The organism is Rhodobacter sp. P2_H5 (genome assembly GCF_056403335.1).
This window is the reverse complement of sequence record NZ_JBFUFS010000013.1, coordinates 55,022-110,845: the sequence shown is the minus strand read 5'-3', so window position 1 is coordinate 110,845 and position 55,824 is coordinate 55,022. Positions and strand designations below refer to the sequence as shown.

General features: G+C 65.5%; 48 protein-coding genes, 1 tRNA gene and 2 pseudogenes. 30 read left to right on the top strand and 21 right to left on the bottom strand.

The features are described 5' to 3' along the window. Positions 1-232: 232 nt before the first annotated feature. The 4 genes from AC1DVR_RS17020 to AC1DVR_RS17005 form a co-directional block, all read right to left on the bottom strand. Positions 233-1,624 carry an RtcB family protein gene (locus AC1DVR_RS17020; protein WP_478001792.1) on the bottom strand — a complete coding sequence of 464 codons (1,392 nt, stop codon included), beginning with the start codon at positions 1,622-1,624 and terminating at the stop codon, positions 233-235. Between the two features lie 5 nt (positions 1,625-1,629). Next, positions 1,630-2,676 (bottom strand): hypothetical protein, encoded by a 1,047-nt coding sequence (locus tag AC1DVR_RS17015; RefSeq protein ID WP_478001791.1) that lies wholly within the window; start codon positions 2,674-2,676, stop codon positions 1,630-1,632. Positions 2,677-2,821: 145 nt separating this feature from the next. Next, positions 2,822-2,897 (bottom strand) — tRNA-Gln (locus tag AC1DVR_RS17010). Positions 2,898-3,672: 775 nt separating this feature from the next. Further along, positions 3,673-5,226, bottom strand: coding sequence for a vWA domain-containing protein (locus tag AC1DVR_RS17005; protein WP_478001790.1), 1,554 nt, complete (start codon positions 5,224-5,226; stop codon positions 3,673-3,675). Between the two features lie 174 nt (positions 5,227-5,400). Between AC1DVR_RS17005 and AC1DVR_RS17000 the strand changes: the two genes are divergently transcribed. The 3 genes from AC1DVR_RS17000 (at position 5,401) to AC1DVR_RS16990 (ending at position 7,946) form a co-directional block, all read left to right on the top strand. Next, positions 5,401-6,972, top strand: coding sequence for an RNA repair transcriptional activator RtcR family protein (locus tag AC1DVR_RS17000; protein WP_478001789.1), 1,572 nt, complete (start codon positions 5,401-5,403; stop codon positions 6,970-6,972). A gap of 276 nt (positions 6,973-7,248) precedes the next feature. Then, the gene (locus AC1DVR_RS16995) at positions 7,249-7,785 is read left to right on the top strand and encodes an SWIM zinc finger family protein (protein WP_478001794.1); all 537 of its coding nucleotides are present in this window, start codon (positions 7,249-7,251) and stop codon (positions 7,783-7,785) included. Then, a complete protein-coding gene (locus tag AC1DVR_RS16990; protein ID WP_478001795.1) occupies positions 7,746-7,946 on the top strand; it encodes a hypothetical protein in 201 nt (66 codons plus the stop codon). Before AC1DVR_RS16995 ends, AC1DVR_RS16990 begins: the two co-directional genes overlap by 40 nt. A 75-nt stretch (positions 7,947-8,021) precedes the next feature. On the opposite strand, the pseudogene AC1DVR_RS16985 reads toward AC1DVR_RS16990, so the two are convergent. Continuing rightward, positions 8,022-8,246 (bottom strand): annotated as a pseudogene (locus tag AC1DVR_RS16985) (integrase core domain-containing protein); the annotation flags it as partial. 339 nt (positions 8,247-8,585) lie between these two features. Here AC1DVR_RS16985 and AC1DVR_RS16980 point away from each other — a divergent pair. Beyond that, on the top strand, positions 8,586-9,533 hold the full coding sequence (locus AC1DVR_RS16980) for a LysR family transcriptional regulator (RefSeq protein ID WP_478001788.1): 948 nt from the start codon (positions 8,586-8,588) through the stop codon (positions 9,531-9,533). A 22-nt stretch (positions 9,534-9,555) separates the two neighbouring features. Here the strand turns inward: AC1DVR_RS16980 and AC1DVR_RS16975 are convergent, their stop codons facing one another. Genes AC1DVR_RS16975 through AC1DVR_RS16960 form a run of 4 tightly spaced genes read right to left on the bottom strand, consistent with a single transcriptional unit; the run spans position 9,556 to position 12,417 of the window. Beyond that, positions 9,556-10,296 (bottom strand): amino acid ABC transporter ATP-binding protein, encoded by a 741-nt coding sequence (locus AC1DVR_RS16975; protein WP_478001787.1) that lies wholly within the window; start codon positions 10,294-10,296, stop codon positions 9,556-9,558. A gap of 9 nt (positions 10,297-10,305) precedes the next feature. Continuing rightward, complete coding sequence (locus AC1DVR_RS16970) at positions 10,306-10,956, bottom strand: amino acid ABC transporter permease (protein ID WP_478001786.1); 651 nt, start codon at positions 10,954-10,956, stop codon at positions 10,306-10,308. After that, positions 10,953-11,621, bottom strand: a complete 669-nt coding sequence (locus AC1DVR_RS16965; protein ID WP_478001785.1) for an amino acid ABC transporter permease — start codon at positions 11,619-11,621, stop codon at positions 10,953-10,955. The genes AC1DVR_RS16970 and AC1DVR_RS16965 overlap by 4 nt, the downstream gene beginning before the upstream one ends. A 7-nt stretch (positions 11,622-11,628) precedes the next feature. Beyond that, the gene (locus AC1DVR_RS16960; RefSeq protein WP_478001784.1) at positions 11,629-12,417 is read right to left on the bottom strand and encodes a transporter substrate-binding domain-containing protein; all 789 of its coding nucleotides are present in this window, start codon (positions 12,415-12,417) and stop codon (positions 11,629-11,631) included. 325 nt (positions 12,418-12,742) lie between these two features. On the opposite strand from AC1DVR_RS16960, the gene speB reads away from it, so the two are divergent. The 6 genes from speB to AC1DVR_RS16930 all read left to right on the top strand — a co-directional run bounded on the left by speB (position 12,743) and on the right by AC1DVR_RS16930 (position 19,471). Next, on the top strand, positions 12,743-13,693 hold the full coding sequence (gene speB / locus AC1DVR_RS16955) for an agmatinase (RefSeq protein WP_478001783.1): 951 nt from the start codon (positions 12,743-12,745) through the stop codon (positions 13,691-13,693). A gap of 3 nt (positions 13,694-13,696) precedes the next feature. Then, positions 13,697-15,322 carry a 5-guanidino-2-oxopentanoate decarboxylase gene (locus tag AC1DVR_RS16950; RefSeq protein WP_478001782.1) on the top strand — a complete coding sequence of 542 codons (1,626 nt, stop codon included), beginning with the start codon at positions 13,697-13,699 and terminating at the stop codon, positions 15,320-15,322. A gap of 263 nt (positions 15,323-15,585) precedes the next feature. Further along, positions 15,586-16,626, top strand: coding sequence for an ABC transporter substrate-binding protein (locus AC1DVR_RS16945; RefSeq protein ID WP_478001781.1), 1,041 nt, complete (start codon positions 15,586-15,588; stop codon positions 16,624-16,626). Between the two features lie 30 nt (positions 16,627-16,656). Beyond that, positions 16,657-17,505: an ABC transporter permease gene (locus tag AC1DVR_RS16940; RefSeq protein ID WP_478001780.1), complete on the top strand. Its 849-nt coding sequence runs from the start codon at positions 16,657-16,659 to the stop codon at positions 17,503-17,505. Next, positions 17,502-18,323, top strand: a complete 822-nt coding sequence (locus tag AC1DVR_RS16935; protein ID WP_478001779.1) for an ABC transporter permease — start codon at positions 17,502-17,504, stop codon at positions 18,321-18,323. The genes AC1DVR_RS16940 and AC1DVR_RS16935 overlap by 4 nt, the downstream gene beginning before the upstream one ends. An 11-nt stretch (positions 18,324-18,334) precedes the next feature. Continuing rightward, a complete protein-coding gene (locus AC1DVR_RS16930; RefSeq protein ID WP_478001778.1) occupies positions 18,335-19,471 on the top strand; it encodes an ABC transporter ATP-binding protein in 1,137 nt (378 codons plus the stop codon). Positions 19,472-20,592: 1,121 nt separating this feature from the next. On the opposite strand, the gene AC1DVR_RS16925 is transcribed toward AC1DVR_RS16930, so the two are convergent. Next, positions 20,593-21,603: a hypothetical protein gene (locus AC1DVR_RS16925; RefSeq protein WP_478001777.1), complete on the bottom strand. Its 1,011-nt coding sequence runs from the start codon at positions 21,601-21,603 to the stop codon at positions 20,593-20,595. A 273-nt stretch (positions 21,604-21,876) separates the two neighbouring features. Between AC1DVR_RS16925 and AC1DVR_RS16920 the strand changes: the two genes are divergently transcribed. Genes AC1DVR_RS16920 through AC1DVR_RS16910 form a run of 3 tightly spaced genes read left to right on the top strand, consistent with a single transcriptional unit; the run spans position 21,877 to position 25,699 of the window. After that, a complete protein-coding gene (locus tag AC1DVR_RS16920) occupies positions 21,877-22,305 on the top strand; it encodes a hypothetical protein (RefSeq protein WP_478001776.1) in 429 nt (142 codons plus the stop codon). Then, entirely contained in the window at positions 22,306-24,204 is a 1,899-nt protein-coding gene (locus AC1DVR_RS16915) for a TerB family tellurite resistance protein (RefSeq protein ID WP_478001775.1), read from the top strand. Continuing rightward, positions 24,191-25,699 carry a GTPase family protein gene (locus AC1DVR_RS16910; RefSeq protein ID WP_478001774.1) on the top strand — a complete coding sequence of 503 codons (1,509 nt, stop codon included), beginning with the start codon at positions 24,191-24,193 and terminating at the stop codon, positions 25,697-25,699. The genes AC1DVR_RS16915 and AC1DVR_RS16910 overlap by 14 nt, the downstream gene beginning before the upstream one ends. Positions 25,700-25,722: 23 nt before the next feature. On the opposite strand, the gene AC1DVR_RS16905 is transcribed toward AC1DVR_RS16910, so the two are convergent. Next, a complete protein-coding gene (locus AC1DVR_RS16905; protein WP_478001793.1) occupies positions 25,723-26,079 on the bottom strand; it encodes a hypothetical protein in 357 nt (118 codons plus the stop codon). A gap of 43 nt (positions 26,080-26,122) precedes the next feature. After that, positions 26,123-27,130 (bottom strand): zinc-dependent alcohol dehydrogenase family protein, encoded by a 1,008-nt coding sequence (locus AC1DVR_RS16900; RefSeq protein WP_478001773.1) that lies wholly within the window; start codon positions 27,128-27,130, stop codon positions 26,123-26,125. 95 nt (positions 27,131-27,225) lie between these two features. Here AC1DVR_RS16900 and AC1DVR_RS16895 point away from each other — a divergent pair, with 95 nt between their 5' ends. Continuing rightward, positions 27,226-28,134 carry a LysR family transcriptional regulator gene (locus tag AC1DVR_RS16895; protein ID WP_478001772.1) on the top strand — a complete coding sequence of 303 codons (909 nt, stop codon included), beginning with the start codon at positions 27,226-27,228 and terminating at the stop codon, positions 28,132-28,134. Between the two features lie 336 nt (positions 28,135-28,470). Further along, positions 28,471-29,013, top strand: coding sequence for a hypothetical protein (locus AC1DVR_RS16890; protein ID WP_478001771.1), 543 nt, complete (start codon positions 28,471-28,473; stop codon positions 29,011-29,013). Positions 29,014-29,083: 70 nt separating this feature from the next. Here AC1DVR_RS16890 and AC1DVR_RS16885 read toward each other — a convergent pair whose 3' ends face one another. Next, on the bottom strand, positions 29,084-30,016 hold the full coding sequence (locus AC1DVR_RS16885; protein WP_478001770.1) for a LysR family transcriptional regulator: 933 nt from the start codon (positions 30,014-30,016) through the stop codon (positions 29,084-29,086). A 386-nt stretch (positions 30,017-30,402) separates the two neighbouring features. Between AC1DVR_RS16885 and AC1DVR_RS16880 the strand changes: the two genes are divergently transcribed. From AC1DVR_RS16880 to AC1DVR_RS16845, 8 genes are all read left to right on the top strand, one after another. Further along, complete coding sequence (locus tag AC1DVR_RS16880) at positions 30,403-31,158, top strand: SDR family NAD(P)-dependent oxidoreductase (protein ID WP_478001769.1); 756 nt, start codon at positions 30,403-30,405, stop codon at positions 31,156-31,158. A 207-nt stretch (positions 31,159-31,365) separates the two neighbouring features. Then, positions 31,366-33,855: a Lon protease family protein gene (locus AC1DVR_RS16875; protein ID WP_478001768.1), complete on the top strand. Its 2,490-nt coding sequence runs from the start codon at positions 31,366-31,368 to the stop codon at positions 33,853-33,855. 12 nt (positions 33,856-33,867) lie between these two features. Further along, positions 33,868-35,481 carry a chaperonin GroEL gene (gene groL / locus AC1DVR_RS16870; RefSeq protein WP_478001767.1) on the top strand — a complete coding sequence of 538 codons (1,614 nt, stop codon included), beginning with the start codon at positions 33,868-33,870 and terminating at the stop codon, positions 35,479-35,481. Between the two features lie 62 nt (positions 35,482-35,543). Next, entirely contained in the window at positions 35,544-36,260 is a 717-nt protein-coding gene (locus tag AC1DVR_RS16865; RefSeq protein ID WP_478001766.1) for an ABC transporter ATP-binding protein, read from the top strand. Then, entirely contained in the window at positions 36,254-38,620 is a 2,367-nt protein-coding gene (locus AC1DVR_RS16860; RefSeq protein WP_478001765.1) for an ABC transporter permease, read from the top strand. Before AC1DVR_RS16865 ends, AC1DVR_RS16860 begins: the two co-directional genes overlap by 7 nt. A 3-nt stretch (positions 38,621-38,623) precedes the next feature. Then, the gene (locus AC1DVR_RS16855; protein WP_478001764.1) at positions 38,624-39,796 is read left to right on the top strand and encodes an efflux RND transporter periplasmic adaptor subunit; all 1,173 of its coding nucleotides are present in this window, start codon (positions 38,624-38,626) and stop codon (positions 39,794-39,796) included. A gap of 184 nt (positions 39,797-39,980) precedes the next feature. Further along, on the top strand, positions 39,981-40,184 hold the full coding sequence (locus tag AC1DVR_RS16850; RefSeq protein ID WP_478001763.1) for a hypothetical protein: 204 nt from the start codon (positions 39,981-39,983) through the stop codon (positions 40,182-40,184). Next, positions 40,174-41,097 carry a DNA-binding protein gene (locus tag AC1DVR_RS16845; RefSeq protein WP_478001762.1) on the top strand — a complete coding sequence of 308 codons (924 nt, stop codon included), beginning with the start codon at positions 40,174-40,176 and terminating at the stop codon, positions 41,095-41,097. Before AC1DVR_RS16850 ends, AC1DVR_RS16845 begins: the two co-directional genes overlap by 11 nt. A gap of 18 nt (positions 41,098-41,115) precedes the next feature. On the opposite strand, the gene AC1DVR_RS16840 is transcribed toward AC1DVR_RS16845, so the two are convergent. Further along, entirely contained in the window at positions 41,116-41,457 is a 342-nt protein-coding gene (locus AC1DVR_RS16840; protein WP_478001761.1) for a hypothetical protein, read from the bottom strand. A 117-nt stretch (positions 41,458-41,574) separates the two neighbouring features. Continuing rightward, positions 41,575-43,209 carry a bifunctional aminoglycoside phosphotransferase/ATP-binding protein gene (locus tag AC1DVR_RS16835; RefSeq protein WP_478001760.1) on the bottom strand — a complete coding sequence of 545 codons (1,635 nt, stop codon included), beginning with the start codon at positions 43,207-43,209 and terminating at the stop codon, positions 41,575-41,577. A gap of 231 nt (positions 43,210-43,440) precedes the next feature. Between AC1DVR_RS16835 and AC1DVR_RS16830 the strand changes: the two genes are divergently transcribed. After that, positions 43,441-44,088, top strand: a complete 648-nt coding sequence (locus AC1DVR_RS16830; RefSeq protein WP_478001759.1) for a BON domain-containing protein — start codon at positions 43,441-43,443, stop codon at positions 44,086-44,088. 166 nt (positions 44,089-44,254) lie between these two features. Here the strand turns inward: AC1DVR_RS16830 and AC1DVR_RS16825 are convergent, their stop codons facing one another. Further along, the gene (locus tag AC1DVR_RS16825) at positions 44,255-45,424 is read right to left on the bottom strand and encodes a DUF8173 domain-containing protein (RefSeq protein ID WP_478001758.1); all 1,170 of its coding nucleotides are present in this window, start codon (positions 45,422-45,424) and stop codon (positions 44,255-44,257) included. Between the two features lie 100 nt (positions 45,425-45,524). On the opposite strand from AC1DVR_RS16825, the pseudogene AC1DVR_RS16820 reads away from it, so the two are divergent. The 4 genes and pseudogenes from AC1DVR_RS16820 to AC1DVR_RS16805 all read left to right on the top strand — a co-directional run. Further along, positions 45,525-46,235: pseudogene (locus AC1DVR_RS16820) on the top strand (HAD family hydrolase); the annotation flags it as partial. A gap of 34 nt (positions 46,236-46,269) precedes the next feature. Continuing rightward, positions 46,270-46,860 carry a cation transporting ATPase C-terminal domain-containing protein gene (locus AC1DVR_RS16815; RefSeq protein WP_478001757.1) on the top strand — a complete coding sequence of 197 codons (591 nt, stop codon included), beginning with the start codon at positions 46,270-46,272 and terminating at the stop codon, positions 46,858-46,860. 464 nt (positions 46,861-47,324) lie between these two features. Then, entirely contained in the window at positions 47,325-47,681 is a 357-nt protein-coding gene (locus AC1DVR_RS16810) for a phosphoribosyltransferase family protein (protein ID WP_478001756.1), read from the top strand. A 90-nt stretch (positions 47,682-47,771) separates the two neighbouring features. Beyond that, positions 47,772-47,999: a hypothetical protein gene (locus AC1DVR_RS16805; RefSeq protein ID WP_478001755.1), complete on the top strand. Its 228-nt coding sequence runs from the start codon at positions 47,772-47,774 to the stop codon at positions 47,997-47,999. Positions 48,000-48,074: 75 nt separating this feature from the next. Here the strand turns inward: AC1DVR_RS16805 and AC1DVR_RS16800 are convergent, their stop codons facing one another. Beyond that, positions 48,075-48,722 carry a BON domain-containing protein gene (locus tag AC1DVR_RS16800; RefSeq protein ID WP_478001754.1) on the bottom strand — a complete coding sequence of 216 codons (648 nt, stop codon included), beginning with the start codon at positions 48,720-48,722 and terminating at the stop codon, positions 48,075-48,077. A gap of 218 nt (positions 48,723-48,940) precedes the next feature. Further along, complete coding sequence (locus AC1DVR_RS16795; protein WP_478001753.1) at positions 48,941-49,468, bottom strand: Hsp20/alpha crystallin family protein; 528 nt, start codon at positions 49,466-49,468, stop codon at positions 48,941-48,943. A 194-nt stretch (positions 49,469-49,662) separates the two neighbouring features. Between AC1DVR_RS16795 and AC1DVR_RS16790 the strand changes: the two genes are divergently transcribed. Together AC1DVR_RS16790 and AC1DVR_RS16785 are read left to right on the top strand one after the other, a co-directional pair. Continuing rightward, positions 49,663-51,456 carry a PHA/PHB synthase family protein gene (locus tag AC1DVR_RS16790; protein ID WP_478001752.1) on the top strand — a complete coding sequence of 598 codons (1,794 nt, stop codon included), beginning with the start codon at positions 49,663-49,665 and terminating at the stop codon, positions 51,454-51,456. Positions 51,457-51,647: 191 nt separating this feature from the next. Next, entirely contained in the window at positions 51,648-53,174 is a 1,527-nt protein-coding gene (locus tag AC1DVR_RS16785; protein ID WP_478001751.1) for a CHAD domain-containing protein, read from the top strand. A gap of 17 nt (positions 53,175-53,191) precedes the next feature. Here AC1DVR_RS16785 and AC1DVR_RS16780 read toward each other — a convergent pair whose 3' ends face one another. From AC1DVR_RS16780 to AC1DVR_RS16770, 3 genes are all read right to left on the bottom strand, one after another. After that, positions 53,192-54,475 carry a class I SAM-dependent methyltransferase gene (locus tag AC1DVR_RS16780; RefSeq protein WP_478001750.1) on the bottom strand — a complete coding sequence of 428 codons (1,284 nt, stop codon included), beginning with the start codon at positions 54,473-54,475 and terminating at the stop codon, positions 53,192-53,194. Positions 54,476-54,488: 13 nt separating this feature from the next. Further along, the gene (locus AC1DVR_RS16775; RefSeq protein ID WP_478001749.1) at positions 54,489-54,917 is read right to left on the bottom strand and encodes a hypothetical protein; all 429 of its coding nucleotides are present in this window, start codon (positions 54,915-54,917) and stop codon (positions 54,489-54,491) included. Between the two features lie 128 nt (positions 54,918-55,045). Further along, complete coding sequence (locus tag AC1DVR_RS16770) at positions 55,046-55,729, bottom strand: Crp/Fnr family transcriptional regulator (protein ID WP_478001748.1); 684 nt, start codon at positions 55,727-55,729, stop codon at positions 55,046-55,048. Positions 55,730-55,824: the final 95 nt, after the last annotated feature.

The following is a 55,824-nucleotide window of genomic DNA, read 5'->3' as shown; positions in this document are numbered from 1 at the left end:
GTATTCCGAGACACGTGCAGCTCCCGCACGATCTTCTTCACCGACCAGCCCTGAACGTGAAAGGCCCGACGGACCCGCGCGATCGTATCCACCCCTTTCAACTCCCCCTCCGCCCGCTGCATCACAGCGGACGGTCTGACACAACATCAGGGGGGTCAAAATTGGACGCCGATCACCCTACCTAAGGGGTCAAAATTGCACGCCGAAACACACACAAAACGAAAACCCGGCGCTAACGCCGGGTTCGTTTGCCTGTCTGCCAGAACGGGGCCACGTCGCCCGCCATGATGCAGCCATAGGGGTCGATGTAATCCTCGATCTCGGCCAGACCGTAGTCCTTGATCTGGCGCACCACGGCCTCCGCCCGTTTGTAGCCCGAGGGCAGTTCGGACATGTCGATCGCGCCGGCATGAAAGCGGATGTCGAGGCCCTTGGTCTCGGCCAACAGCATAGCTTCGGGGGTCATGGCGCCATTGCGCCGCCGGTGTTCGGTGCGCGAAAAGTTGCGCCCCGCGCCGTGGGGCGAAAACCCCAGCCCATGTGCGGCATCGCTTCCCCGCACCACCAGAACCGGCTCGGCCATGTTCAGGGGGATCAGGGTCAGCCCGGTGGCATCGGTGGCATAACCGTTCCACGCCGGGGTTGCCCCCTTGCCGTGGTAGTACAGGCCGTCCCGTTCAAACACGAAGTTATGCTCGTTCCAGAACCGGTCCGCGGTTTCCGCCTTCAGCCGCTCCACCACCGCCTGATGCAACGCATTGTGGTTGGCCTTGGTCCAGCGCCGGATCAGCTGCAACGCCTCCCAATAGCTGCGGCCTTCTTCGGTGTCTGCGGGAATCCAGGCGTTTTGCTTCAGCGTGGCAGGGGAAAGCACCTTGCGATACTGCTCCGCCACCTCCATCCCGGCCTTGTACAGCAGCGCCCCCGGCCCACGCGATCCGTGATGGGTGACCATCGCCGTCCGCCCAGTCTTCCGCGACCGCCCCACGAACAGGAAATGGTTGCCGTCGCCTTGAGTCCCCATATGGCTTTGCGCCACATGCAGCGCCTTGGCCGAGTTCAGGAAACCATTGGCGCGGAACCCGTCCAAGAGGTCCAGCGAGACGGAAAACCGCCGCCCATTCTCACGCCCACCCGGGCCGAAATGGGTGATGTCATGGGCCGCATCCAGCACCGCCTTGGGGTCACTATGCCCCAGATCGGTGATCATGACCGAGCAGCAGATGTCGGCTGAGTGCATCCCCGGATGGATGGCATTGCGCGCTGCCACAACCCCGCCCACCGGAATGGTTCCCACGGGGCCCGCAGGGCAGGCGTCGGGCATGATCGCGCCGGCCTCGATGGTGGGAGTCCGCATCAGAACGCGCATGGTTTCGGACACGCCCGCGATATTCTGCACCTCGTCGGCATCTTCGGCCACGATATTGGCATGAAAGGCCAGCCCGTTCTGCAGGGGCAGGTGCGCCACAGGCGCAGGTTTCTCGGCCTCCAGCATGGCGCGCACCGCCTCCGCCGTCAGTCCTTGCGATTTGGCAGCCTCCGCCATGGCAAGCAAGTCCGCAAAGGTGGGGCCGGGGCGGTGGCCCCAGGCGATCAGGTCGGTTCCGGTAATCTTGTCGTCCATCTTGCTCACCTCACGGGCCACGCCCGGTCAAAATAGGTCATCCTAAGCCGCACCGAGGGCGATTTGTCGCCCCGAAGTGCCGCCACCATTTCCGCCAGTTCAGGCATGGGCCCCATCCGGCACATATGCTCCGCCACCGCCCGCCGCACGGCAGGACTGGCGTCGCCGGCCCCTTGGCGCAGCAGCGCCACTTGCTCTGCCTTGGCCAGTTCGCGCGCCTTCCACAGGGGCCGGGTTCTGAACAGACCCATGGGTCTATCCACCCAAACCCGTTCGCGCCCTTCGGTCCAGTAGACCTTGCCGCTCAGCACCGCCTCCAAGGCAACGGCACGCACCGCGCCCGACCTTGCCTCACGGGCCAGGCGGGGCCATTCGGAATCGAACAGCGCAAATTGCATCGCCCGCCGACACAGCCGTACCAGGGGGCCAGAGACCTCGTGGTCCAGCATATTCAGCACAGCCCGCCGCACGTTGGGCAAGTCCAGCACGCCGCCCGCCCGAAGGGCCGCCCCGTCCCAACGCCTCCAGGTCAGCGCAGGCCCGAGCAAGAGGCGCAGCACCGGAGCCAAGGCATCGGCGGGCAGCGCCGCCAGCACCGCGCGGAACCTCGGATCCGCCACAGCACGCACCTGCGGCACCCAGTCATTGCAGCGCGCCAGCAGCATCAGTGCCACTGACGGGCAGGCATCCCGCACCGTCAGCGCGCGCACCGCCGCCTCGCGCACCCAGCCATCCCGGTTCGACAGGAACAGGACCGCATAATCCGGCCCCTCCGCCAGGAAGCGCTCCACCTTGATGCCGCCAAGTTTCATCGCGCTGCGCGACCATGCCACAGAAACGATCAGGGCGATCTCGTCCTGCAATGCGGTGAAGTCATCCGCCGATTGCGCCAGCAGAAAAGTACGAAATGCCCGCAAGGCCGGATCATTGCGCTTGCCCCCGGTCGCGGCCAAGGAAGCAGCCGCCAGCATGCCGCGCCAATCCTGTTGCGCCGTCTCGGTCAGACCGGCCTTGGGTCGTTTCCACTTGTCCCACATCATCATCTCATTCACTCACATACAGGTCCCCGGCGACAACGGATTGGCGACACGTCGTGCTCTATCCAACTGAGCTACACGCCGAAGCGTGGCGGGACTTGAACCCGCGACCCCGAGAGTGACAGTCTGTAGTGCCGCACGGCATTCGCCGGGGGTAGGTTGGCTGGAAGGGAAGGGCTCGAACCCTCAACCCACGGGACCAAAACCCGTTGCTCTACCAATTGAGCTACCTTCCAATGGCGGCCCTCGGCGACGAGGGGAGAAGAGACCATGGGGCCCCGTCCGCACCGTTGGACGCCTGCAAGGAGGGGATTCGAACCCGCTCGGGTTGCCCGTTGGAGCATGTAGTCCCTTCGGCATTCGCCGAGGGTCGTTCCGGTCCGGCGACCAGAATCGGGAGGACAAATCATAAGCTATTCGCTTGCGCGAAGCCGAGAGTCGAACCCGGCCCCTCCGGGTTGCCCCGGCGCTCTAACCTGTAGTCCCCCCGGCATTCGCCGGGGTTGTCGTGGTTCCCGGCGACAAGGCAGGGGCGAGACGTTTGACTGAGCTACCCGCTTGCGCAGGGCAGGAATCGAACCTGCGACACACGGGGTTTTACCCGCTGCTCTACCCTGTAGTTCCGCCAGCATTCGCCGGGTTTGGTTTCGCATAAGTCCCCGGCGACGAGGGGGTGGTGAAACCAGCTCAGTCACCCGCTTGACACCGTTCGCGGCTTTGCGCCGCTCTGGTGTTGCCTTGGCGCTCCCTGTAGTTCCGCCAGCATTCGCCGGGGTCGTTTGGTGCAGAAGGGCAAGGGGTTGCGAGACACCGGGTTACCCCGCCGTTTTGAAGAGGTTGTAGTCCCGCAGGCATTCCTTCCGCTAGAGGTCCTGGCGACGAAACTTTGGGGAAACATTGCTCTACCAACTGAGCTACCCACCTTGCGGCAGGGCGGGGATCGAACCCGCGACCGATGTAGTTCCGCCGGCATTCGCCAAGCTGGCCCCGGCACTTGTGCCGGGACCCTTGTTACAGAGGGGTGGCCTCGATCTGGCCGACCCAGTGGTCCGCACCCATCTCGCCAGCCGCAAAGGCGGCGATCTGGGCGAAGACCGCGTCCGAGAAACCGCCGATGTTCAGCACATCGGGGCGTTCGGCCGCCTGGGTCGTGCCGTAAGGCTGGATGTCGATGCAGACCAGCTTGGCCGCGGAGTTCCGCGCCTTCAGCCTGGCCCATTCCGCCATCATCGCCGTCGCTTGCCCCCCATTCCGGGCATCCACCCAAGACTGGTTGTCCGACACGAAAATCACCAAGTCCGGCGCCGTCTTCGCCGCGTTCAGCCAGGCCAAAGGGGCCGAGCAGTTGGTGCCGCCCCCGCCCAAAGCCGCCAGTTTGGCCGCGTTGGTCAGGATGGTATCCCGGGGCTCCAGCACGGTTTCCCGCACATTCACCTCGAACGGCAAGACCATCGCCCCCCGGTTTTTCCGCAGAACCGCCGCCGCGACCAGCGCCGCCACGTCGATGCAGCGCACCGCCGAAGTGGCACCCGGCCGATAGCCGGTGACCGCAGACGCCATCGAGCCCGACACGTCAGGGCAGACCGCCACCGTCCCCGCCAAGGCGGGCACATTGGCCACGGCAAGCTCCATCGCGTCATGCAGCGCCTCGCGCAGCGGGGCCGGAACTTCGGTTGCCGCGGTCAATGTCGCCATCAGCTGATAGGGCAGAACCCGTGCGGCGCTGACCTTTGCAGGATCGCGCAGCACCGAGGCCACATGGTCCACCACCCCAGGCACGGCAAAGGCGCCATGCCGATCGAAGGTGTTCAGGTTCTGCCGCAGCATCTGCCACGAGCCCTTGTACGCGATCTGCGCCCATTGCTCCGCTGTCAGAGGCAGGTCGGTCAGCATCTGGAACGGCACGTCCGGCACTTCTGCCGTGGCACCGGCCCGAAAGGCCAGCCAATCCCGCACCACTTGCGGCAGCGAAACCATGTCCGCCGGTTTCCCGATCAGCCATGCATAGAACGCCGCCCGCTCGGGGGTTTCCGGCTTGGGGTGAACCATCTTGATCACGTCCGCCAGCGACGGATCATTCCCGACCGCGGCTGCCAGCAGCGCCCGGTCGGATGCCGCGTTCAGCCAGGCCTGCACCATCGCCTTGGGCCGAGACCCCAGCGACTTTCGCCCCGTCTGCCCGGACCGCATGATCTGGACAAAGGTCCGCAGCTTGCGCCCGCTGTCGACCACCCGGTCAAAGACCATGGCAAACAATGCCGGATCGCGCCGGGCCAGAACCGCCAGCAGAAAAGCTGGCGTGTCCTTCATGTGGCCCTTGGCGCGGACATGGAGGGCCGCTTTTGCCAGAAACACCGGCTCCACCGCATCGGCCAGCTTGGCCAGCTGGTCGACCTGACCTTGGGCATCCTGATAGAAGGCGTGACCAAAGGTCCCGGTCATCGCCAGTTGCGCCAGGGCATGCGCGTCGGAGTACTCATAAGCCTTCGCCCCCTCAAGGTTGCGGGCGGTTGCCTTGGGCAGCAACCGCCCGACGGTCGCTGCAAACACGGATTTGTTTGCCATCCTCTTCATCCTCTTGTTTTCGTGAGGCTTTTTTGCCCGATCTCGCTGCCTGGAGGAAGTTTTTCGCAAAATGCGGGCAAGTCCTTGATCGCCAAGGTCAATTCGGCGAATCGGTGAAATTGCTTCCGAAAAATGCAATCCATTGCTATCGTGATTTATCCAAAGGGATAAGCTATGCGTAATGTGGTCATCGGATTTCTCGGCACCCAGCTGGATATGGGCAAGAATCGCTCCTGGCGGCCTTCGGTCGAGCTCACCCGGCATGCCCAGTTTCCGGTGGATCGTTTTGAACTGATCCATGACCAGCGCTATGCCTCACTGGCGCACCGGGTTCAGCAGGCCATCGCCGCCGTCTCGCCCGAAACCGAGGTTCGCCTGGTTCTGATGGACCTCGCCAACCCGTGGGATTTTCAGGAGGTTTACGGCAAGCTTTTCGACTTCGCCAAGGACTACGGCTTTGACGAGGACCGCGAACGCTATCACGTGCATCTGACCACCGGCACCCATGTGGCGCAGATCTGCTGGTTCCTTCTGACGGAAAGCCGCCATATCCCGGCCAAACTGCTGCAAACCGGCCCGCCGCGCGGCGAGGAGACACCATTTGGCACGCTGGACGTCATCGACCTTGACCTGTCCCGCTATGACGCCCTGCAACAGCGGTTTCAGGCGGTCAGCCGCGACAATATCTCGCTTTTGAAGGGCGGGATTGAGAGCGCTACCCCTGACTTCAACACGATGATCCATCGGCTGGAAACCGTGGCGTCGCATTCCGATGCGCCCTTGCTGCTGTTGGGAGAGCCGGGCTGCGGCAAAAGTCATCTGGCGCAACAGATCTATGAATTGAAATTGCAACGCCGCCGGGTCAAGGGCCGCCTTGTCCAGCTCAGTTGCTCGACCCTGCGCGGCCCGCAGGCCCTGCCCACCCTTTTTGGGCAACGCCGCTCGGTCACGGGGATCGCGGGTACGGAGCGGGCGGGTTTGCTGCGCGAGGCCGATGGCGGCGTCTTGTTCCTCGACGAAATCGACGCATTGGAACCTGACGCGCAGGCCTTGTTGCTGCAGGCCCTTGAGACCGGGCGCTACTATCCGGTCGGGTCGGACAGCGAGGTGACCAGCCGGTTTCAGATCATCGCCTCGGCCAGTCGCGACCTTGGGGAATTGGTTGTGGAAAGACGTCTGCGCCCGGACCTGTTCGCGCTTCTGAATCAGTGGACGTTTCGCCTGCCACCGCTGCGCGACCGGCGCGGCGACCTTTCTGCCCATATCACGCATCAGCGCGGTCTGGCCGAGCGCAACCTGGGCCGCAGCATTGGCTTCAACGCCGATGCGATGGCCCGTTACCTGCGCTTTGCCCGTGATCCCTCCAGTCCCTGGACCGGCAATTTCCGCGACCTTGCGGCGTCGATCCACCGGCTCTGTACGCTGGCCGAACGCGGGCGGGTCACGCTCGCGATGGTGGAGGACGAGGTTGCGACCCTGACAGCGCAGTGGCGGTCGACGGGTATTGACGGCGACCGCGACCTTCTGACCGAAGTCATGCCCGATCCGGATGCATTGGACGAGTTTGACCGCGCCCAACTGGCCGCCGTCATTCGCGCCTGTCGCGCGTGCCCAAGCCTCAGCGCGGCTGGTCGCCGCCTGTTTGCCGCCTCACGCGCCGGGAAGGCCAGCCAAAACGATGCGGACCGGCTGCGCAAGTACCTCGCCCGGTTCGACCTGGACTGGGCGGGCGTGCAACGGTCGTAATCGTGAAAATGGTAGGGCTGCGCAAGTTGGGCTTGTCTCATCAGCCTCGCATGGGATTAAGCCCCGGCTGTCGTGGTTGAGGTGCCGCAGTTGGGCAAGCAATCCCATTTGACCGCGATCCGACCAGAGATGGTCGAGGCAATGGCGCCGGATCAGGCGTCTTTGGCAGCTGCGGTCCAGCTTTTGAAACCGGCGTTGTGGTCGGGAATGGGCGGCGCGGCAAAGGGGCATCTGATCTGAGGCGTCGGTCAAGGATCGGGGGCCAACCCTTAACTTGTGGCCGCCGATCTCTCGGACATCGGCAGCAAATGCACGTGTCCGTCGTGCAAACTCCCCTGTAAACATGCGCTTGCCTTGAAGCTGATGCAAAGCCGTGGTGCGGCTTTTGCTCAAGGCGATGTGCCGCAATGGGTCAGCGAATGGATCGGGCGCAAGACAGAGACGGCGTCTGCGGTCTCGGTCGGTCAGGGACCACCGCTGGCGACGGCAGTCGCCGAGGCTGGTGCCGCGCTAGACCCAAAGGCTGGGGTAGGGCGAGAGGCGCAAGGGGTCAAGCGGGAGGCTGATACCACCGCCGCGATCCGCACCGGTCTGAGTGATCCGGAAGGCTGGATCAGCGACCCGTTGCGCGCGGGCTTGCCGGGACTGTTGACGCAGCTTTCGGTCCGGTGCCGCCAGATTTCGGCGCGACAGGTCGATGCCAAGATGGGCGCTTTGGCCGCCCGGGGTGATGAAATCCCGGCCCGCGTCCAGTCTTTACCCGCGCCACCCGCATGGAGGCGCTGGTGGCCGAGTTGGGCAATCTGGCTCTGATCTCGCGCGCCTGGGGTGACGGTGTTGCACCCGATCCGGGCCTGCGCCGCCAGATTGCCACCAAGAAAACCCGCAAGGCACTGTTGGCTGACCCGGACGCTTTGCCCGTCACGGCCCTGTGGCAGGTCGCGGCGACGCGAAAGGGGACGCGGCGCGATTGATCCGACCCTCAACGCTGGACCGCCCCGAAGGCAGAGTTTTCCGACCTTGCTCAGGGTGACGGGCTGGTGATGCCACCTGTTTTGGATCGCGCCATGTGGCCGTTCTTCGTTGTGGCATCTACGCCAAGCCTCCAACTTTTCGGCCGGGTCGGAAAGTGTCAGGAACCAAGGCGTGTTGAGGCATTCGGCGCGGAACCGACCATTGAACGCTTCGATGAAGGCAGTGTCCGTCGGTTTGCCGGGCCTTGAGAAGTCCAGGGTGATGCTGCGCTGAGAAGCCCAGAGGTCCAGGTCGCGGGAGCGATGGCTGACCTTGGGTCGACGCACGACCGGATAATGGTTTTCATGCCAGCCGGCATTGGTCAGCAGTCCTGCTGATCGGCCTGCCATCTTCGTTTCCCGCAAATGTGGGATCATCAGATCCCGCTTGGTGGAGAACTTTTCGGGGGCACTCCAGTGGCGGTTGGGCAAGGCCATCCCTGGTGCGTTTGCGCTGGCCGACTTTTCAGGTTCAAAGCGCGTCCAACAGGCGGTTATCGCAGATCTGGCCGGGCTCCAGGTCCGCGGCCCAGCGATTCAGTTGAGAATTGGGCGGTGACCACTTAGCATGGCCTGAATTCTTGACAGCAGGTGGCCGGAATGTTGAGCAATCTTTCTGAGGGTGACATCAGGCTGCTGAAGGTCTTTGCCAAGGTCGTGGATGTCGGCGGGTTTTCCGCAGCCCAGATCGACCTCAACATCAGCCAGTCGACGATCAGCACCCACATGACCTCGCTGGAGCAGCGCCTGGGCATGCGGCTTTGCGAGCGGGGGAGGTCGGGGTTTCGCCTGACCGAGCGGGGGCAGCTGATCTATCAGGCGAGCCAGCGGCTGTTCATGGCGCTGGACGAGTTTCGCAGCGACGCGGGAGCGGCGCGGAACTGTCTGACGGGCAACCTCGTGGTCGGCATCGTCGACAGCCTGATCACCAATCCCGTCTGCCGGCTGCACCGGGCGATTGCCGCATTCAATGATACCGCGCCAGAGGTTCAGATCACGATCCGCGTCATCTCTCCATCCGAGATCGAGCGGATGGTGCTGGAGGGCACCTGCGACCTGGGGCTTGGCACCTGCGGCGAGCATTCTCCCTATCTGGAATACGAGAATATCTTTGAAGAACGGCAGGTTCTCTATTGCGGGCAGGGGCATCCGCTGTTTGCCCAGCACCGGGAGGTTGACGTCACCGAACTGAAAGACCACCAGTTCGTGCGGCGCGCCTATGCCTCGCCCGAACTGCTTCCGGGCGTCAAGCTCGGCTCTGCGGCGGTGGCGGATCTGATGGAGGGGGTCGCGGCCTTCATCCTGTCGGGCCGCTATATCGGCTTTCTTCCGGCGCATCTTGCGCAGAACTGGGTGGCACAGGACATGATGCGGCCAATTCTGGACGATGTCTTGGGCTATCCGAACCCCGTCTATCTTGCGACGCGCAAAACCGAGGCCAAGAAGCCGGTGCTTTCCGTGTTCCTCAAGGAATTGCGCCAGGCACACGGTGTGGCCCCGCAAACCGTGGAGGCAAAGCGCAGGATCAGGCTGCCAAAGGCAGGATGATCCTTGCCCTGCGGTCCTTTGGTCAGTGCTTCAGCACCTGGCTCAGGAACAGTTTGGTCCGCTCGTTCTTCGGGGCCGAGAAGAATTCGTCCGGCGGGGCGATTTCGACGATTTTCCCTTGATCCATGAAGATGACCTTGTCGGCCACAGTCTTGGCAAACCCCATCTCATGCGTCACGCAGATCATGGTCATGTGATCCTCGGCCAATTCGACCATGACATCCAGCACCTCCTTGATCATYTCGGGGTCGAGKGCMGAGGTYGGCTCGTCGAASAGCATGATATGCGGCTCCATGCAAAGCGCMCGGGCGATGGCGACGCGCTGCTGCTGACCGCCGGAGAGCTGTGAGGGAAATTTGTGCGCCTGCTCGGCGATCCGAACCCGGTTGAGATAGACCATCGCGCGCTCTTCGGCCTGTTTGCGCGTCTCCTTGCGCACTCGGCGCGGGGCCAGCGTGAGGTTGTCGAGAATGCTCAGATGCGGGAAAAGGTTGAACTGCTGGAACACCATGCCAACTTCGCGCCGCACATGGTCGATGTTCTTGCTGTCCGCCGTCAATTCGACGCCTTCGACCAGGATCTGGCCTTTCTGGTGTTCTTCCAACCGGTTGATGCAGCGGATCACGGTGGATTTGCCAGAGCCGGAGGGGCCGCAGATCACAACGCGTTCGCCCTTTGACACGGTCAGCGAGATGTCTTTCAAGACCTGAAACTCGCCGTACCATTTGTCGACGTGGCGCAATTCGATCATGGTTTCGGGCATGTGCGGCTCCTAGCGCGTGACCCGCAGCCGACGTTCCAGCACGCGGGAACCGAGGGTCAGCGGGTAGCAGATGGCAAAGTAGATCAAGGCGACAATCGCGTAGATGATCAGCGGCTTGAAGGTGGCGTTGGCCACGATCTGGCCCGACCGGGTCAGCTCGTCAAAGCCGACGATCGAGGCGAGGGCGGTGCTTTTCACCAGCTGGACCAGGAAGCCCACGGTCGGCGGGATCGCGATCTTGAAGGCCTGCGGCAGGATGACATAGCGCATCCGCGTGGTGAAGTTCATGCCGAGGCTGGCGCTCGCGTCCCATTGGCCGCGCGGGATGGCGTCAACGCAACCGCGCCAGATCTCGGCCAGAAAGGCGCTGGCGTAAAGCGTCAGCGCGAGGCCGGCGGCGATCAGCGGCGAGACTTCGACGCCAAGAAGCGGCAGGCCAAAGAACACGAGGAACAGCTGCAGCAAAAGCGGTGTGCCTTGCAGAAGCTGGATGTAGATCGTCGTTGCCCGACCGCCGATCTTCGGCGCGCCATAGCGCCAGAGCAGCAGCAAGGTGGCCCCGATGCCACCGCCGATAAAGGCGATCAGCGACAGAAGCAGGGTCCAGCGCGCCGCCAGCAGCAGGAAGGGGACAACGTCGCCAAGGTGCAGGGTGATCATGTGCGCTGCCCCACGAAGTAGCGGCGTCCGGCCGCGTTGAACACCCAACGCAGGGCCAGCGCCATGCCAAGGTAGATCAGGGTGACGACGAAATAGGTTTCAAACGCCCGGTAGGTGCGCGACTGGATCAGGTCGGCCACATGCGTCAGGTCAACGACCGCGATCTGGCTGACCACGGCAGATTCCAGCATGGTGATGATGATCTGGCTGACGAGCGCGGGATAAACCACCGCCACCGCCTGCGGCAGGGTGATGTAGAGAAATACCGCCACTGGCGACAGGCCAAGGGAAAGCCCCGCCTCACGCTGGCCGGGGGGCACCGCCTCAAGTCCGGCGCGCATGATTTCAATGCCGTAAGCCGTCAGGTTGATGGTCATGGCGAGGGCCGCGGCCGAAAGTGCGGACATCTTGATGCCAAGGCTGGGCAAGCCGAAGAACACGAAGAACAGCTGCACGATGAAGGGCGTGTTGCGGATCAGTTCGACATAGGCGCCGACTGCGCGCTGCGCCCAGACGTGACCCCAGCGCCGGGTCGCAGCGCCGCCGATGCTGAGCGCCATGCCCAGCGTCGCGGCTATCGCGGTCAGCGCCAGGGTCAGGCCCGCTCCGTGAAGGAGCAGGCCCATGCTGGCGGCAATCGCGCTGAAATTCAGCTCGTAACCCATGTCTGAATCAGAAATCCTTGGCGAGCGGCTGCTTCAGCCACTTCACCGCGATCTCGTTCAGGCTGCCGTCGGCCTTCATCGCCACAACGGCCTTGTCCAGCGCGTCTTTCAGTGCGGTCTCGCCCTTCTTCACGGCCATCTGGCTCGGCGAGGACAGGAGCTGGAACTTCTCGACCGGTTCGATCGCCGGGTTCTGCGCCAGGATCGTGGCGCCCACGTCGTTGCCGACAACCATCAGCTGCGACTGGCCCGACAGGAAGGACGAGATGACACCGCTGTAATCGGCGTAGCGTTGGATGTTGGCGTCGGCGGGGGCGATCTTGGTGACCTCGGTATCCTCCAGCGTGCCCTTGTTCACGGCGATGGTCTTGCCGGACAGGCCCGCGGCATCCTTCACGTCAAGCTCCTTCGGACCCATCACGACGATGTAATAGGGCGCGTAGGGGGCCACGAAATCAACAACTTGCGCGCGCTCGTCGCTGAAGCCGATCGACAGGAGGACGTCAACCTTGCCCTCGGTCAGAAAGGGGATGCGGTTCTGGCCCGTGATGGCGACCAGTTCCGCTTTCACGCCTAGGGCCGCGGCCAGCTTGTCGGCCACTTCGGTGTCATAGCCTTCGATCTTCATCGCCGAATTCAGCGAGGCGAAGGGCGGGAAGTCTTGAAAGATGCCGACTTTGAGCGTGCCGGATTTGGTGACATCACCCAGCGCATCGGCAAAGGCCGGGGCAAAGGCAGTGGTCAGCAGCACGGTCGCCAGAGCGAGGCTGGCGCGGCGGGTCAGGGCATAGGTCATGCTTGTTTCCTCAATGTTGGGGTTGGGGCGTTTCTTGGTCTTCAGTGCAGTGACGCTGGTTCGCGGCTGAGTTCAATACCGATGAACCGAAACTCAGTTTGGCGGCGGTCGATGTAAGCAGCGGCCAAGAGATTGATCGGTGAAGCACCGTGCCGGGTCGAAGTGCCTCATATCATGTCAGATCAGGGACAAGACAGACACGGAATACCGTCTGCACCATGCCATTCAAATTGACGGCCATCAAAGCGAACTTCTGATCTCTGGCGTGTTTCGTGTCGATTGGAACGGTTAGTCATAGGGTCACACCATAGACAGGGGCAGACCCATGACCGACTTCAACCAACCGCTCGGCGGCAATGACATGGCGCGCTTTGCCGGCCCGGCCACGATGATGCGGCTGCCGGCCCAGCCGACGGCCGAGGGGCTCGATGTGTGCTTTGTCGGCGTGCCGCTGGATATCGGCACGTCCAACCGCTCTGGCACACGGCACGGGCCGCGCCAGATCCGGGCGGAGTCCTGCATGTTGCGGCCGTTCAATCTTGCCACCGGGGCGCGGCCCTTCGAGTCCGTCCAGGTGGCGGACATTGGCGATGTGGCGATCAACACCTTTGATCTGAAGAAATCCATCGGCATCATCGAGACGGCCTACGACGCCATCCTGTCGCATGGCTGCAAGCCCCTGACGCTTGGCGGCGACCATACCCTGACGCTGCCGATCCTGCGCGCCATGCGCAAAGTCCATGGGCCGGTTGCGCTGATCCATGTCGATGCCCATGCCGATGTGAATGACGAGATGTTTGGCGAGAAGATCGCCCATGGCACCCCGTTTCGCCGCGCCGTCGACGAGGGCCTTCTGGCCTGCGACAAGGTGTTTCAGATCGGGTTGCGCGGGTCAGGTTACTCGCCCGAAGATTTCAACTGGTCGCGCAGCCAGGGTTTTACGGTCGTTCAGGCCGAAGAGTGCTGGTATCAGTCGATGAAGCCGCTGATGGAGCGGGTGCGCGCCCAAATCGGCAACCATCCGGTTTACCTGACCTATGACATCGACAGCCTCGACCCCGCCTTTGCCCCCGGCACCGGCACGGTCGAGGTCGGCGGCTTGTCGACCTGGCAGGCGCTGGAGATCATCCGCGGTTGCCGCGGCCTGAACCTGATCGGCGCCGATCTGGTCGAGGTCTCGCCGCCTTACGATCCGTCCGGCAATACCGCGTTGATCGCGGCGAATTTCCTTTATGAAATGCTGTGCGTCCTGCCCGGCGTCAGCTACGGAGGCTGAGCCATGCCCACATGCGGTGAAATGCTGGTCCAACTGCTGGAAGGCTACGGCGTCGACCTGATCTTCGGCATCCCCGGTGCGCATACGCTGGAGCTTTATCGTGGCCTGCCCGCCACCCAAATCCGCCACATCACACCGCGCCATGAACAGGGCGCGGGCTTCATGGCCGATGGTTATGCCAGGGTCACGGGCAAGCCGGGGGTCTGTTTCATCGTCACCGGCCCCGGAATGACCAATATCGCGACCGCGATGGGGCAGGCTTTCGCGGATTCCGTGCCGATGCTGGTGATTTCGGCCGTCAACGCCCGCGACCAGTTGGGCATGCAGCAGGGCCGCCTGCACGAGCTGCGCTCGCAGCAGCACCTGGTGTCCGGCGTCGCCGCGTTCAGCCATACGCTCTTGGACCCCGCACAACTGCCCGGCATCCTTGCCTGCGCCTTTGCCGTGTTCGGCAGCCAGCGTCCGCGTCCGGTGCATATTGAAATCCCGCTGGATGTGATCGTGGCAGAGATGGGGGAGGGGCCTTTCCTGCCATGGTCCCGGCCCACCAAGCCCGGCCCTTCGCCCGCAGCCATCGCCAGCGCCGCCGGTTTGCTGTCCAACGCCCGACGCCCCCTGATCGTGGCGGGTGGCGGCGCCATCGAAGCCGCCCCCGAACTCCGCGCCATGGCCGAGCATCTGGGCGCCCCCCTGTTCATGACCATCAACGGCAAGGGCATTCTGCCTGCCGGCCATCCGCTGATCCTGTCCGGCAATCTTGGACTTGCTGCCATGCGGGACGAAATGGCCGCCTGTGATGTGATTCTCGCCGTGGGGACCGAGTTTGGCGAGACGGAGATGTATCCCGAACCGCACCCCCTGCAGATCAACGGCAGCCTGATCCGGATCGACATCGACCCGCTTCAGCTGACAACCTCGGTCCCGGCTGCCTTGGGGATCATGTCGGACGCGAAACTTGCCTGCGTGCCCCTGCTCGCCGACCTGCGCGCGGCGGGACCCGGCACCTTGGACGACGGCGCATCGCGTGCAAGCCTGGTGCGGGACCGGATCGACGCAAATCTCTGGCCCGCGTGCAAGACCCATCGCGGTCTGATGGCCACGATCGTCGAGGTCTTCCCCGACGCCATCATCGCCGGGGATCAGACCGAGCCGGTCTATGCTGCCAATCAGTTCCACCAGGCCAGCCGCCCAAGGTCCTATTTCAATTCCAGCACCGGCTACGGCACCCTGGGTTACGGGCTTCCTGCGGCGCTTGGGGCCAAACTCGGTGCGCCGGATCGCCCCTCGGTCTGCCTGATCGGGGACGGTGGCCTGCAATTCTCGCTGGCGGAACTGGCTTGCGCGGTTGAGGCGAGGATCGCCTCGGCCATCATCGTCTGGAACAACGCAAGCTATGGCGAGATCAAAGCCATGATGGCCGAGCGTCGCATCTCACTGATCGGTGTCGATATCTTCGCGCCGGATTTCGTCGCCCTGGGCAAGGCAATGGGGTGCCACGCCGAAGCGCCGGGCGACATTGCCAGCTTCAAGGCTGCGCTGGCCGCGTCCGTTTTGCGCGATGTCCCCACCCTGATCGAAATCCGCGACCCTTCGACCCTGGCGGATGCGCTTCGCGGCGGTGACCGGTAGCAAGCGTGCCGCCGGGCGATAACGGCCTTGCCGGATCACCCGCTCCAAACGGGGGGAGGGCCCGTGCACCAAAAGGCCGCTTTCGCGGCGCCGCGCATACATTGACGCATCCGCAACTACGCTTTGGTACTTCGATATGGTTCGGCCCGGGTTGGGCTGCGACCATTCCCGCACCCTCCGCACGGGACGTGGCTGCGGACGCACGGTAGGCAAATCCTTTCCAACAGGAGTCTGAAATGACGTCAATGACCAGAAGGCAGGCGATGCAAACCGCCGCCGCCACTTTCGCCGCAAGCTCGATCGGCTTCATGAGCCGCGCGGCCGGCGTTCCCGAACTGACCTGCGTCGAGTGGGGCGGGGGCGTGGTGGATGCGATGAAACTGATCGCGGCCAAGCAGGACAAGGTCACGATCGACTGGGTGCTGCACCAGGGCGGATCGGGCGCGATCCTTCCCAAGATCAAGGCGACCTGGCCCAAGGCGGATTATGACTATGTCGCGGGCTGGGAAGGCTCGTTCAACGGCATGCTGAAGGAAGACTGGCTGGTGCCGGTGACCGTCGACATGGTGCCCAACCTTGCCGATATCCCGGAAAAGATCATCGTCAAGAACGCCAAGGGCCAGTGGATGGCGGTGCCGCGCGCCGTGGGTGGCATCTATTTCGCCTACCGGTCCGACATCAGCCCGGTGAAGATCCAGACCATCGAAGATCTGTTTGACCCCAGCCTGAAGGGCAAGCTGTGCTGGCCCGGCCCGACCCAAAGCATGATGCTGCAAATCGTGGCATTGGCCCTGCATGCGGGCGGCGATGAAAACAACATGGAACCCGGCTGGGCCTTGATGAAGAAGCTGGCGGAGTCCGGCAACATCGGCCGGATTGCGGTGACCGACACCGATTTCACCACCTCGCTGACCAGCGGTGAAACCGTCGGCGGCTTCTATTCCGAACCCCAGCTGACTTCGGTGGCCGCCTCCTTCCCGGTCACCCGCCTGACCAAGACCGAGGGCCTGCCGGTGTTCCTGTATCAAAGCGGCTTCGCGGTGTTCCAGAACCGCCCGAACCTGCAAGCGACGCTGGATTTCATCAACTTCGCGATCAGCCCGGAGATGAGCGAGATCTATGCCGCCACCGCAGGCGAGGCGCCGCTGAACGTCAAGGCCAAGACACCGGACAACCTCAAGCACCTGTCGTTCACGCCCGAGGAGTTCGACAAGTTTGTCTATGTCCCCGATTTCAACGTGGTCCTGACCAACCAGGACGCCTGGGCCAAGCGTTGGGAAGACGAGATTGCACCGCTGATTTGATTTCGGAAACTGGAACAGGAGGGACGGAAAATGATCCTCAAACGCTTGCCAACCCCCCTGTTCCTGCCAGCGGCGGCGGTCTTTCTGATGCTGTTCGTGCTGCCGATGGCGGGGCTTTTCGTTGAAAGCCTGCGCTACTACGAACCCGGCAGCATCGGCGCGGCCGCCGATGCGCCCTTCACCTTCGCCAACTATGCCGAACTCTTCAAACCGTCTTTCGCCAACTTCTTCCTGCAGACACTGCGCATCAGCCTGATCGCGTCTTTGGCCGGGGTGTTTTTCGCTTTGCCTCTCGCCTATTGGACGGCGCGCAAGCTGTCGCCCACCTGGCGCACCCTTGTGGTCGGATTTTTCGTCACCCTGATGTTCCTCAGCGTCCTCGTCCGCACCTATGCGCTGGAACTGACGTTTGGCGCTGTCGGCCCCTTCGGCCCAACTCTGCGCGCCATCGGCATCTCGACCAACAGCCGCGCCTATATCGAGGTTCTCGTGGGCGCGGGCCTGCTGCACTACATAATCCCGATGTCGACCCTGACCCTGCTCGCCACGTTTCAGAACGTCGATCCGCGCCTGACCGATGCCGCTCAGGTGCTTGGCGCACCGGCCTGGAAGGCCCATCTAACCATCACCCTGCCTTTGTGTATCCGCGGCATCCTTGCCGCCTTCCTGTTCGGCTTCACGTTTTCGATCAGCGCCTTCGTCATCCCGATGATCCTCGGCAAAGGCCGCGTGCTGTTCATCTCCAACCTGATCTACACGCGGTTTTCCGAGATCGCGAACTACCCCAGTGGCGCCGCCATCTCCGTGGTGCTGTTCGTGCTTGCGATGGTCATCGTCTATGTGATGACCCACTTCGTCAACAAACGGTGGGCCCAATGAATCCGCGCCGCGCTGACGATCTGATCCGCTTCCTGTGCAAGCTGATGAACTGCGCCATCGTGCTGTTCCTGCTGACCCCGATCCTTGTGACCGTCCTGATGGCCTTTGACTCTCGGGACTACCTTGGCCCGCTGCCGCCGCCCTCCTTGTCATTCCGATGGTTCACCGCGTTCTTCGCGGACAGCTATTTCCTGAAGGGCCTTGTGACGAGCCTGAAACTCGCCGCCGCTTCCGTCGTCCTGTCGCTGACCGCCGGGATCGCCACGGCCTATGCCACCGACCAGACCCGGTTTCGCGGCAAGGATGCGCTGATTGCCTTCTTCTTGTCGCCCCTCGTCGTGCCGCCCGTGGTGATCGGCTTTGCCTTGCTGCTGTTCCTGTCGAAAATCGGCGTGATCGACGGCTTTGCGCGTCTGCTTTGTGGCCATGTCATCATCACGATCCCCTACACGATCCGCGCCACGCTGGCCGCCCTTTCCGGCATCGACCGCACCTATTCGGAGTCCGCGCTGATCCTCGGCGCCACCGAGCGCCGCGCCTTCTGGGACATCACCTTCCCCTTGGCCCGCACCGGCATCGTCAGTGGCGCGATCTTTGCCTTTGCCATCTCGATGGACGACGTTGCCGTTTCGATCATGCTGACCGATGCCAAGACCTACACCCTGCCCATCGCCCTGATCAGCAGCATGCGCGCCAACTTTGACCTGTCGATTGCCGCGGCCTCGGTGATGCTGATGGCCATGACCATCCTCCTGATCGTGATCCTTGAAAAACTCATCGGCCTGAACCGCGCCATCGGTCAGGGCGTCTTTCGCTGAAAGCTGGAACCATGTCCGAACCCGTCATCCGCTTTGACACCGTGACCAAGTCGTTCGGCGCCCTCGCCGCGGTCGACGGCATCAGCTTTTCGGCCGCGCCGGGCGAAACCGTGGCGCTCCTTGGCCCGTCCGGCTGTGGCAAGACCACCACCCTGCGCCTGATCGCCGGGTTTGAAGAGCCTGACCGCGGCCGCATCGACATCGGCGGCGAGTCCATGGTGGGCAAGCGCCCCTATGAGCGCAATGTCGGTCTGCTGTTCCAGCACTACGCGCTGTTTCCGCACATGACGGTCGCCGAAAACATCGGCTACGGCCTGAAACACCGCCATTGGCCCAAGGCCGAAATCGCCGCCCGCATCAATGAGATGCTGGCTCTCGTGCAACTGTCGGGGTTCGGTGACCGCCGCCCCCATCAACTGAGCGGAGGCCAGCAACAGCGGGTCGCTCTTGCCCGCGTGCTGGCGACCAAACCCCGCCTTGTCTTGCTGGATGAACCCCTGTCCGCGCTCGACGCCAAACTGCGCGAGGAATTGCGGGTCGAGTTGAAGAAGATCCTGGCCGCGGTCGGCTCCACCACGATCGTCGTCACCCATGATCAGGACGAGGCCATGGGGCTGGCCGACCGCATCATCCTGATGAACAAGGGCAGGATCGTACAGCAGGGCGCCCCGGGCGAGGTCTACTCCCGCCCGGTCAACCGGTTTGTCGCCGGTTTCATGGGGCGCAGCAACTGGCTAGAGGGCACGATCAAGGACACGCATCACGGAAGCTTTGCGAATGTCGTGCTGGACAGCGGCCTGGTCCTGACCGTCGCAAACCCAAGGATCGCCGATGATGCGGCGGTCAGCGTGGGCATCAGGCCAGAGCGGATCACCCTGGGACCCGAAGGCGACGAAGACCGCGTCGTGGGGTCCAATCAACTTGACGGCTCGATCGAGGGCGCCATCCACATGGGCGCAGACATCCACTATCGGCTCGGAACCGCGGCGGGGAGCTTGACGGTGGTGCGCCCGAACAGTGCCGAAAATCTGTTCCGTGTCGGGGAGGCGGTTCGCCTGGGCTTTTCTTCGGAAGACTGCCTTGTGTTTGCAAAGGCCGAAGCGGGGGCGCAATTTTCAGGCGGCGTTCCAAAGGCGGGTCAACAATAGGCCTACCCGTTCGCTTCGCTGTTCTCCGTTCAGGTCCGCACGCAACGGTCGACTTCGGCAAGATGCGGTCAGAACGCGTTGTCCGTTCAGAAGGTTGCCCTGAATCGATTGGAATTTTGTAGCGCTGCGGCAGACTCTGCTCAGGTTGGCGCGCCAGAACGAATGCCTCAGCTGGCGTTTCCATATCGAACGCCCGACGCGTTCGACCATGCCGTTCTGCCGGCGGCCATGTCGGGCAATGAACTCCTCCTTCAGGCCGTAGCTGCGGACCAGGGCGATGTGACGTCAAGACCAAGCTGTTGTCACAACGCGGCAAGATCGCCTTGGCGCCCTTGCCCAGGGTGCCGAACCGGGTGATCAGGGCGCGATCGAGTGCGCTGGCGGCGGTTGTTGCCTTGCAGGATCGCGACAGATGCCAGCCGAGAAGCTCGCGGGTGTGGCCGTCGATGCGGAGGCGCAGGGCCTTGTGGGCACCGTAGGTCCCGCCAACCCTGGATCAGTAATATCCGTTGCAGCGTGTTCTTGTTGAAGCCCGAACGCCAGACCACAATGCGGCAGCCGAAAGCGAGCTCACTCTTGTTGATCGCCCTGAACGGATTGGCACAACGCGGATCGATCTTTTGCGCGACTTTGGTCGGTTTTGTATTACCCAGTCTGCCGCGCCGCACTGAACCAAGCGCAAAGCTTGGTCAGCTGCACAATGGTCCCATCGGCCGGATGCTTCGGATCATATTGCTCACGCTACTCCAGAGGGTTCGCGCGCAGAGCCATCTTCGTGGCCTCCGCGCCCCCTTCAGGGGCCACGGTTCCTTCGAAACCCATGCCGAGCTTGCCGTCACCCGTTCAAGCCTCGATCTCCGAGGGTTAGGGGCCATCGACCCGACCGGCCTCAGCAACCGTGGTCTTGCCTTCAATGATCTCGACAGCAAAAGCCACTTTCAGCGCGGCAGTTCACCGTTCGATGCTGTTCTCCCCTGTCACACTCGTCGCTATCCTCCATCTGATAGCTCGAGCAGGTCGTCGGAGGGGCGATACACAATGGCATGAAAGTACGCCAACTCGGGTGGCTATTCGCCCTGAGCGTGCGCGAACGCCGTGCCGTCCTTTTGGGTGGGATGGCTTCAGGAGAGTTTGGCGAAGCGTTCCGGGGCCAGGGTGCGGAGGGCGTTCAGGATCTCGGTGCGCTTGTCGGAACTGGCGGCCGCGAGGATGGCCTGGATTTCCGCGTCAATTACCTTGCGGTTGGCCCCCCGGGCCTCGGCCTTGGCGTACCATTCGTTTGCCTGGGCATAATCGCTCAGGTCGATGTGACAGGCACCGAGCAGCGTGCAGGGGCGGTAATCGGCTTTCGACAGGCCATGGGCTTCAAGCCCCATGATCCGGGCCTCTTCCGGGCGGCCAAGGTCGCGCAGGGCGCCGCCCCTCGTGGTGCAAAGGGCCGAACGCGAACGCCGCTCGCTGGTCCTGCCCAGCGCCTGCCCGGCGATCTTGCGTCCCTCGTCTGGCACACCCGCCTTCCGCCAATGGGCGCAGGCACTGACGGCGGCCCAAGGATCGCCGACCTCCTGCCATTTCCTCGCGCAGTCGAGCGCCATGATCCTGTGATGAGCCTTCAGGAGTTCGGCACTGGCATAGTCCTTCCCGTGGTGCGCAAGCCAGAGCAGATCGGCCGCACTGATGGGTCGGCCCGCCGTCACCCCGTGGACGATCGTTGCGACGCGGGGGGATGCTTCGTGGTCGATATAGCCCAATCCGAGGGCGTCGAAGGGGCGCCGCCTGGCCCGCTTGCGCTCGATTTCGGCGAAGATCCTGGCATTCTGCTGTTGGGAGTGGGTCAGCCATTCTGCCTTTTGCGTTGCGACGCTTTGCCTTTCGGCGTCGTGCCCAGCCTGCGCCATCCGTCGCTCTGCTTGCTCCTGCCGGGCGGCGAGGGCGAAGTCTTTGGCCGTCGTACGGCCTTTGGCATGATCCAGCAGGGCCAGAAGGCTGTGGCTGGTCAGATGGGCCTCTTGCAGGGGCGACAGGGTTTTTCCGCCCTCGAGCCGCAACAGGATGTCATGCAGGCGCGAACCGGGTTGCCGGGCGGAGGCGATGTCATCGAGGTGGTACCGTTGGTCAATCGAAAATGGCAAAGCGCAAACCCATGTCGGGGAGGGGCAATTCCTTGCAGTTGGGGACAGCCACAGGCTGGAAAAAGCACTGTCGGAGGAAACGGATTGTTTCCGGTGGTCTGCCATGTGAGGGTGCCATAGCGCGCCTGATGGATCCCTCAGCGGCCCACGCGCCGCCTTTGCGGCATTCCCTTCACGGCATGGCAAATCGAAGCCGCCCTCGCCCCCGGAATATCTTGCACTTTGCCCGGACCGCGGCCAACTGTTGCTGATTGTATCAGAGGATCAGAGATTATGACTTCGATTCCCTCAGACCCGGCAATGGTTGTGGCCGACTTGAACACCGCGCTTCCCTTGCGCAAAATCAGCGAGCAAATCGACCGCCTGCCGCTTTCTGCCGACATCAAAGCGCTTCTGCTGGACCTTGCCAAGGTGACGGTAAATGTGGGGACAACGGTCCTGAAGATCGGGGCAAAGATCCTGACCGTGGTCTTTGACATCATCGGCCAATTCCCGAACGCGGTCTTTGGTTTGGTCGTCTCGGTCTGCGTTGGGATGCTTGTCGCGTCGGTCCCGCTGATCGGGGGGCTGCTGGCGCCGTTCCTCCTGCCGCTTATGGTGGCTTTCGGGCTGGCCAAGGGGGCGATTGCCGATCTGGCCAATGCGAGCTGGGCTGCGCGCATCCGCGATCTGGAAGCCAGACTTGCGGCGGTGAGCGTCTGAGTGGAAAAGCCTGTCGGTTTTGACGGTCTCACGAGGGTGGTGGCGGATCCCTTGCGGTTCAAGGCGCAGCTGCACATCGGGGAGGACGCCTATATCAGCCTGACCACCGGGCGGCTGGTCGGTGATCTCTGGCATGTGGGCTCGGCGGCCGCGGTGGGCGGGATGGCGGCAGGTTCCAGCGTCACGGCAGGGGCCTTCTTTGGCACCTGGCTCACCGGGTTGGGGATCGGCGTGGCTGTCACGCCGGTGGGATGGATCCTCGGTTCGGCAGCGGCGGCGGGGGCCTTGGGCTGGGGTGTCCTGCAGGCCTGGCGTGGCTATGCCGGGTCGCGGGTCGAATCCGTGCCAAAGTTCATCACCACGCCGATCGACTTCCTGGCTGCGGCGCTTTTCGATCTGGTCGCCGGGCTGTGCGTGCTGGTCGCCCGGGAGGCCGGAGATCTGGACAAGTCCGAGCGTGACGGAATAGCGGACTATTTCGCTTCGGTCTGGGGGCTTGATCCGGCCTATCTCGCCGCGGCCCTGCCCTTGATCGAGGCGGAAACGCTTGGCCGCAACATTACCGATGCCGCCCGCGCCCTGGCCGATTACAAACGCCAGAACCCCGACTGCAACTACGAGGCCATGTCGGCCGAGATCCTCGCGCTCTTGACCGAGATAGCCGAGGCGGATGGCCAATTGGACGCCGCCGAAACGGCCGCCATAGCCGAAGTGCGCCGTGTCTTTGCCGAAGTCGGCCGCACCGGGCTTTTGTCGCAGGCAACCGGGGCCCTCTCGCAGGCGGGCGCGGCGATCTCGCGCGGTTTTCAGGCGGGCCCGGGCAAGCTATGGGACCGGGCGGCAAGTTTGGTTTCGACCGCAGTGGCCGCGCCGGACCCCGCGCCCCGGTCAGGGCGTCTGCCGGTGCCGACGCTTTGGCTGCTAGGCAAGACCGGGGCAGGTAAAAGCTCCCTGGTGCGAGCGATGACCGGTCTGGCCGAGGCCGAGATCGGCAATGGCTATGCGCCCTGCACCCGCACGTCACGGTCTTTCGACTTTCCCGCAGACGAGCCTGTGATGCGCTTTCTGGATACCCGGGGTCTGGGAGAGGTCGCCTATGATCCCGCGGCCGATCTGGCCGAAGCCGCGAAAAGCGCGCATGTCGCGCTGGTCCTGATGCGGCTGGATGATCCGGTGCAGGGCGTGGTGGTTGAAACCCTGGCGCGCCTGCGCAAAGGCAAGGTTCCGGTTGTCGTGATCCATACGGCCGGCGATCTCTTGCCCGAGCCTGGCGCGCGGGCCCGGATGGTCGTCCATAACCAGCGCATGGCGGAGGCGGCCTTCGGCGCCACCTTGCCTGCCGTGGAACTGGATCTTTCCGCCCCGGAAACGGCCGATCTCGCCCCCCTCATCGCGGCTCTGACCGATGTCCTGCCCTCGGTCGTGCTTTACCTGATGAAAAGCGCCGCCAACGGCGAGGAAGAGGCCGAGTTTGCCCGGCACCGCGCTCTGGTCCTGTCTTATGCGGGCAGCGCCATGGCTTCGGGTGGGGTGCCTCTGGTGGGCGCGGTGGGCGTGACGGGGTTGCAACTGGCGATGCTGAAAGCCCTGGCCGGCCGCTATGGTGTGGTCTGGGATGCAAGGCAGATCGCCGCCATCGGATCCGCTCTCGGGCTCGGGGTGATCGGCGGCCAGGCGGCGCGCATGGCGCTGCGCGGTCTTGTCCAGCTGGTGCCGGTGATCGGCACGGTCGCCGGGGCCGCGGCGGGGGCGACTTCGGGCTTTGCGGTCACCTGGGCCTTGGGGCGCACCGCCTCCTGGTGGTTCTACCAGCAGCAACATGGCGGGTCCGTCACGGACAAGGACCTGCGAAACCGTTTTGCCGAGGCGATGAAGGGAGCCGATCTTGGGCGGCCTTAAGAGCGTGATGCAGACCTATCTGCGCGGGCGGCTGGCCCTGTATGTGGTCCTGCATTTGGCGCCCCTTGCCGTGCTTGTCGTCCTGGGCTCGCTTTGGCTGGGCGAACATGGCCTGCTCTTGCCCTTCGTCCTGATCACTACGGTCGTAATTGCGGGCTTTCGCCTGATCAACCGGGCTTTGGCCGGCCGTGTCCGTCCCACCCCCAAGGGCGAGCCGTTGATCGCGGGCAATCCCGAATGGACCGAGAAAGAGCGAAGCCTGTTTCAGCGCCTGAGTGCCGAGATCCGGGGAAAGCTGACCGAGCCCATGCCCTGGCCCGCCCTGCAACAAGAGGCGCTGGTCCTGCTGAACCGCGCGGCCCACGAGGTGTCGGGGGGGCAGAAAGGCGCGATGGATTTCTCGATCCCCGAGGCGCTTTTGCTGGCCGACCGGGTCATCGGCCGCCTTCGCGGCGACCTGCGCCGCTATGTGCCGATGGCCGATATGGTGCGGGTCAGCACGCTTTTGTGGATGTGGACCCAAAGGCGCCGGATCGAGCAGGGGATGAAGGTCGCGCATGGCGCCTGGCGATTGCGCCGGGTTGCGATGAACCCGATGGGCGCAGTCTTGCAAGAGGTGCAAAGCCTGCTCATGAGCCCCTCGACGGGTGCGTTGAAGTTCGCGGGCCAGACCACCTTGCAGCAGGTGATCCTCGAAGAGGTCGCCGCCGCCGCGATAGATCTGCATGCGGGCTATCTGCGCTATACCGAAGCGGAACTCCTGGAGATCGAGCTTTCGGCGACGGAGGCCGACCTGGGGCGCATGGTCGTGGCGGATCAGCCGCTGCGGGTTCTGGTCGTGGGGCAGGTCAGCGCAGGGAAAACAAGCCTGATCAATGCTTTGGCCGGGGAGGCGCTGGGCGAGACGGATATGGCCCCGACGACGCCCGGCCTGACCGCGCATCCCCTGGGCCTGGGGGCGGCGGATTTCACCTTTGTCGACAGTGCCGGGATCGACGGCAGCAAGGCGGTCGAGGACCGGCTTCTTGCCGAACTGCTGCAGGCCGATCTGGTCATCTGGGCTCTGCGCGCCAACCGCCCCGCCCGTGCGCCCGATGTGGCCCTCCTCTCGCGCCTGCGCCACGCCTGCGACCAGGGCCTGCGCCGCCGCCCTCCGGTGATTGTCGCCCTGACCGGGGTCGATCTCTTGCTGAAGGGCTGGCCATTTGCCGAACACCGCTTGCCGCCCGATGCCATGTCCCTGCTCGGAGACGTGATCACCTCCAGCGCCCGCGACCTGGACGAGCCCTGCGTGGTGCCCCTGTGCCTGACCGCACCGGAATGGAACTTGGCCGCTCTGGAGACCCTGATCCTGTCCCACGCCTCCGAGGCCCTGATGGTCCAACGCAACCGCCGAAGGCTTGAGAGCAAGACCACGGTTCGCACCGAGGTGGCAAAAGGGCTTGCCGGTTTCGGCCGTCTCACGCAGATGATCGCCAGCCGATGGAAACTCTGATCCGCCAAGACTGCTTCCGTTGCCTATGCGTGATGAGCCAGTGCCAAACGCCATTGCCTCCCATGTTTTATCCCGTGCGAGCGCCACTCCGGGCTGGAGACTTTTCCGTGTGGCCGGTTTGGGCCCCGCGTGTGGTGGGCGGTCTCGCCGGTTGCGCAGCCCGAGGCCGCGTTGCGGGGTGATCGTTCCCTGTGCCCCGCCCGCGCCATCGCCACCTGTGCCGGATCGTCGACATCAAGCGGCAGGGTGAGGAGATTGTCGTGGGCGCCGAGACATTCTGCGATGGCGTGAGGATTGCGCGCCGTCGCTAAAACAGCGTCGCCCCACTCCAGGGCCTTTTCCGCCATCCGCGCGCCGAACCCGCGCGAGGCGCCGGTGATGAACCATGTCTTCCTGATCCGATCCCCTGGAAATGACGCGTGCTCAGGCGGTGAGGATGGAGACGACGATCTTGCCCTCGGCCCGGCGTTCGGTCAGGGTGGCATAGGCGTCCTCCACGGTCTCAAGCGAGAAGACGCGCGGGTCGAGACGGGGCCTGACCAGGCCCGCCTCGATCATGGCGGCCGCCGATTTCAGGATCTGGCCATGATGGGCGCGGCCCGCGCCATCCAGCAGCGGCGCCAGCGTGAAGACGCCGGAATAGGTGCCGCCCTTGAAGGAAAGCGGGGCCAGGGCATGCGACCCCCAGCCAAGGCAGCTCACCACATGGCCGAAACGCTTCACCGCCTGAAAGGACGCGTCAAGAATGCTGCCGCCGCCGGTGTCGTAGACATGGTCGAAGCCGGCCCCGTCGGTGTGGCGGTCCACATAATGCTGGACGGTTTCCTGCGCGTAATCGATCGGCGTGGCCCCCATCGCGCGGATGAAATCCGCCTTGCGAGCGCCGTCGACGGCAAAGACCCTCGCACCCAGCGCCACGCCGATCTGCACCGCGATGTGACCGACGCCACCCGCACCGCCCTGCACCAGCAAGGTCTGGCCGGGGCGGATCTGCGCCCTGTCCACCAGACCCTCCCAGGCGGTGATCGTGATCAGCGGCAGGGCGGCGGCCTCGCGCATCGTGAGGTTGGAGGGTTTGTGCGCAAGGAGGCGGGCATCGACAGCCGCATATTCCGCAAGCGTGCCCTGAATGCCGCCGACCCCGCCGGTCATGCCGTAAACCGCATCGCCGCGCCGAAATGCCGTGACATCGGAAGCCACCTCCTCCACCACGCCGGCCAGATCGAGCCCGAGGATGGCCGGCAGCGGGTGGCGGGCATGAGCGGCAGCGCCCGCCCTGATCTTGGTGTCCAGCGGATTGACGCCGCTGGCGTGGATCCGCACGAGAACCTCGCCCTGGTTCAGGGTCGGGCGGGCAATCTGTGTCAGGCGGAAGGGGCCATCGTTGGTCTCGACGCGCGCCGCCTTCATGCTGTGGTCCGGGTGGGTCATCACACTCTCCTTGTTGCTATGTTGGGTGATGGCCCCAATATGAGTTCGATATTCTTGCATGGCGATCAAAAGTACCGCACGATATCCATGCAAGAATGCATGGGTGGCACGTGCCTGACCTCGACTGGAGTGATCTCCCGATATTCCTGGCCATTGCCCGGGAAGGCACGCTCGGAGCGGCCGCGCGACGCTTGAAGCAAACCCAGCCCACGATGGGCCGCAGGCTGCGGGCGCTGGAACAGGCCGTCGGCGCCGCGCTGTTTCAGCGCACGAACGACGGCTTCGTCCTGACCGACGAGGGCGCGGCGATGTTCGCGCATGCCATCCAGATGGAAGAGGAAGCCCATGCCCTGCAGCGCCAACTGGCGGGCAGCGTTGCCGGGCTGGACGGCATGTTGCGCCTGTCATGTTCCGACTGGTTCGGGACGACCATGCTCAGCCCGGTTCTGGCAGAGTTCACCCGGCATCACCCGAACGTCACCGTCGAACTCCTGACCGACCCGCGCTTTTACAGCCTGGCGCGCCGCGAGGCCGATCTCGTCATGCGGATCCAGCCATTCGAGGAGCCGGAAGTGATCGCGCGCAAGCTGGTGACCATCCCCTACGGGCTTTACGCCCGGCCCGGCCATCCGCCGGTCGAACGGGGCGATGGCGCCGGCTCCGCGCTGATCCTGATGGATACGGCATTCGGGGGCATGCCGGATGTCGCCTGGGTCACGCAGGCACTTCCGCGGGCAAAGGTCGCATGCCGCAGCAACAGCCGCGAGGTGCAGGCGCGTCTCTGCGCGCTGGGCACGGGGCTGGCGGTGCTGCCACGGCCTCTGGGCGACGCGACCCATGGGATTTCCCTTGTCGATCTCGGCGAACGCCCGCCCTCACGCGACACCTGGATCGGCTACCACCGCGACCTGAAGCGTCTGCCGCGTTTGCGCGCCCTGCTGAATCTCATCATCGACAGGATCGGGCAGGGCGGGCCATGGGCCGATGCCCCGAACCTGCGCTGATCTGATGGACGTCGCCGGTGTGACAGCGCCATTCTGGGGTGGGGCAGGCCTGACGCCCTCGCCAAATACCTCACCCGCGCAAGGCGGCCGCGCCTTGAACCACCCCGAATCTTGAAGGGTCCGGCGGTCCCGCTACGGCTCAAGGGCTCAAAACCAATGTATAATTCTCGCGGAGCGCCGCAGATGCCAATTTGGGCCGGCAAACACGGGATGCCTTGCGGCTTCAGAAATCGGGATCGTCGGAGAATGCGGGGCGCAGCGGTCCGCAGACGGGAGCGGTTTGTCCGTGGTGGGCAATCCTGCCCCTGCAGCCATGACATTCAAAGGAAGACCCAAGTGAAAATCCTGACCGACATGATCCTCTCTCAATCCGCCTATACCGCCGAGATCGACCTGCCGCTGGAGGCGATCGACATCGCCGGCTGGCTTTTCACCCTGTCGGAGGCCGAATATCTGCGCTGCTGCCCGCCCGATCACATCGGGTCCGGCGTCACCACGACGGATGACGGTCGCCGCATGGTCATCAACGTGGAAATGATCGGCACCGGTCTGGTCATCCAGCACTATGTTGCCGAGGAAGCCTCGCCCGCCTACTGCCGGATGAACTCGATTTCCGACGTGTTCACGCCAGTCGGGCGGACCCAGGTCAATGTGATCTGGGAGCTGATCGCCGAAGCAATCGACGGCGGGCGGACGCGCTACACCAACCGGGTGACCTCGCATCCGACCGATGTCTTCCTGGATTTCGTCGCAGCCCATGGCCAGAGTTTCGAGCAAGCCGCCATCGCCCGTCAGGAGGCCGGTGGCGACCACAACCGCCGCGAGACGCCGCTTTTTGCCGCCAGCATCGCACGGCACGCCAGCGCCAAGGCCAAGTGAGCCCCGTCCGCTTGCTTTGGTTCCGGGCCTGCGCGGCAATCCTCCCCGCGCCGCGCCGATCGCTGCGGGGTCACCCTGCCTCAGGCCTCGCGGGCGGTAGGCGCGCATCAAGCTGGGAAAACAGCTGCGCCGCCCAGTCCGAGAAGGCCTTCAGCCGCGGATTGGTGAAGCGGCTGGCTGGATAGACCAGATGCATGACATGGGGCGCGGGCTTCCAGTCGGCCAGAAGTTCGACCAGGGCGCCCGATGCAAAGCGCGGGCGGCCGAGGAACCCGAAGGTCTGCCCGATCCCCAGGCCCGCGCAAAGGCTGCGCAGATGGGCGGTGCTTTCGTTGACCGCCACCCCCCTGGTCACGATCATCTCCATGCTTTGGCCATCGCGGGCAAACCGCAGGGGAAAGCGTTTGCCGCTTGAGGCGGAGAAATAACTGACAACCTGATGATCCGGCTCGATCTCCGCCGGGTGGTTTGGCCGCGCGCGCCCCTCCAGATAGGCGGGCGCGGCGCAGAGCACATAGTCCAGTGCGCAAAGCCGCCGTGCCACCAGCGCGGTATCGGCCAGATTGCCGCCGCGGATCACGCAATCCACGCCGTCCTCGACCAGATCGACATGACGGTCGCCGACGCCCAGCATCAGCTCGATCTCGGGATAGCGGCGCTGGAACTCCGGCAGGGCGGGGATCAGGATCTGGTTGGCCAGAACCGAGCCGACATCGACCCGCAGCCGCCCGCGCAGGGCCCCGCGGTGCCCGGCCACGGTCGCATCCATCTCGTCCAGATCGGACAGCAGTTTTTGCGCGCGTTCGTAATACAGCGCCCCCTCGGCGGTGATGGTCACCGCCCGTGTCGTGCGCTCCATCAGCTTGGCGCCGACATGCGCCTCCAGATCCTGCATCATCTTGCTGACCGAGGACCGCGGCAAGTTCAACTGGTCGGCCGCCTTGGCGAACGATCCCGCTTCGGCAATGCGCGCGAAGGCGCGAAGCGCAAGGAGCTGGTCCACAATGTCATCCCGGTTGCCTTTGTCCCCGCGATAAGACGGCGCGGCCCTGCACGCGTCAAGCGCAGCGGTGGCGCGCTTGACGCGTGCAGGGCCGGGATCATCCATCCCGCTGAATAATGATTCCACGGCTGGCGACTTCCGGGCGCGGAGGGCAGGACCTAAATCCCTCCCTGAGAAAGGGCAGCGCGGCCGCCAATGACCGGCCTTTCGCCCCTCAAGGAGACAGACATGAACCGCCAAGCCACAGCCCGGGTTTCCGGGATCGATGCCGCACGTCGCGGAGTCCGGACCGCGATAGTCGCTGCACCGTCGCTGGTGGCCTTCAAGGCCATGCGCGCCGCCTGACCCGCGAAAACCACCACAAGCAACTGAAACTGGAGACCACCATGACCAACAGACTTTCCGGCAAGACCGCCGTCGTCACCGGCGCCACCAGCGGCATCGGCCTCGCCACCGCCAAAGTGCTCGCCTCTGAAGGGGCGCATGTCTATATCACCGGCCGCCGCAAGGAGGCGCTGGACCGCGCCGTGGCCGAAATCGGCGCCCAGGCCACCGGCATCCGGGCGGATTCCTCCAGCATGGCCGACCTTGACCGGCTTTTTGCCCAGATCAAGGCCGAGAAGGGCCGGCTGGACGTGCTTTTCGTCAATGCCGGCGGCGGCTCGATGCTGCCTCTGGGTCAGATCACCGAGGAACAGGTCGACGAGACCTTTGACCGCAACGTCAAGGGCGTGATCTTCACCGTGCAAAAGGCGCTGTCGGTGCTGGGCAAGGGGTCGTCGGTGATCCTGACCGGATCGACCGCCGGCACCGAGGGCACGGCGAGTTTCAGCGTCTACAGCGCCTCCAAGGCGGCGGTGCGCAACCTTGCCCGCTCCTGGGCGCTGGATCTGAAGGACACCGGTATCCGGGTCAATGTCGTCAGCCCCGGCGCCACCCGCACCCCCGGGCTGGTCGAACTGGTGGGCGACGATCCGCAGCAACAGCAGGGCCTGCTGGACTATCTCGCCTCGCGCATCCCTCTGGGCCGGGTCGGCGAGGCGGAAGAGATTGCCAAGGCGGTCCTGTTCCTCGCCTCGGATGACGCGAGCTTCGTCAATGGCGCCGAACTCTTCGTGGATGGCGGTCAGGCGCAGGTCTGAAACCGGGCGGCGTAACGCCGCTTCGCCACCTCAGGGGAAGACTGCGCGATGCGCGCCGTCTTCCCCATCGCACATGGCCGCCCGGCCGAATGCGGTGCCATTGCGAACGGTCAAGGCCGACAAAGGATTTCTGGTCTTAACTGGTCGCGGAGGGGGATCTGCGCTGCGATGCCGGATTCCCCACGCAAGGCGGGGCAGGGGGTGGCAATGGCGTTTCCGACGACACGCTCCTCGACACGGGATTCCAACGAACCGCTGGCGCCTTCGGCAACGCTGCTGGGGCTGGGGGACTTGCAGGTCTGTTGCGACGCTGGCGTTCTCGATTTCGAGGACACCTCGACCCTGGAGCCCCTGGCCGATCTGATCGGCCAGTCGCGGGCGCTGGATGCGATCCGCCTTTCGGCCAGCATCAACCACGCCGATTTCAACCTGTTCGTTCTAGGCCCCGAAGGCACCGGGCGCCATTCCGCGGTGCAGCGCCTGCTGGCGGCCGAGGCGGCGGCGCGCCCGACGCCGCCCGATTGGGTCTATGTCAACGACTTTGCCCGCCCCGACCGGCCCCGCGCCATCGCCATGCCGCCGGGCACAGCACCGCCCCTGCAAAAGGCGATGCAGGCCTTGGTCAACGATCTGGCCGAGGATATCCCCGCCCTCTTCGAATCCGAAGAATACCAAAGCCGCCGCAGCACCATCGAACAGCGCCTGGCCAGCCGCAAGGAAGCGGGCTTTGACAAACTACTGGAGCGCGCGCGCGGGCGCAATGTCACGATCCTGCGCACGCCGATGGGCTTTGCCATCGCCGGCATGCGCAACGGCGAGGTGATCAAGTCCGACGACTTCGCCAATCTGCCGCAAGACGAACGCGAGACGATCGAAAAGGGCGTTTCGGCGACCGAGAAGGAGCTTGCCAAATACCTCCGCTCGATCCCCAAGCTGGAGAAGGAGCACCGCAGCGCTGTCGCCGCCCTCAACGCCGAGATGGCGGAGGAGGCGGTGGATGACGCACTGGCCCCGGTCCTGGAGGGCTTCGGCGCAATCGAGGCGATCAAGCCCTATCTGGCAGCCCTGCGCGCCGACCTGATCGAAAACGCCGAGGTCTTCCTGCGCGAGGGCAACGGCAGGCAGGAGGGACCCTTTCCGGTGACCCATGCCCATGTCCATGACCACCCGGCCTTTCACCGCTATGGCGTCAACGTGATGGTCTCGACCGCGCCCGCGGCGACCGGCGCGCCGATCGTGGCCGAGCCTTTGCCCTCGCTGTCCAACCTGATCGGCAAGGTGGACCACATCTCGACCATGGGCGCCCTTGTCACCGATTTCACCCTGATCCGTCCCGGCGCGCTGCACCGCGCCAATGGCGGCTTTCTGATCCTGGACGCGATGCGCATCCTGACCGAGCCGCTGGCCTGGGAGGCGCTGAAGCGCAGCCTGGAGATGCGGGCGATCCGGATCAGTTCGGCGGCCGAGATGCTCAGCCTGATCTCCACCACCTCGCTGGAGCCCGAGCCGATCCCCTTGCAGATCCGGGTCGTGCTGGTGGGCGATGCGATGGTGCATCTGCTGCTGCGGGCCTACGACCCGGATTTCACGCGCCTGTTCAAGATCGCCGCCGATTTCAGCCATGACATGCCCCGCACGCCCGAGGGGGTGGGGCTTTTCGCCCGGATGGTGGCCGCGGTCTGCCAGCGCGACGCTTTGCGCGCCGTCAGCCGTGATGGGGTGGCGGCGCTGGTCGATGTCGCGACCCGCATCGCCGAGGATCAGGGCCGCATGTCGCTGCGGATCGGCGCCCTGTGGGATTTGTTGCGCGAGGCCAATCACATGACCGAAGCCAGTGGCAAGACCGTGATCGACGCCGCCCAGATCACCGCCGCCCGCGCCGTGGCCGAACACCGCGTGGACCGCGCCCGCGAACGCCTGCAACAGATGATCCACGAGGGTTCGCTGATCGTCTCGACGGCGGGGGCCGAGGTGGGCCAGGTCAACGGGCTGACAGTGGTCAGCAGCGGCCTTTTCGACTTTGGCCTGCCGGTGCGCATCACGGCGCGGGTGCGGATGGGCAATGGCAAGGTCATCGACATCGAACGCGAGATCAAGCTGGGCGGCCCGATCCATTCCAAGGGCGTCTTGATCCTGCAGGCCTTCCTCGCCTCGCGTTATGCCGCCGATGTGCCCTTGTCGCTATGGGCCAGCCTGGTCTTCGAGCAGACCTATGGCGGGGTGGAGGGCGACAGCGCCTCGGTCGCCGAACTTTGCGCCCTGCTGTCGGCCTTGTCGGGCATCCCGGTGTCGCAGTCCTTCGCCGTCACCGGCTCGATCAACCAGATGGGAGAGATCCAGCCGATCGGCGGGGTGAACGAAAAGATCGAGGGGTTCTTCGACTGCTGCCGCGCCTCGGGCCTGACCGGCCAGCAAGGCGTCCTGATCCCGCGCCGCAATGTGCGCAACCTGATGCTGCGTCCCGATGTGGTCGAGGCGGTGGCCAAGGGCCAGTTCCGCATCCATGCCGTCTCGGACATCGACGAGGCGATCGAAGTGCTGACCGGCTTGCCCGCCGGCCTGCGCACCGCCACCGGCGCCTTCGAGGACGGCTCGGTCAACGCCAATGTCGAAACCCGGCTGAGCGAATTTGCCTGGGCGCTGCGCGATTTCATGAAACCCGGCAAAGAGGCGGCGGCCCTGGACGTCGATGAGTGAAGGAGAGGCATGATGACCCACAAGGATGTTCTGTTCCGCTCTGCCGCGCGGGAAAAGATCCTCAGCGGTACGACGCAACTGGCCGACACGATCCGCGTCACCCTGGGCCCGAGGTCGAAATCGGTGCTGATCGACCGCAAATACGGCCCTCCGCTGGTGTGCAACGACGGGGTGACCATCGCCAAGGAGTTCGACCTGAAGGACGCGGCCGAAAACCTGGGCGTGCGGATGCTGCGGCAGGCGGCGGAAAAGACGGCCGATGTGGTGGGCGACGGCACCAGCACGGCGACGGTGCTGGCCCAGGCGATCTTTGCCGATGGCGTGCGCAACGTGGTCGCCGGGGCCGGGGCGCTGGACATCAAGCGCGGGCTGGACCGCGCCGCGCGGGTGTCCTTCGAGACGCTGAAGGCGCTGTCGCGTCCGGTCAGGACAAGGCTGGAAAAGACCCAGGTCGCGACGATCTCGGCCCATAACGACGCGGCCATCGGCGATCTGGTGGCTGAGGCCATGGAAAAGATCGGCTCGGACGGCGTGATCACGGTCGAGGAATCCAAATCCACCGAAACCGTGCTGGACGTGGTGGAAGGCATGCAGTTCGACCGCGGTTTCCAGTCGCCCTATTTCATCACCAACCAGGACAAGATGGAGGCAGAGCTGGAAGACTGCCTCATCCTGCTGTTTGACCGCAAGATCAGCGTGTTGAACGATCTTCTGCCCCTGCTGGAAGAGGTGATCAAGGCCGGAAAGTCCCTCCTGGCCATCACCGAGGAGATGGAGGGCGAGGCGCTGGCCACCTTCATCGTCAACCAGATCCGCGGCACCTTTCACAACTGCGCCGTCAAGGCGCCGGGCTTTGGCGACCGCCGCAAGGAGCTGTTGCAGGACATCGCCATCCTGACCGGCGGGCAGGTGATCTCGGCCGATCTGGGGCTGAAGCTGGAGAATGCCAAGATCGGCTACCTCGGCCGGGCGCGGCGGGTGGTGGTGGACAAGGACACCACCACGATCATCGGCGGCGGCGGCGATCCGGGCCAGATCAAGGGCCGCATCGCCCTGATCAAGGCGCAGATCGACAAGACCACCTCGGATTACGACCGCGAAAAGCTGGAGGAGCGTCTGGCCAAGCTGTCGGGCGGGGTGGCGGTGATCCGCGTCGGCGCCCCGTCCGAGGCCGAGATGAAGGCTCGCAAGGACGCGCTGGACGACGCGATCAGCGCCACCAAGGCCGCCATCGCCGAAGGCATCGTGCCGGGCGGCGGTCTGGCCCTGCTGCGCTGCATCCCGGCCCTTGAGGCCGAAGCTGCGCTTTGCGAGGGTGACGAGCGGACCGGCGTGCAGATCCTGCGCCGCGCGCTGGAGGCGCCAGCCCGGCAGATCGCCGAGAACTCGGCGCTGGATGGCGGGGTCGTGGTGGCCCGGATGCTGGAGGGCAAGGGCAACTTCGGCTTTGACGCCGCAGCCAAGACCTATGTCGACCTGATCGAGGCGGGCATCGTGGACCCGACCAAGGTGGTGCGGGTCGCGCTGGAAAACGCGGTCTCGGTCGCCTCGACCCTGTTGCTGACCGAGGCGACGATGACCGACCAGCCCGAACGCGAACCCGCCCGGGCCGAGGTGCCGATGTGACCCATGTCAAATCGGGGCAAGGGAAACTCCGGTAGACTGGCGGCCTGACAGAAGGGCGCACGATGCGGGCAGGGGCAGAGGTTGTGTTTCGGACGAAGGGCTTGGCCAAGGTCTACACCTCGGGCGAGTTGCAGGTTCATGCCCTGCGCGGCGTCGATTTTCAGGCCGCCAAGGGCGAGATGGTGGTGATCCTCGGCCCCTCCGGTTCGGGCAAATCGACCTTTCTGAACATCATGGGCGGGCTTGATACCGCCTCCTCCGGCTCTGTCTGGTTCCGCGATCTGGAGCTGAGCGCGCTGGATGCCAGGGGCCTGACCCAGTACCGGCGCGATCATGTGGGCTTTGTCTTCCAGTTCTACAACCTTGTCCCCAGCCTGACCGCGCGCGAGAACGTGCAGCTGGTGACCGAGATCGCCCGCGCGCCGATGACCGCCGACGAGGCCCTGGCCCTGGTCGGCCTGACCGACCGGCGCGACCATTTCCCGGCGCAGCTGTCGGGCGGCGAGCAGCAGCGCGTGGCCATCGCCCGCGCCATCGCCAAGAACCCCGAGGTCCTCCTCTGTGACGAGCCGACCGGCGCCCTCGATTCCGCCACCGGCATCCGCGTGCTGGAGGCGCTGGCCCAGGTCAACCGCGTGGTGGGGGCGACCACGCTGATCATCACCCACAACATCGCCATCCGCGAGATTGCCGACCGGGTTCTGCGCTTTGCCGATGGGCGGATCGTGGAAGAGTCGGTGAACAGCGTCAAGAAAAGCCCGGCGGAGGTGTCATGGTGATCTCTCCCCTCCGCCGCAAGGTCCTGCGCGACCTGCGCCGTCTGTGGCCGCAGGTTCTGGCGATTGCGCTGGTTCTGGCGGCGGGGGTGGCGACGCTGATCCTGGGCAACGGCGCCTATTCCTCGCTGTCCGAAACCCGGGCGCGCTATTACGAGGCCAACCGTTTTGCCGATGTCTTTGCCGATGTGACCCGCGCGCCGCGCGCGCTGCTGGCGGAAATCGCCGCCATCGACGGCGTGTTGAGTGCGGAGGCGCGGGTGGTCAAGCTCGGCCTTCTCGACCTGCCCGGCATGGTGGAGCCGGGGTCGGTTCTCATGGTGTCGCTGCCGGAAAACCCCGGCACCGGGTTGAACCTTCTGCATCTGCGGCAGGGAAGGCTGCCCGACCCCTTGTCCACCTCGGAAGTGGTGGTCTCGGAAGGTTTCGCCACCGCCCACCGCCTGCGCCCCGGTGCCACGCTGGCCGTGCTGATGAACGGTCAGCGCCGCGAGCTGACCATCACCGGCACCGCGCTGTCGCCCGAGTTCATCTATACCCTCGGTCCCGGCCAGATGATGCCCGACCCTCTGCGCTATGGCATCCTGTGGCTGCCTCGCAAAAGCATCGAGGCGGCCTATGACCTGGAAGGCGCCTTTTCCAACGTAGTGCTGAAACTGGCGCCCGGCGCGTCGGAGGCGCGGGTGATTGCCGCGCTGGACTGGCTGACGGCGCCCTATGGCGGGGTGGGGGCCTCGGGGCGGACCGATCAACTCTCGCATGCGTTTCTGGATGCCGAACTCCGGCAGCTGAGCGCGATGGTCAAGGTCCTGCCGCCGATCTTTCTCGCGGTGGCGGCGATGCTGGTCAACATGACCCTGTCGCGCCTGATCACGCTGGAGCGCGAGCAAATCGGCCTTTTGAAGGCGATCGGCTATTCCTCGATGGCGATCACCCTGCATTACGTCGAATTCGTGCTGCTGATCGCGGTGGTGGGCATCGGGATCGGCTTTGTCGCCGGGGCCTGGCTTGGGGTGGGGATGGCGCAGATGTATGCGCGGTTCTTCTCCTTTCCCTTCCTTGTCTTCACCCGCAACCCGCAGGTCTACGGGCTGGCCGCCATCGTGACCCTGGCCTCGGCGGTGGCGGGGGCGCTTTACGCGGTGCGGGCGGTGGTGAACCTGCCGCCCGCGGTGGCGATGGCGCCTGCGGCCCCGGTGTCCTACCGCCAGAGGCTCGGCGGGGTGCGCCGCGCCCTGACCCTGCGCCAGACCGAGGTGATGGTGGCCCGCCACCTGATCCGCTGGCCGTTTCGCACCTTTTCCAGCGTCTTCGGCGTGGCGATGGCGGTGGCGCTGCTGGTCGCCTCGCTCTGGTCCTTCGGGTCGATCGACCGGATGATCGACGTGACCTTCTTCCGCTCCGAACGGCAGGATGCGCGGATGGTCTTTGGCGAGGCCACCCCCTACCGCGCGCTTTTTGCCGCGCGCCAGATGCCCGGGGTGCTGACGGCCGAGCCCTTCCGCACGGTGGCGGCGCGGATCAGCCACCGCAACCTCTCCAAACGGCTGTCCATCACCGGGCGCCTGCCCGCCCCCGGCCTGTCGCGCGTGCTGGACCCCGATCTGCGCGTGATGACCATGCCGGAGGCCGGGCTGATCCTGTCCGAGGCCCTGGCCCTGGCGCTGGACGTGCACACCGGCGACCGCGTGACCGTGGCTTTTCTGGAGGGCGCCCGCCATGAGGTGACCCTGCCGGTCAGCGGCATCTCGCTGGGCTATGTCGGGCTGGGGGCTGCGACCAGTATCACCGCGCTCAACCGGTTGATGGGCGAGGGGGCGCTGATCTCGGGCGTCGATCTGCAGATCGACCCCGGCGCGCGCGGCGCCTTCTTCACGGCGGCCAAGGCCACGCCGCAGACGCGTTTCGTCACCGTCACCGCCCTGACCGTCACCCGTTTCAAAGAGACCCTGGCCGAGAATATCACCACGATGATCACCGTTTATGTCACCCTGGCCGCCATCATCGCCGTGGGGGTGGTCTACAATTTCGCCCGCATCTCCCTGTCCGAACTGGGGCGGGAACTGGCTAGCCTGCGGGTTCTGGGCTTCACCCAGGCCGAGGTGGCCGCCGTGCCCTTGGGAGAGCTGGCCGTGGTCGTTGCACTGGCGCAGCCGCTTGGCTGGGCCATCGGCTATGGCATCGGGGTCGCGATGGTGACGGCCTTTTCCTCGGACCTGTACCGCGTGCCTTTCGTGGTCGGGCCGCAGGTCTATGCCACTGCCAGCCTGGTGGTCTGCGCCGCCGCCCTCGCCTCGGCTCTGGCGATCCGGGGGCGGATCAACCGGCTGGACATGATCGAAGTCCTGAAAACGAGGGAATGACCCATGCGCCGCATCCTCCTGGCCCTTGCCGCCCTTCTGATCCTTGGCCTTGTGGTCTGGGCCTTTCTGCCGCAGCCGGTTCAGGTCGATCTGGCCCTCGTCGCCCCGCGCACCATCGACGTGGTGGTGGAGGAGGAGGGCGAGGCCCGCATCCGCGAGGTTTACACCGTATCGGCCACCATCGCGGGCAAGCTGGGGCGGATCACCCTGCACGCGGGCGATGCGGTTCAGGCGGAGCGCACCGTCGTCGCCTCGATCGGGCCGGTGGCGCCGGCGCTTCTGGACGCCCGCTCGCGCGCCATCGCCGAGGCGAGTGTGGCCGCCGCCAGCGCCGCCGTCGACCTCGCCCGCGCCCAATTGGTCCAGGCCGAGGCGACGCGGGATTTCATGGACACCGAGGCCCTTCGCGCCCAAAGGCTTTATGACCGCGCCGCCATGTCAGAGCGGGCCCTGGACAATGCCGTTCTGCAGCAACGCACCGCCGTGGCGGTGGTGGACAGCGCGCGTGCCAATCTGGCCGTCCGGGCGCGCGAACTCGACAGCGCCAAGGCCGCTTTGGAAACCGATGCGACGGGGAGCGCCACCTGCTGCGTGGACCTTGCCGCACCGGTCTCGGGCCGGGTGCTGCGCGTGCTGACCGAGAATGAACAGGTGGTGCAGCCCGGCACGCCGATCCTTGAAATCGGCGATCCCGCCGATCTGGAGGTGGTGGTGCAGCTCTTGTCGCGCGATGCCGTGCGGGTGGAGGCCGGGGCCGCGGCGCAGATCACCGGCTGGGGCGGCCCGCCGCTGGCGGCCGTGGTCAGGCGGGTGGAGCCGGTGGCCGTCACCAAGGTCTCGGCCCTGGGGATCGACGAACAGCGGGTCGAGGTGGTGCTTGACCCTCAGGGCGATCCGGGCACCTGGCAACCTTTGGGCCATGGCTTCCGGGTGATCGTGGGCATCACGGTCTGGCGCGGGCAGGATGTGCTGGCGATCCCGGTCGGGGCCCTGTTCCGCGACGGGTCGGACTGGGCAGCCTATGTGGTGCAGGACGGCAAGGCGCGGTTGCAGGTCATCACGCTCGGTGAGCGCAACGCGGATTTCGCCCAGGTGCTGTCCGGGCTGGCCGGCGGCGATCAGGTCATCCTGCATCCCAGCGACCGGGTCAGCAGCGGCACGCGGGTGACAGGCTGAAGCATCGCCCGCCGCAGCCAGCGCGGGGCGGCGCGCTCCGGTCTGCGCGAGACCGAAGCCTTCCGCCCTCCGGAACCCGCCGACGCCTCGGCAGTTGAACCCGGCCCGCCATTGCGCGGGGTCAATGCGCAACGGGCGCGCGGCGACAAGATGGATGGAACGCAACAGCCCAGAGGAGGATCAGATGGAACATCCCGGCTGGCGGAACCGGGTCTTGGCGGGCTTTGGTGCCGCGCTTGCCTCGGCTGCTGTCGTCTTGCCAGCCACGGCGGGCGGCGCGGGTGCGCTGGGCGCAGGCGTCCTGACACTCGGCCTCATGTTGGCCGCCCGGGCGTGCCCCTGGCTCCCCGGGCGGGTTGCCCATAGCGGCCAACGCCATGTCAGCTGATCCGGCAGGTCCCGCCCCCTCTGCCGCACGGGGCGATGCGTCGGAGAACATGCGCCTTGCGCAGCGGCTTGACGCCTATGCCGCCTTGCTGGAGCAGCAGGGCGACAACCGGTTTCGCGTGCGCGCCTATCGCGATGCCGCCATCGAGCTTGGCCGGATTGCCGAGCCGGTCCGGGCGATCTATGGCCGCGAGGGTGTGGCGGGCCTCGTGGCGCTGCCCAAGATCGGTCACGGCATCGCCGCGGCCCTGGCGCAGATGCTCACCACCGGGCGCTGGGCACAGCTGGAACGTCTGCAGGGCGAAAGCGGCGCCGCCGGGGTCTTCGCCACCATCCCCGGCATCGGCCCGGCCTTGGCCAACCGCCTGGCCGACCAGGAGGATATCGAAACGCTGGAGGAGCTTGAGACGGCGCTGCAGCCCGGCGCCAAGCCGATCCCCGGCTTCGGCCCCCGGCGCCGGCATGCTGTTCTGGCGCAACTGTCCGAACGGCTGGGCCGCTTTCGCACCGCGCGCCCCGGCACGCCGCCGCCGCCGGTCGAGATCCTGCTGGCCGCCGATGCCAGCTACCGCAGGCGCGCCGCCGCGGGAGAGCTGGCCACCATCGCGCCGCGCCGTTTCAACCCCGAAGGCGTGTCCTGGCTGCCGATCCTGCATGAAAAGCGCGGCGAGTGGTTTCTGACGCTGATGTATTCCAACACGGCGCTGGCCCATGAACTGGGCCGGACCCGGGATTGGGTGGTGATCTATTATCACAGGGACGGTCAGCCCGACGACCGCTGCACCGTCGTGACCGAAACCCGCGGCCCGCTGCAGGGAAAGCGCGTGATCCGTGGCCGGGAGGCCGAATGCGCTGCAGCACAGCCGCACGAGCCCGCCGCCGGGGGCGATGCCGCGACAGGGCCCGGGTCCTGACCTCCCTGCCGGACGGGATCACCGGCGCCGCTGCAGGACCATCCCCATCAGCAGGCCAATCCCCACAACGGCCAGCAGACCGGCGAGCCAGGGCCGCGGATGCTCGCGGACGCTGTCCTCGGCGGCATGTTCCATCCGGGCCAGACGCCTTTCGACCTGAAGCAGGATGTCCCGGCCCTTCCTCAGCATCTCGTCACGGGAGAGGCCATCGTCCTCTTCGGATGGGATGCCGTGTTTGCCAAAGCTCTTCAAGGCAAGCCCGAGGTTCAGCGCAGCATCCCGCAGCGCATCGAGGCTGGAGGGAGCGCCATGCCGGTCTCCCTCAGCCTCGTTCGTGGATTTCATCGTATCTTCAGGCATTTGATAGCCTCCCTCGTGCAGAATTGGCTGGCGTCCCCCATCGGACCTGAGGGAGGGTCGCAGAATTCGTTGCCCGGTGAATTGACGGTTATCATCGCAAGGCGGGCGCATGGCCGCCTACGGCGCCTTTCGGCCTGCGCCGGCGGCCTCGGGGGCGCAGGCCCCCTCTGCGGCAAGGCCAAGGGCAGTGCAGGCCCGGGCAAGCGTCGCCTGCGCCGCGCCACCCGCGTCGATGGCGACCCAGCCCGACCCGTCCGCCTGCCCCCCGGTCCGGCCCGCCAATCCCGGAGGCGCTCCGGTTGAGGCCAGCGCTGCGATCTGCTGGCGCACCACGGCGGCATCGGCATCCGAGGCGTCGTCCCGCCGGCCCGTCACCCTGGCAATCAGGACGGCTTCGGGTGCGGTAAGCCAAAGGCCGTGAAAAGGGATGTTCAGGCGCTGGGCCAGATCCTGCGCGGCCTTGCGCCACTGTGGATCCAGAAAGGTCGCGTCCAGGATGACGCTGTGGCCAGCCGCCAGGACCGCGCCGGCGCGCTGGATCAGGCGGTCGTAGACCGCGTTGCGGTCGGCGGGGGCATAGGATGCGCGGGCACCACCCTGCTTGCGCATCGTATCGGTGCGCAGGTGAATGGCGCCGGGGCAGGGGGCCAGCCGCAGGGCCAGATCCCGGGCCAGAACGGTCTTGCCGCTGCCCGACAGGCCGCCGATGGCCGTGAGGGTCGGTTCTCGCACGCCAAGGCTGGTGATGGCCTCGCGCAGATAGCGCTGCGCCTCGTCCGTCGAAGCCGTGGCATGTCCGCTGGCGCGGTCGGTCTGCATCAGGACCATGGCGCGGATCGCGGCGCGGACCGACAGGAACAACGGCAACGCCGCCAGTCCGCCATCCTCGGTCCCGCCCTCTTCTGCCCTGCAGGCGTCGCGTAGCCAGGCGTTCAGCACGGCATTGGCCTGATGGCCAAACCCGCGGTGGCAGAGGTCCATCAGCAGAAAGGCGAGATCGTAAAGCACATCGCAGGTGGCCAGACGCTCGTCAAACTCCAGCGCGTCGAAAAGGACCGGCCTGCCTTTCAACAGCACAAGGTTGCGCAGGTGCAGATCGCCATGCACGCGCCGGACATGGCCCTGCGCTGCCCTTTCGCGCAGGGTGCCAGCCTGCCGGGCCAGGGCCTGCCGCGCCCTGTCCAGAAACTCCTCGACCCGCCCGGCCCCCAGGGGTGCCGCGAAGGCGCGCAGTTCCAGCGCCAGTTCGTCGAGGATCTCGCCGATCAAGGTGTCCCCCGGGGCGGGCATCCTGGGACAGCCGGCGTGAAACCGCGCGATCACCTGCCCGAGCGCCGTGGCCACCGCGTCGGTCAACTGCCCGCTCGCCGCGACCTCCGTCATCTCGCTGGCGCTGGAAAAGCGGTGCATGCGCAGCACCCATTCGACCGGCCGGCCCCTGCCATTCAACGCCAGCCCGCCATCGGCCCGGCGGGTGATCGGCACCACATCGCGATAGATCATCGGCGCGGTGATCCGGTTGAGCTCCAACTCCCGCTCCAGCAGGGCGTGGCGCAGTTCGGGGGTCGAGAGGTCCATGTAGCTGTAGCGCGCCGCGCGCTTGATCTTCAGCGCCACCTTGCCGCAGAGGAAAACATGCGCACCGTGGGTTTCGACATGGCTGACCTCTCCGCCGCCGGCCCGCGCATAGGGCGCGGGCGACAAGAGGAAGGCAATCACCTCTGCCTGCGCATGGGGGTCGATCGGTGTCATCGCAGGGCAGGGTCCTCTGATCGGGGCGTGGACGCATGGTACGAATTTCCCCGGCGCCCGACATTGACTTCGGTCAAGGCGGGTCGGTTCGGGCTTCCTGGACGACCACCCGGAACCACCGGCCGCACCAGACCCCGCCCCTGTTGAGCAGCGTCAATGATGCCGGCCGGCACTTCTGCAAGGGTGCCGCAGGGGCCGGACGGCCCTGTCTCCTGCGTGAAAGGGAATCAAATGAGTGACATGGACATCCGACAGAACGTTCTGGACGCTTTGGAGTTCGATCCCGGCATCGACGCTGCGGCCATCGGCGTGGCGGTGAACAATGGCGTGGTGACGCTGAGCGGTCACGTCGCGACCTATGGCCAGAAGCTCAAGTCGGAAGAGGTTGCGATGGCGCTGCGCGGCGTCAAGGGGATCGCGCAAGAGATCGAGGTGCGCCCCTTCGGCGCCAATACCGTGGCCGATGACGAAATCGCGCAGCGCATCGGGAATGCCCTGCGCTGGAACACCAGCATCCCGGCGGATGCCGTCAAGGTGAAGGTGCAGGCCGGCTGGGTCACCCTGACCGGAAACGTGGAGTGGAATTACCAGCGCGATGCCGCCTCGCGGGCGATACGGGACATGGCCGGGGTGAAGGGGGTGGCGAACGCGATCATCATCGCGCCGAAGGCCAGCCCGGCCGATATCAGCGACCGGATCGAAAAGGCGCTGAAACGGCAGGCCGAGCTTGACATGCTCAACATCAGCGTCGTGGTCGCGGACGGGTCGGTCACGCTGGATGGCAAGGTCCACAGCCTGACCGAACGCCGGATCGCCGAACAGGCCGCCTGGGGCGCGCCGGGCATTCACAGGGTGAATGATCGGCTCTCGGTGGTGTGAGGGTCTGGGGGGGKGGGGGGCTGGAAACGCAGCCTCCCTCGCAAGTTTCGGATGCCCCAGTCTGGACAGGGGCATCCGCCAGTCAGGACGGGTGCCCCATTTCTGTCGCCTCAGAGCTTGGCGCGGGCACGGGGCAGGTTGCGATCCTCTGGGCAGAGGTCCTCGGTCACTCGGCCGGTTTCGCGATGGCCGCCCGACCGGCGGACGGCGGGAAGATCAGCTGAACGATGCCGCCCAGCCCCAGAAGCACCAGCGCGAAGTTGAAGATCCAGCCGACCAGCGGCACGAAATTCAGCCCCCAGGCGACCAGAAGCCCCGCGCCCACCACGACAAGGCGCATGAGCAGCGTGGATTGCTCCGCAAGGCCGAAGGCGGAGAAGACCCGCATGGCCACGACGAAAACCCCCAGCAGATAGCCCAGAAGCCAGCCCAGGATCACGCCTAGCACCGCGAAGGGCACCAAGGGCAGGCCGAGGATGGTCATCGCCGCCACCGGGACGACGCCGAACAGGGCGGAAAGCCCGAAAAAACCCCAGAGAAAGCTCTTGCCCGGATGGCTGTCGACCGCCGCGCGCAAGCGCTCGGTCAGGGCGGGCAGAAAGGCCAGCAGCAGGGCCGACAGGACCAGCAGAAACCCGTATCCGACGAGAAAGGCCGAGAAGATCGCGAAAAACGACGGCATGACCGGGAAGGCCGGGCGCGACCAGTCATGCATCGGGCGGCTGATGATGTCGGTCTTGGCCCTTTCCTCGAAGGTCACATGGTCGGCGGCCACGATCCCGGGCGGGATCGTGATGGCGGAAGGGGCGGAATAGACCAGCCGGCCGCCGATATGCGCCTTGGGACCGAAGCTGATCTTGTCTGCCGACAGAAGAACGTCGCCGCCGACGCTGGCATTCAGTGTCACCTCGCCGCCCAGAGCCGTCAGCGCCTTGCCGACCGGCCCTTCGACGACCACGGTGCCGCCGGTCAGCCTGACGTTGCCGACCGCCGCCGCCGCCTCGGCGGTGCGCAGGTTGAAGCCCATGGCGGTGATATCCTCGCCCACCGGCGCGCGGACCGTCACGTTGGCACCGGCGGCGTAAAGATCGGCATCGACCGGCGCCTCGACCTGCACGTCAAAGCCCGCGACATGGGTGTCGCCGCCGGCATGGCCCCTCAGGACCACCGAGGCGCCCGCGGCAAAAACCTCGCCGCTGGCGGGCACATCGGGGAAGGTCGCGGAGCCGGCCATGAACCTGTCGGTGCCGTTGGTGCGGGCGACCGTCTCGGCCCGGACGGGAAGCAGCGGCAGAAGGGCAAGGAGGCAGGCGGCAAGGGGCAGGGTCTTTCGCATGACGTCCCTCATGGCAGGAATGCGCGGTCAGAGTGCCGGCAGGACGCCCGGCCCGCATTGACAACAATCATCCGCGCGCGGGGCGCATTGACCCGGGTCAATGCGGAGGCCGCGCTGCCGCCCCAGCCTGTTGCGGCAGGGCTGGCGGGAAGGGCGGCCCACCGGCAAGGCCACGGTCTTCGGCGCCATCGCGGCCAACTTGGAGCGGCGCGCGGCGGAAACCGATTTCACCCGGGGCATCCGACGCTTTGGCATCATGATCTCCGAGGTGACGCTGGTCATCGTCCTGGTGGTCTTCGCCGCCAATTCCTGGCTGGGCCGCCCGGTCTTCGACAGCCTGACCTTCGCGCTGGCGCTGGCGGTCGGGCCGACACCGCAGATGCTGCCGGCGATCCTTTCGGTGCCGCTGACCACGGGCGCGCGGCGGCTGGCGGCGGCAGGTACCGTCGTCAAGCGACTGTCCTCGATCGAGAATCTCGGCAGCATGGATGTGCTCAGCACCGACGAGACCGGCCTGACGCTGGAGGGGTTTCTCCTCTTCGCCGACCCGCCGCGCGCCGATGCGGCGCAGATGGTGCGGCGGCTGATGGCGCAGGGTGTGTCGGTCCGTATCGTGACCGCCGACAACCGCTTTGTGGCCGCCCATGTCGCCGCCGCCGTGGGGTTGCGCCACCCCAAGCCGGTCACCGGTGACCAGATTGCCGCCTTGGGGATGGACGCGCTCGCCCGGCTCGCCGCCCGCACCCAGGTCTTTGCCGAGGTCGACCCGGCCGGTAAGGAAAGGATCGTGGCCGCGCTGCGCAAGGCGGGCCATGTGGTGGGCTATCTTGGCGACGGGATCAACGATGCCACGGCGCTGCGCCTCGCCGACATCGGCCGCCTTTGGCAACATGGTGTCGATCGCGGTGGCCTCGGTCGTGCTGCCGTTCCTGCCGCTGACGGCGGGGCAGATCCTGCTCAACAACCTGCTGTCCGAACTGCCCCTGCTGTCGATTGCGCGCGACGAGATGGACGACGAGATGCGCGCCCGTCCGCATCACTGGCGGCTGGGCGCGCTCGCGCGGTTCATGGCGGTCTTCGGCCTTCTGTCCTCGGTCTTCGGCGGGCTGACCTTCTGGCTTTTGCTGTCGGTCTTCTCGGCGGGGGCCGAAACCTTCCGCACCGCCTGGTTCATTGAATCGCTTCTGACCGACTTGGCCTTCACGCCGGTGATCCGCACCGCGCGCCCGGCCTGGCGCAGCCGCCCGGCACCCTTGCTGCTGGGGTTGACGATCCTGGTGGCCTGTCTGCCCGTGATCCTGCTCATGCTGCCCGGCGCGGGTTACCTTCGCCTTGCGCTACTGCCGCCGGGGCTTCTGGCCGCGATCCTCGGGCTGACGGCGGCCTATGCCCTTGTCACCGAGGCGGCCAAGCGCCTGCAGGCCGACATCCGATGACGCTTGTCAATGCATAGGCGCCCGGACCCCGTCGCAAGGCGCTGGCCAAAGAGATCGAACGCGCCATGGCGCTGCCGCGCAACGACGTGGCGGGGTTGGGCCGATTGCTTGCGAACTGTGGCACGGCCACCACTGGCGGTGCTCCGTGCCGCGCCGGGACAGCGTCGGACGCGGGTCGCGGCCCGGGCAGGGCCTTCCGGGCCCGATGCGCCGGTCACGTTGATCGCGGTCAATGTGCACAACCCCGCCGCGTTTCAGAACGGATCCCGGTGCCGGACGGTGCAACTGGACACCTGCCGGCTGTTCGCGGCCGATGTCGCCGCACGGGCCAACGCTGCGCCGGTCGCCGTCATGTCGCCCGACAGCGGCGGGATGAAGCGGGCCGAGGCCTTGCGCCAGTCGGTGGCACTGGTGCGTAACCGGCCGGCCTCGCCTTCGTGGAACAGCACCGCGCCGAGGGGGGGGTGAGCGGCACCTTGTTTGCGGGCGCGGTGAAGGGCCACGAGGTCTGGATCGTCGATGACATGATCGAAAGCGGCGAGGCCCTGCTGCGCGCGGTTGCGGCCTGCCGCGACCGGCAGGCGCGGGCGGTGCATCTTCTGGTGGTCCATGCGCATGGCGATGCCGCGACGGCGTCGCGCCTGGCCGGGGCCGATATCGACAGCCTGACGGTTACCGAGACGGCCGCGGGGCTACAGGCCAGCCCGGCGGACCCGCGCCTGCGCATGCTGAGCGTCGCGCCGATGATCGGGCAATGCATGGCCCTAGTGCATCAGGGCAAGGCGATCAGCCCGGCGCTGGACCCGACCGGGTCGATTTGAGCGCAGCCTGGGCAAGATAGGGTCATCAGATGCACGGCGCCGCATGCGCGCGGCGAAACGCCCGCTAACCCGCCGCACCGGGGGAGCGCCATGCACCGTGACCCCATCATCACCTGGCACAGGATCGCGCGTTCGAAAGCCACCGGGCGGATCCTCGGGAAGCGGATCGCCCAGATCGGGCCGGCGCTGTTTTGCGGCTCTGCCCGCGCCGACGATGGGCGCGAGGTCTGTTTCCATAAGGTCAGCCTGATGGTGGGCAACTGGTCCGACCTGAAGGAAGGCGCGGGGCTGCGCCTTCGCGAACAGGACCGCCAATAGGGCCCCTGCGCCATGAATGTGGCGCCCGTGTGAGGCGGGCACCGCCCCTGCCGCGCGCGTGAAAGGCCTGCCGCGTCAGACGACCATCAGCCGGTCGCGCACCTCGCGCACACCGGGTGCGGACCAGACGGCCTGTTCGGCGGCACGACGCTCGGACAGGCTGTGGACCTTGCCTTCCAGGGTGACCGCGCCATTGGACACCTCGACCTTGATCGCCTTCACGTCCAGTTCCGCCTGCCGTTTCAGCGCCTTTTCGATCCGGTCGCGGATGTCGCCCGGGCTGGCCTTCGCGGCGATCAGGATAGCGTTGGTCACTCCCTTGACGCCGGCCATGTCGCGCACGGCAGTCGCGGCGGAATCGCGCTGGTAGTTCCATTCGACAGAGCCCGACAGCGTGACCCAGCCCGACTGGACCTTCACCTTCACCGCATCCGCCGGCAGCGTGGTATTCCAGCGCAGGACATCGAGGATGCGCCGCGCGATCTCGTCATCGGCCGTGGGATGGGCGCCAAGCGAGCGCACCTCGATCTCCTCTGCGATGGCCTTCACACCGCGCAGCCCCATGGCGACCTCTTCGGCCTTCAGCTTTTCGCGGTAGGTCGCCACATGCCCGGTCAGCGTGACCACGCCGTCATTGACGGCGACACCGATGCTTGCGGCATCAATGCTGGGTTCGAACTCCAGCGAGTCCATGACGTTCTGTCTGATGGCCATATCTGTCATCTCAAAACCTTTCAAATTGCGGAATCCGGCCTGTGGCCTTGGCAGAAACTGGCAGCGCCGGTCTCGATTCTCATTGACCATGCGCAACGGGCGGAGCGGCCTGGCGGAGCGGCGCAAACCACAAGGACCGCGGTTTGCGCGGTCCTTGCCAGCACTCATGACCCAATCACCAGAGAACCTCGGAGGCCATCCCGTGGTCAAACCTCGGGGCGATATTTTCAGGCGGCCTTGACCTCGACCTTGCGCTCGCTCTTCAGCACGGCGGCGGTTTTCGGCAGCGTCACCTTGAGGATGCCGTTCTCGAAGCTTGCCTTGACCTTGTCGCCCTCGACACCGGCGGGCAGGCGGAATACGCGCTGGAAGGCACCATAGCTGCGCTCATGCAGGTGAAAATCGGCGTCATCCTCGACCTTCTCGGCCGTCTTCTCGCCCATGATGATCATCATGCCATCGGAGAGCCTGACCTCGATCTGATCCGCACTCAGCCCCGGCAATTCCGCATGGAGTTCATAACCGCCATTGCGTTCCACCAGATCGACGGCGGGAACCGTCCAAGCAACCTCCGGCCAGAGCGGCGCCGAGGTGCGGTGCGGCAGGCCGAAGCGGAAGTCCGGCCATTCGAAACCGGCCACCAGCCGCTCCATCTGGTGGCGCAGGGCGCGGAGCGGGTCCCAGTCGTGCATCGGCGTGACACTTCCCTGCGCCTGCCCGCGCTGCACCGCCACTTCGGCCGCCTTCTTTCCCATCGTACACCCTCCTGCAAAGCGCTTTCCTTGGGCGGAAAGGGTAGGTCGCGACCGCCCGGGGGGCATTGATGGACGTCAACGGGCCGCGCGGGCGCTTCGCAGGCGCAGGATGATCTACATCAATGCCACGCTGCGGCGAACCGTGCAGAACTTCCGGCATGCCGGATATCTGGCGATGGTCGCGGAGGATTGCGATGAACGAGCGGGACCAGACCATGCGCGGCGATCTCAAGACGGAACGGCGGGTTGGACCGGCGGCTCCTTCGGAGGCGCCGGAGCCGGATGCCTATGAGGTGATCGACCATCTGGCGCGGTCGAACATGGCGAAATTGACCCTGGGCATCGCGCCCACGGCGCTCGCCGCCGCTTTCAGCGACTGGGCGGCGCATCTGGCGACGGCACCGGGCAAGCAGCTGGAACTGGCGCAACTGGCCTGGAAAGACGCCATGGCGCTGGGGCTTCATGCCGCGGGCGCTGCCGTGGGAGCAGCGCCCGAACATGTGGTCGAGCCCAAACGCCACGACCGGCGCTTTTCGAACGAGGCCTGGGAGAGATGGCCCTTCAATGTCCTGTCGCAAGGCTTCCTTGCGCAGGAGCGCTGGTGGTCGGCGGCGATGACCGATGTTCCGGGCGTCACCGGAGCCCATGAGCGGGTCGCCGATTTCGTGACGCGGCAGGTGCTTGACACCCTGTCGCCCGGAAACTTCCCGCAGCTGAACCCCGAAGTCCTGTCGGCCACAGTGGCCGAGGGTGGGGCGAACCTTGCCCGCGGGGCCGCGAACCTGTCGCTGGACCTGATGCGCAGCTTTGCGCATGAACCTCCGCCCGACACCGAGGGGTTTGTCGTCGGGCGCGATCTGGCCGTGACGCCGGGCAAGGTGGTGTTCCGCAACCACCTGATCGAGCTGATCCACTATGCGCCCGTCTCGGGCCTGGTGCATCCCGAACCGGTGCTGATCGTTCCGGCCTGGATCATGAAATATTACATCCTGGATCTGTCGCCCCGGAACAGCTTTGCCGCCTATCTCGTGGCGCAGGGTTTCAGCGTCTTCATGATCTCCTGGCGCAATCCGGATGCCAGCGACCGCGACCTGTCGATGGACGATTATCTGAACCTCGGCGTCATGGCGGCGCTGGGCGCCATTCAGGCCCGGGCCGGCCGGGCGCCGGTGCATGCCATAGGCTATTGTCTGGGCGGCACGCTTCTGGCCATTGCCGCCGCCGCCATGGGGCGCGATGGCGATGACCGCCTGGCCACGGTGACCCTGATGGCCGCCCAGACCGACTTCACCGAGGCTGGGGAGCTGACCCTTTTCATCAACGAAGCACAGGTCAGCTATCTGGAAGACATGATGTGGCGGCAGGGCTACCTTTCCACCGAACAGATGGGCGGAACCTTTCGCCTGCTGCGGTCGGCGGACCTGATCTGGTCCAAGAATGTCCAGACCTATCTGATGGGCAAGCCGCTGCCGATGTCCGACCTTCTGGCCTGGAATGCCGATGGCACGCGTCTGCCCGCCGCCATGCATTCGCAATACCTGCGCCGCCTGTTCCTGAAGAACGAGTTTGCCGAGGGGCGCTATCACGTCGGGCCAAAGCCGGTCACGGTTTCGGACATCCGGGTGCCGATCCTTGCCGTGGGCACCGAGGACGACCATGTGGCGCCCTGGAAATCGGTCTACAAAATCCATCTGATGTCGGATGTTGCGGTGACATTCCTTCTGGCGTCGGGCGGCCACAACACTGGCATCGTCGCCGAGCCGGGCCACCCCGGCCATCATTTCCGCCTCGCCACGACCGACAGCAACACCCCCTTTCGGGACGAGGATGACTGGCTGGCCGAGACGGAGCCGCAAGAAGGGTCCTGGTGGCCCGCCCTGGCAGACTGGCTGAGGGCGCGCTCCTCTGCGCCGGCGAAGCCTGTGGTGGACTGGGCCCGGCAGCCGCATCTTTGCGATGCGCCCGGAACCTATGTGCTGCAGGTCTGAACCCGGTCGAATGCCCGATCCGGCCATCCGGCCGCTGGCCCGGGCGCGTCAATCCCGTTCCGGGTGTTGATCCTTGTCATCGACGGGCCGCGCCTGTGCTATCAGGATGGCTTGGCGATCCCGTTCCGCAGCGGATCGGGGGGCTTGGCGCTTATGCCAAGGGCAATCGTTGTTGGCAGGAAAGACGCGCGATGACGAAAGCCGGACAGAACGCGATCCATGTCTTGCACAAGGGTTTGGGCGATCTGGCGCAAGGGCCGGTCGGCAAATACAGCACGACGCTGGTGCTTGACGACGATCGGGTGCCCTTCGCGGTTCTGGACACCCCCGACCAAATCCTGCGCCGCTCGGGTCGGGTGCTTGTCGACGCCGGTGGGGCGCTGGAGCTTCTGGGGCCGGAGGCCGAAAGGGTCGTCCAGCCCGCAACGCGCGGCGGAGATCTGGTGGCAGACCTCGTTGACGGGGCGGTCAGGCAGGCCCTGCAGGATCTGCCCCCCGGCAGCAGCCTGCGGCCCGTCGGATCCGGCCTTATGCGCCGTGGCACGCTCGTCTTGCTGAACGCCAAGGGCAAGGCCCGTTGTCGCGCCGATCTGCGCGTTCTGTGCGGCGCCGGAGACCGGCCCGCGATGGCCATGCTGGTGGCGGCCCTGGGCGATGCCAAGCCGTTCGCCCGATTGCGCAAGTACCTCATGGCCCATGACGCCAAGGCAGTCAGGCAAAGCAGGCTTTACACCGAGCTTTCCGCCGCGGCGCTTGGCGCCCAACCCGCGCCGCAAGCCGCCATCGGCCCGGGTGTCAGCGCCTTTGACGCCGCCACCGACCTTATCGCGGGCCAGATTGCCCATCTGCGCGCGCAGGAAGCGGGCATCCTCGCCGACCGGGATGCCGAGTTCCTGCACGACTACCGCATCGGCCTGCGTAAGATCCGGCTGGTGCTTTGCCTGTTCAAGGAGGTCTATGGCGCGGATCAGACCAGCGCCCTCAAGGCGGGGTTCGCCGCCCTGATGGAGCCGACCGGGCCGCTGCGGGACCTTGATGTCCAGTTGCAGGAAAGGCGGCCCCTGCAGGACCTTTTGCCGAAGGCGCTGCACTCGGGGCTGGACCTGATCTTTGCGCGTTTCGCCGAGGAGCGCCGCCAGGAACAAGCCGCCTTCGCGCGGCATCTGGCAAGCCCCGCCTATCATCGGCAGATCGCCGATCTTGCCAGCCGGTTCGATCGGCGCGGTGGTCTGGCTCCCGGCCCGAACGCCGATCGCTTGGCCCAGACCTTCGCGCGCCGCCTGATCTGGAAGCGCTACTGCAAGGTGCGCGGCATGGCCGGGCAGATCGACCTTGAAAGCCGGGACACTGCTCTGCATCTGCTGCGCATCCACTGCAAGAAGCTGCGTTACCTGATGGAGTTCTTCCGGGCCTGCCTTCCCGCCAAGGATTTCGAGCCGCTGCTCAAAGCCCTGAAAAACCTGCAGGATGGTCTTGGCGCGCAGAACGACCATGCGGTCCAGCGGGCCAGGCTTCGGGCCTTTCTGCAAGGCCAGGCCGGTGCGACCGACAGCGCCAGCCGGGCCGCCGCGCAAAGCGCGACCGCGCTCAGCGAAGTGCTTCATCGCAAGCAGCTTGAAGAGAGGCCCGCCGTTCTCAAAAGCTTCGCCCGGTTCAGCAGCACGGCGACGCGGGAGCGGTTCCGCAGCCTTGTGCAAAGCCGCAAAAGCGAGAGCTGACAGGCCCGTCGACCCCGCTATTCGGCAGCCTTTAGTGCCGATGCGGCCGTGTCGGTGTAAAGGTAATCCCGGGTGATCGGCACGGCATCGACCGCTCTGGACAGCTGGAACTGAAACACCGCCTGACGGTCGTAGCGGAAGCACTGCTCGCTCGCGATCAGATAGTAGCGCCACATCCGGACAAAGCGCGCATCGTAAAGCTTGAGGACCCGGTCGCGGTTGGCGTCAAATCGGGTCAGCCAGGCGCGCAGGGTATGGGCATAATGCAGGCGCAGGCATTCCACATCGGCGACCCACAGCGCCTCCTGTTCAATGGCTGTCAGTACCTCGGACATGGCGGGGACATAGCCGCCGGGAAAGATATGCTTGGCGATGAAGGGGTTGGTCGAACTCGGCGGCGCGATCCGGCCGATGGTGTGAATCAATGCCACCCCCTCGGGCGCCAGCAGCCGGGCGAGGCCGCCAAAATAGGCGCGGTAGTTCGGCAGGCCGACATGTTCGAACATGCCGACCGACACGATCCGGTCAAAGCTGCCCGTCACCTGCCGGTAATCCATCAGGCGAATGTCGATCTGGCGCTCCAGCCCCGCCGCGCGGACACGCTGGTTTGCGACCGCGCGCTGCTCGGTCGACAGGGTGATGCCGGTCACATGCACCCCGTAATCACGTGCCAGCGTGATCGCGAGCCCGCCCCAGCCGCAGCCGATATCCAGCACCCGCATCCCGGGCCGGAGCAGCAGCTTGGCTGCGATATGCGCCTTCTTCTGCGCCTGCGCCTGTTCCAGCGTGTCCTGGTCCGAGCGGAAATAGGCGCAGGAATACTGGCGGTCCTGGTCCAGAAACAGATCGTAGAGCGCGCCCGACAGGTCGTAATGCTCCTCCACATTGCGCCGCGACCGGGCGTGGTCGTTGGCCTGCGCCAGACCACGCAGGGCGAAGCGCCCGAAATCGGCCAGCCGGTGCCACCACAGCCGGCGTTCGGGTGCGAGGTTGATCATCACCACCTGCATCAAGCCATGCAGATCGTCGCCGTCGATCACCAGATCGCCATCCATGTAGCCTTCTCCCAACGCGAGGTCGGGGTTCGCCACCAGCCGCCGTAAGGCCGGTTCAGTCAAGATGCGCACGGTGACGCGCGGCAGGGCGCCGGTGCCGAAGGTCGCAACCGAATGATCGGGGAAATGGACGGTCAGCGTGCCGGTCTTCACCAGCTTGCCCACCATCCGTCTGAACAGGATCTGCCACATGACGTTGTGCCTTTCCGGATCGACGAAGGAATCCACCATACCCCACTTGGGCATGGTTCGGGACGTGTCAGAGCGGGGTGCTGTGATTGGCCGCTTTGATCGGGATCACCGCTTCCGCCCTTCCGGCGCCAATCAGGCTTGCCACGGTCATGACTTTTGTCAGATCGGCCCAGCATTGCAGCCAAAGCTGCGAGGTCTCGCTCACGTCCTCGGCAAATCGGTCGATACTTCCGGCGGCCAGATCCACCATGTTGCGCGTCGCACCGAAGGGATCGAGCGGGTTGTTCGCCGCCCAATGCCTGACAATTGCGCAGGTGGCCTGCACGCCACGACGCCTTCGCATCACCCAGCGCAGAGAGAGGGTCTCCACCTGATCCAGCATCAGGATCTGCGCCTCTGAAACCGGCGTGGTGCAGGCCGCCAGAAATGGCTCCTCCCGCGTCTTGCGGACCTGATCCTGCAACGGGGCCACCTGCGCGCTTTGCGGATTTCGCATCGACCGACCACTCCTTGCGTTGCATCGCCGGGCCACACCGTCGAATCACGGCGCGGCAGGCCATCAATATGGTCAATTCGGGGCGAGACGGATTTGACAGCCATCAATGCGGGCAGAGGGGCCTCCGGTCAGGGGGTGTTGAAAAGGTCGTGATCCGCGATTTCGATCAGCTTGTTCAAATCCATGATTTCAAATTCATAGGCGCCAATGATCCGGATCGCGCGCCGGGTTTCCAGTTCGTGGAACGCCCGGCTGAGGGATTCGACCCGCGCGCCAAGGCAAAGCGCCAGATCCGACCGCCTGATGGCCAACGTCAAACGGATCGGGCTGTGATTGGCAGCCCTTGCCCCGGTCAAGCCCCGCATCCTGCGGCGGCACAGGATCAGCAGATAGGAGGCGACGCGTTCGGCCACGCGATGGCAGCCCAGAAGCAGGATCCATTCGCGGGCCGTGTCGATCTCGTCAAGAAGATTGGCCAGAAGCAGGCGGTCAACATCCGGGTTCTGCCTGCGAATGCGTTCAAAGGTCATCCGGTCGATCTGGCAAATCCGCCCCGGCGTCAAAGCCCTGATCTGACAGGCGGCGCTGGTGTCGACACTGCGGCCGTAGATGTCGCCGGCCTCCAGAAGGCCAAGGATGTTGCTTCGGCCAGCGGGCAGCGACTGGCTCATCGCCAATACACCGTCCAGCACCAGACCGATCCTTTCGGGAAACTGGCCCTCGCGGCAGATGATCTGACCCGCCGAAACGGCCTCGACCCGGGCGTTGCCGCCCGGATCGTGGTCATTATCGGCAAACATCTTGAAAAGCATGGTCATCTGTTCTGGCCGTTGAAAGGGATTTCCGGTCTGAGGCGGGCTGCGAATGAAAAACTCATGGGGCCCTCCCTGCGGGAAAGCTGTGTTGA

What these genes read in the sequence shown, in the direction of transcription:
- AC1DVR_RS16875 (WP_478001768.1), top strand. Translation starts at nt 31,366, where the DNA reads ATGGCGTTTCCGACGACACGCTCCTCGACACGGGATTCCAACGAACCG.
- AC1DVR_RS16970 (WP_478001786.1), bottom strand. Translation starts at nt 10,956, where the DNA reads ATGATCACCCTGCACCTTGGCGACGTTGTCCCCTTCCTGCTGCTGGCG.
- AC1DVR_RS16790 (WP_478001752.1), top strand. Translation starts at nt 49,663, where the DNA reads ATGAACGAGCGGGACCAGACCATGCGCGGCGATCTCAAGACGGAACGG.
- AC1DVR_RS16840 (WP_478001761.1), bottom strand. Translation starts at nt 41,457, where the DNA reads ATGCCTGAAGATACGATGAAATCCACGAACGAGGCTGAGGGAGACCGG.
- AC1DVR_RS16950 (WP_478001782.1), top strand. Translation starts at nt 13,697, where the DNA reads ATGCCCACATGCGGTGAAATGCTGGTCCAACTGCTGGAAGGCTACGGC.
- groL (WP_478001767.1), top strand. Translation starts at nt 33,868, where the DNA reads ATGACCCACAAGGATGTTCTGTTCCGCTCTGCCGCGCGGGAAAAGATC.
- AC1DVR_RS16780 (WP_478001750.1), bottom strand. Translation starts at nt 54,475, where the DNA reads ATGCCCAAGTGGGGTATGGTGGATTCCTTCGTCGATCCGGAAAGGCAC.
- AC1DVR_RS16865 (WP_478001766.1), top strand. Translation starts at nt 35,544, where the DNA reads ATGCGGGCAGGGGCAGAGGTTGTGTTTCGGACGAAGGGCTTGGCCAAG.
- AC1DVR_RS16990 (WP_478001795.1), top strand. Translation starts at nt 7,746, where the DNA reads ATGGAGGCGCTGGTGGCCGAGTTGGGCAATCTGGCTCTGATCTCGCGC.
- AC1DVR_RS16880 (WP_478001769.1), top strand. Translation starts at nt 30,403, where the DNA reads ATGACCAACAGACTTTCCGGCAAGACCGCCGTCGTCACCGGCGCCACC.
- AC1DVR_RS16940 (WP_478001780.1), top strand. Translation starts at nt 16,657, where the DNA reads ATGATCCTCAAACGCTTGCCAACCCCCCTGTTCCTGCCAGCGGCGGCG.
- AC1DVR_RS16945 (WP_478001781.1), top strand. Translation starts at nt 15,586, where the DNA reads ATGCAAACCGCCGCCGCCACTTTCGCCGCAAGCTCGATCGGCTTCATG.
- AC1DVR_RS16855 (WP_478001764.1), top strand. Translation starts at nt 38,624, where the DNA reads ATGCGCCGCATCCTCCTGGCCCTTGCCGCCCTTCTGATCCTTGGCCTT.
- AC1DVR_RS16935 (WP_478001779.1), top strand. Translation starts at nt 17,502, where the DNA reads ATGAATCCGCGCCGCGCTGACGATCTGATCCGCTTCCTGTGCAAGCTG.
- AC1DVR_RS16965 (WP_478001785.1), bottom strand. Translation starts at nt 11,621, where the DNA reads ATGGGTTACGAGCTGAATTTCAGCGCGATTGCCGCCAGCATGGGCCTG.
- speB (WP_478001783.1), top strand. Translation starts at nt 12,743, where the DNA reads ATGACCGACTTCAACCAACCGCTCGGCGGCAATGACATGGCGCGCTTT.
- AC1DVR_RS16775 (WP_478001749.1), bottom strand. Translation starts at nt 54,917, where the DNA reads ATGCGAAATCCGCAAAGCGCGCAGGTGGCCCCGTTGCAGGATCAGGTC.
- AC1DVR_RS16825 (WP_478001758.1), bottom strand. Translation starts at nt 45,424, where the DNA reads ATGCGAAAGACCCTGCCCCTTGCCGCCTGCCTCCTTGCCCTTCTGCCG.
- AC1DVR_RS16795 (WP_478001753.1), bottom strand. Translation starts at nt 49,468, where the DNA reads ATGGGAAAGAAGGCGGCCGAAGTGGCGGTGCAGCGCGGGCAGGCGCAG.
- AC1DVR_RS16835 (WP_478001760.1), bottom strand. Translation starts at nt 43,209, where the DNA reads ATGACACCGATCGACCCCCATGCGCAGGCAGAGGTGATTGCCTTCCTC.
- AC1DVR_RS16960 (WP_478001784.1), bottom strand. Translation starts at nt 12,417, where the DNA reads ATGACCTATGCCCTGACCCGCCGCGCCAGCCTCGCTCTGGCGACCGTG.
- AC1DVR_RS16850 (WP_478001763.1), top strand. Translation starts at nt 39,981, where the DNA reads ATGGAACATCCCGGCTGGCGGAACCGGGTCTTGGCGGGCTTTGGTGCC.
- AC1DVR_RS16785 (WP_478001751.1), top strand. Translation starts at nt 51,648, where the DNA reads ATGACGAAAGCCGGACAGAACGCGATCCATGTCTTGCACAAGGGTTTG.
- AC1DVR_RS16900 (WP_478001773.1), bottom strand. Translation starts at nt 27,130, where the DNA reads ATGACCCACCCGGACCACAGCATGAAGGCGGCGCGCGTCGAGACCAAC.
- AC1DVR_RS16980 (WP_478001788.1), top strand. Translation starts at nt 8,586, where the DNA reads ATGTTGAGCAATCTTTCTGAGGGTGACATCAGGCTGCTGAAGGTCTTT.
- AC1DVR_RS16770 (WP_478001748.1), bottom strand. Translation starts at nt 55,729, where the DNA reads ATGCTTTTCAAGATGTTTGCCGATAATGACCACGATCCGGGCGGCAAC.
- AC1DVR_RS16930 (WP_478001778.1), top strand. Translation starts at nt 18,335, where the DNA reads ATGTCCGAACCCGTCATCCGCTTTGACACCGTGACCAAGTCGTTCGGC.
- AC1DVR_RS16845 (WP_478001762.1), top strand. Translation starts at nt 40,174, where the DNA reads ATGTCAGCTGATCCGGCAGGTCCCGCCCCCTCTGCCGCACGGGGCGAT.
- AC1DVR_RS16860 (WP_478001765.1), top strand. Translation starts at nt 36,254, where the DNA reads ATGGTGATCTCTCCCCTCCGCCGCAAGGTCCTGCGCGACCTGCGCCGT.
- AC1DVR_RS16815 (WP_478001757.1), top strand. Translation starts at nt 46,270, where the DNA reads ATGCCACGGCGCTGCGCCTCGCCGACATCGGCCGCCTTTGGCAACATG.
- AC1DVR_RS17000 (WP_478001789.1), top strand. Translation starts at nt 5,401, where the DNA reads ATGCGTAATGTGGTCATCGGATTTCTCGGCACCCAGCTGGATATGGGC.
- AC1DVR_RS16830 (WP_478001759.1), top strand. Translation starts at nt 43,441, where the DNA reads ATGAGTGACATGGACATCCGACAGAACGTTCTGGACGCTTTGGAGTTC.
- AC1DVR_RS17005 (WP_478001790.1), bottom strand. Translation starts at nt 5,226, where the DNA reads ATGGCAAACAAATCCGTGTTTGCAGCGACCGTCGGGCGGTTGCTGCCC.
- AC1DVR_RS16920 (WP_478001776.1), top strand. Translation starts at nt 21,877, where the DNA reads ATGACTTCGATTCCCTCAGACCCGGCAATGGTTGTGGCCGACTTGAAC.
- AC1DVR_RS16805 (WP_478001755.1), top strand. Translation starts at nt 47,772, where the DNA reads ATGCACCGTGACCCCATCATCACCTGGCACAGGATCGCGCGTTCGAAA.
- AC1DVR_RS16895 (WP_478001772.1), top strand. Translation starts at nt 27,226, where the DNA reads ATGCATGGGTGGCACGTGCCTGACCTCGACTGGAGTGATCTCCCGATA.
- AC1DVR_RS17020 (WP_478001792.1), bottom strand. Translation starts at nt 1,624, where the DNA reads ATGGACGACAAGATTACCGGAACCGACCTGATCGCCTGGGGCCACCGC.
- AC1DVR_RS16800 (WP_478001754.1), bottom strand. Translation starts at nt 48,722, where the DNA reads ATGACAGATATGGCCATCAGACAGAACGTCATGGACTCGCTGGAGTTC.